This window comes from Brevibacterium sp. SIMBA_078 (assembly GCF_046534565.1).
Lineage (GTDB): Bacteria > Actinomycetota > Actinomycetes > Actinomycetales > Brevibacteriaceae > Brevibacterium.
Genome location: NZ_JAWRYQ010000003.1, coordinates 573,336 through 630,181 on the forward strand (window position 1 = coordinate 573,336; position 56,846 = coordinate 630,181).

53 protein-coding genes and 3 tRNA genes (2 of these 56 cut by a window edge) are annotated in these 56,846 nt (G+C 66.2%); 27 read left to right on the plus strand and 29 right to left on the minus strand.

What is annotated here, in order from left to right; translation table 11 throughout:
- A protein-coding gene (locus SB749_RS14475; protein ID WP_410710911.1) for an IMPACT family protein crosses the window boundary here: on the plus strand, positions 1-516 show its 3' portion. The gene continues 96 nt to the left of window position 1, outside the view; the window shows 516 of its 612 coding nt (coding positions 97-612); its start codon lies off the left edge, out of view; the stop codon is at positions 514-516.
- Between the two features lie 35 nt (positions 517-551).
- Here SB749_RS14475 and ybaK read toward each other — a convergent pair whose 3' ends face one another.
- Both ybaK and SB749_RS14485 read right to left on the minus strand, forming a co-directional pair.
- Positions 552-1,052 (minus strand): Cys-tRNA(Pro) deacylase, encoded by a 501-nt coding sequence (gene ybaK, locus SB749_RS14480; protein WP_410710912.1) that lies wholly within the window; start codon positions 1,050-1,052, stop codon positions 552-554.
- Between the two features lie 207 nt (positions 1,053-1,259).
- Complete coding sequence (locus tag SB749_RS14485; protein ID WP_167194072.1) at positions 1,260-1,607, minus strand: metallopeptidase family protein; 348 nt, start codon at positions 1,605-1,607, stop codon at positions 1,260-1,262.
- Between the two features lie 168 nt (positions 1,608-1,775).
- Between SB749_RS14485 and SB749_RS14490 the strand changes: the two genes are divergently transcribed.
- The 9 genes from SB749_RS14490 (at position 1,776) to SB749_RS14530 (ending at position 8,763) form a co-directional block, all read left to right on the plus strand.
- Positions 1,776-1,848: transfer RNA gene (locus SB749_RS14490), tRNA-Glu, on the plus strand.
- A gap of 37 nt (positions 1,849-1,885) precedes the next feature.
- Positions 1,886-1,959: transfer RNA gene (locus SB749_RS14495), tRNA-Asp, on the plus strand.
- 71 nt (positions 1,960-2,030) lie between these two features.
- Positions 2,031-2,106: transfer RNA gene (locus SB749_RS14500), tRNA-Phe, on the plus strand.
- Positions 2,107-2,257: 151 nt separating this feature from the next.
- Positions 2,258-4,207 (plus strand): acetate--CoA ligase, encoded by a 1,950-nt coding sequence (acs, locus tag SB749_RS14505; protein ID WP_410710913.1) that lies wholly within the window; start codon positions 2,258-2,260, stop codon positions 4,205-4,207.
- Between the two features lie 148 nt (positions 4,208-4,355).
- Complete coding sequence (locus tag SB749_RS14510; RefSeq protein ID WP_062245263.1) at positions 4,356-5,222, plus strand: SDR family oxidoreductase; 867 nt, start codon at positions 4,356-4,358, stop codon at positions 5,220-5,222.
- Positions 5,223-5,298: 76 nt separating this feature from the next.
- A complete protein-coding gene (locus tag SB749_RS14515) occupies positions 5,299-6,282 on the plus strand; it encodes a patatin-like phospholipase family protein (protein WP_410710914.1) in 984 nt (327 codons plus the stop codon).
- 77 nt (positions 6,283-6,359) lie between these two features.
- Positions 6,360-6,869 carry a hypothetical protein gene (locus SB749_RS14520; RefSeq protein ID WP_410710915.1) on the plus strand — a complete coding sequence of 170 codons (510 nt, stop codon included), beginning with the start codon at positions 6,360-6,362 and terminating at the stop codon, positions 6,867-6,869.
- 64 nt (positions 6,870-6,933) lie between these two features.
- Positions 6,934-8,379 carry a sugar porter family MFS transporter gene (locus SB749_RS14525; protein WP_410710916.1) on the plus strand — a complete coding sequence of 482 codons (1,446 nt, stop codon included), beginning with the start codon at positions 6,934-6,936 and terminating at the stop codon, positions 8,377-8,379.
- A 9-nt stretch (positions 8,380-8,388) separates the two neighbouring features.
- Positions 8,389-8,763 carry a universal stress protein gene (locus SB749_RS14530; protein WP_410710917.1) on the plus strand — a complete coding sequence of 125 codons (375 nt, stop codon included), beginning with the start codon at positions 8,389-8,391 and terminating at the stop codon, positions 8,761-8,763.
- On the opposite strand, the gene SB749_RS14535 is transcribed toward SB749_RS14530, so the two are convergent.
- The gene (locus tag SB749_RS14535; protein ID WP_410710918.1) at positions 8,732-9,574 is read right to left on the minus strand and encodes an isocitrate lyase/phosphoenolpyruvate mutase family protein; all 843 of its coding nucleotides are present in this window, start codon (positions 9,572-9,574) and stop codon (positions 8,732-8,734) included. The two genes, SB749_RS14530 and SB749_RS14535, sit on opposite strands and share 32 nt — an antisense overlap.
- 41 nt (positions 9,575-9,615) lie before the next feature.
- Positions 9,616-10,326, minus strand: coding sequence for an ArsR/SmtB family transcription factor (locus SB749_RS14540; RefSeq protein WP_410710919.1), 711 nt, complete (start codon positions 10,324-10,326; stop codon positions 9,616-9,618).
- Positions 10,327-10,463: 137 nt separating this feature from the next.
- Between SB749_RS14540 and mgtE the strand changes: the two genes are divergently transcribed.
- Positions 10,464-11,831: a magnesium transporter gene (mgtE, locus tag SB749_RS14545; protein WP_410710920.1), complete on the plus strand. Its 1,368-nt coding sequence runs from the start codon at positions 10,464-10,466 to the stop codon at positions 11,829-11,831.
- A 22-nt stretch (positions 11,832-11,853) separates the two neighbouring features.
- Here the strand turns inward: mgtE and SB749_RS14550 are convergent, their stop codons facing one another.
- Positions 11,854-13,641: an ABC transporter ATP-binding protein gene (locus SB749_RS14550; protein ID WP_410710921.1), complete on the minus strand. Its 1,788-nt coding sequence runs from the start codon at positions 13,639-13,641 to the stop codon at positions 11,854-11,856.
- On the minus strand, positions 13,638-15,410 hold the full coding sequence (locus SB749_RS14555) for an ABC transporter transmembrane domain-containing protein (protein WP_410710922.1): 1,773 nt from the start codon (positions 15,408-15,410) through the stop codon (positions 13,638-13,640). The genes SB749_RS14550 and SB749_RS14555 overlap by 4 nt, the downstream gene beginning before the upstream one ends.
- A gap of 83 nt (positions 15,411-15,493) precedes the next feature.
- On the opposite strand from SB749_RS14555, the gene SB749_RS14560 reads away from it, so the two are divergent.
- Complete coding sequence (locus SB749_RS14560) at positions 15,494-16,378, plus strand: oxidoreductase (RefSeq protein ID WP_410710923.1); 885 nt, start codon at positions 15,494-15,496, stop codon at positions 16,376-16,378.
- A 27-nt stretch (positions 16,379-16,405) separates the two neighbouring features.
- Here SB749_RS14560 and SB749_RS14565 read toward each other — a convergent pair whose 3' ends face one another.
- Entirely contained in the window at positions 16,406-17,611 is a 1,206-nt protein-coding gene (locus tag SB749_RS14565) for an acyl-CoA dehydrogenase family protein (protein WP_410710924.1), read from the minus strand.
- A gap of 121 nt (positions 17,612-17,732) precedes the next feature.
- Here SB749_RS14565 and SB749_RS14570 point away from each other — a divergent pair, with 121 nt between their 5' ends.
- Together SB749_RS14570 and SB749_RS14575 are read left to right on the plus strand one after the other, a co-directional pair.
- The gene (locus tag SB749_RS14570) at positions 17,733-18,662 is read left to right on the plus strand and encodes a LysR family transcriptional regulator (RefSeq protein WP_410710925.1); all 930 of its coding nucleotides are present in this window, start codon (positions 17,733-17,735) and stop codon (positions 18,660-18,662) included.
- A 59-nt stretch (positions 18,663-18,721) separates the two neighbouring features.
- Positions 18,722-19,546 carry a metallophosphoesterase gene (locus SB749_RS14575; RefSeq protein WP_410710926.1) on the plus strand — a complete coding sequence of 275 codons (825 nt, stop codon included), beginning with the start codon at positions 18,722-18,724 and terminating at the stop codon, positions 19,544-19,546.
- Between the two features lie 88 nt (positions 19,547-19,634).
- Here the strand turns inward: SB749_RS14575 and SB749_RS14580 are convergent, their stop codons facing one another.
- The 4 genes from SB749_RS14580 to SB749_RS14595 form a co-directional block, all read right to left on the minus strand.
- A complete protein-coding gene (locus SB749_RS14580) occupies positions 19,635-21,038 on the minus strand; it encodes an aldehyde dehydrogenase family protein (protein ID WP_410710985.1) in 1,404 nt (467 codons plus the stop codon).
- A gap of 124 nt (positions 21,039-21,162) precedes the next feature.
- Positions 21,163-22,554, minus strand: a complete 1,392-nt coding sequence (locus tag SB749_RS14585; RefSeq protein ID WP_410710986.1) for an APC family permease — start codon at positions 22,552-22,554, stop codon at positions 21,163-21,165.
- A gap of 288 nt (positions 22,555-22,842) precedes the next feature.
- Positions 22,843-23,805 (minus strand): helix-turn-helix domain-containing protein, encoded by a 963-nt coding sequence (locus tag SB749_RS14590; RefSeq protein WP_410710927.1) that lies wholly within the window; start codon positions 23,803-23,805, stop codon positions 22,843-22,845.
- Between the two features lie 170 nt (positions 23,806-23,975).
- Entirely contained in the window at positions 23,976-24,572 is a 597-nt protein-coding gene (locus SB749_RS14595) for a TetR/AcrR family transcriptional regulator (protein ID WP_410710928.1), read from the minus strand.
- Between the two features lie 100 nt (positions 24,573-24,672).
- On the opposite strand from SB749_RS14595, the gene SB749_RS14600 reads away from it, so the two are divergent.
- The 3 genes from SB749_RS14600 (at position 24,673) to SB749_RS14610 (ending at position 29,805) form a co-directional block, all read left to right on the plus strand.
- Positions 24,673-26,610, plus strand: coding sequence for a primary-amine oxidase (locus SB749_RS14600; protein ID WP_410710929.1), 1,938 nt, complete (start codon positions 24,673-24,675; stop codon positions 26,608-26,610).
- Positions 26,611-26,804: 194 nt separating this feature from the next.
- The gene (locus tag SB749_RS14605; protein ID WP_410710930.1) at positions 26,805-28,445 is read left to right on the plus strand and encodes a GMC family oxidoreductase; all 1,641 of its coding nucleotides are present in this window, start codon (positions 26,805-26,807) and stop codon (positions 28,443-28,445) included.
- Between the two features lie 124 nt (positions 28,446-28,569).
- Complete coding sequence (locus tag SB749_RS14610) at positions 28,570-29,805, plus strand: threonine/serine exporter ThrE family protein (protein WP_410710931.1); 1,236 nt, start codon at positions 28,570-28,572, stop codon at positions 29,803-29,805.
- A gap of 85 nt (positions 29,806-29,890) precedes the next feature.
- On the opposite strand, the gene SB749_RS14615 is transcribed toward SB749_RS14610, so the two are convergent.
- A complete protein-coding gene (locus SB749_RS14615) occupies positions 29,891-30,856 on the minus strand; it encodes an aldo/keto reductase (RefSeq protein ID WP_228281653.1) in 966 nt (321 codons plus the stop codon).
- A 247-nt stretch (positions 30,857-31,103) separates the two neighbouring features.
- On the opposite strand from SB749_RS14615, the gene SB749_RS14620 reads away from it, so the two are divergent.
- A complete protein-coding gene (locus SB749_RS14620) occupies positions 31,104-31,250 on the plus strand; it encodes a hypothetical protein (protein WP_410710932.1) in 147 nt (48 codons plus the stop codon).
- A gap of 77 nt (positions 31,251-31,327) precedes the next feature.
- Here SB749_RS14620 and SB749_RS14625 read toward each other — a convergent pair whose 3' ends face one another.
- Positions 31,328-32,173, minus strand: coding sequence for a DNA-formamidopyrimidine glycosylase family protein (locus SB749_RS14625; protein ID WP_410710933.1), 846 nt, complete (start codon positions 32,171-32,173; stop codon positions 31,328-31,330).
- Between the two features lie 231 nt (positions 32,174-32,404).
- Here SB749_RS14625 and SB749_RS14630 point away from each other — a divergent pair, with 231 nt between their 5' ends.
- Positions 32,405-34,339 carry an aconitate hydratase gene (locus SB749_RS14630; protein WP_410710934.1) on the plus strand — a complete coding sequence of 645 codons (1,935 nt, stop codon included), beginning with the start codon at positions 32,405-32,407 and terminating at the stop codon, positions 34,337-34,339.
- A gap of 176 nt (positions 34,340-34,515) precedes the next feature.
- Here the strand turns inward: SB749_RS14630 and SB749_RS14635 are convergent, their stop codons facing one another.
- The 4 genes from SB749_RS14635 to SB749_RS14650 all read right to left on the minus strand — a co-directional run bounded on the left by SB749_RS14635 (position 34,516) and on the right by SB749_RS14650 (position 38,748).
- Positions 34,516-35,994 carry a catalase gene (locus tag SB749_RS14635; protein WP_410710935.1) on the minus strand — a complete coding sequence of 493 codons (1,479 nt, stop codon included), beginning with the start codon at positions 35,992-35,994 and terminating at the stop codon, positions 34,516-34,518.
- A 235-nt stretch (positions 35,995-36,229) separates the two neighbouring features.
- On the minus strand, positions 36,230-37,579 hold the full coding sequence (locus SB749_RS14640) for a hypothetical protein (RefSeq protein WP_410710936.1): 1,350 nt from the start codon (positions 37,577-37,579) through the stop codon (positions 36,230-36,232).
- Positions 37,580-37,750: 171 nt separating this feature from the next.
- Positions 37,751-38,338, minus strand: a complete 588-nt coding sequence (locus tag SB749_RS14645; protein WP_410710937.1) for a HutD family protein — start codon at positions 38,336-38,338, stop codon at positions 37,751-37,753.
- A gap of 47 nt (positions 38,339-38,385) precedes the next feature.
- Complete coding sequence (locus tag SB749_RS14650; protein ID WP_410710938.1) at positions 38,386-38,748, minus strand: VOC family protein; 363 nt, start codon at positions 38,746-38,748, stop codon at positions 38,386-38,388.
- Positions 38,749-38,869: 121 nt separating this feature from the next.
- Here SB749_RS14650 and SB749_RS14655 point away from each other — a divergent pair, with 121 nt between their 5' ends.
- From SB749_RS14655 to SB749_RS14670, 4 genes are all read left to right on the plus strand, one after another.
- The gene (locus tag SB749_RS14655; RefSeq protein ID WP_410710939.1) at positions 38,870-39,895 is read left to right on the plus strand and encodes a RimK family alpha-L-glutamate ligase; all 1,026 of its coding nucleotides are present in this window, start codon (positions 38,870-38,872) and stop codon (positions 39,893-39,895) included.
- A gap of 29 nt (positions 39,896-39,924) precedes the next feature.
- Positions 39,925-40,563 (plus strand): uridine kinase, encoded by a 639-nt coding sequence (locus SB749_RS14660; protein WP_410710940.1) that lies wholly within the window; start codon positions 39,925-39,927, stop codon positions 40,561-40,563.
- 26 nt (positions 40,564-40,589) lie between these two features.
- Positions 40,590-40,730: a hypothetical protein gene (locus tag SB749_RS14665; protein ID WP_410710941.1), complete on the plus strand. Its 141-nt coding sequence runs from the start codon at positions 40,590-40,592 to the stop codon at positions 40,728-40,730.
- 64 nt (positions 40,731-40,794) lie between these two features.
- Positions 40,795-42,276, plus strand: coding sequence for a phytoene desaturase family protein (locus SB749_RS14670; RefSeq protein WP_410710942.1), 1,482 nt, complete (start codon positions 40,795-40,797; stop codon positions 42,274-42,276).
- A 7-nt stretch (positions 42,277-42,283) separates the two neighbouring features.
- Here the strand turns inward: SB749_RS14670 and SB749_RS14675 are convergent, their stop codons facing one another.
- Together SB749_RS14675 and SB749_RS14680 are read right to left on the minus strand one after the other, a co-directional pair.
- A complete protein-coding gene (locus SB749_RS14675) occupies positions 42,284-43,489 on the minus strand; it encodes a hypothetical protein (RefSeq protein ID WP_410710943.1) in 1,206 nt (401 codons plus the stop codon).
- 24 nt (positions 43,490-43,513) lie between these two features.
- Positions 43,514-44,476, minus strand: a complete 963-nt coding sequence (locus tag SB749_RS14680; RefSeq protein WP_410710944.1) for an EamA family transporter — start codon at positions 44,474-44,476, stop codon at positions 43,514-43,516.
- Positions 44,477-44,548: 72 nt separating this feature from the next.
- On the opposite strand from SB749_RS14680, the gene SB749_RS14685 reads away from it, so the two are divergent.
- Positions 44,549-45,454, plus strand: coding sequence for a LysR family transcriptional regulator (locus SB749_RS14685; protein WP_410710945.1), 906 nt, complete (start codon positions 44,549-44,551; stop codon positions 45,452-45,454).
- Here the strand turns inward: SB749_RS14685 and SB749_RS14690 are convergent.
- The 3 genes from SB749_RS14690 to SB749_RS14700 all read right to left on the minus strand — a co-directional run bounded on the left by SB749_RS14690 (position 45,451) and on the right by SB749_RS14700 (position 47,811).
- The gene (locus tag SB749_RS14690; protein WP_410710946.1) at positions 45,451-46,335 is read right to left on the minus strand and encodes a hypothetical protein; all 885 of its coding nucleotides are present in this window, start codon (positions 46,333-46,335) and stop codon (positions 45,451-45,453) included. The genes SB749_RS14685 and SB749_RS14690 overlap by 4 nt on opposite strands.
- Complete coding sequence (locus SB749_RS14695; RefSeq protein WP_410710947.1) at positions 46,332-46,865, minus strand: hypothetical protein; 534 nt, start codon at positions 46,863-46,865, stop codon at positions 46,332-46,334. Before SB749_RS14695 ends, SB749_RS14690 begins: the two co-directional genes overlap by 4 nt.
- Positions 46,866-46,995: 130 nt before the next feature.
- Positions 46,996-47,811 carry a hypothetical protein gene (locus SB749_RS14700; protein ID WP_172175322.1) on the minus strand — a complete coding sequence of 272 codons (816 nt, stop codon included), beginning with the start codon at positions 47,809-47,811 and terminating at the stop codon, positions 46,996-46,998.
- 127 nt (positions 47,812-47,938) lie between these two features.
- Here SB749_RS14700 and SB749_RS14705 point away from each other — a divergent pair, with 127 nt between their 5' ends.
- The gene (locus tag SB749_RS14705; RefSeq protein WP_264800667.1) at positions 47,939-48,148 is read left to right on the plus strand and encodes a DUF3073 domain-containing protein; all 210 of its coding nucleotides are present in this window, start codon (positions 47,939-47,941) and stop codon (positions 48,146-48,148) included.
- Between the two features lie 290 nt (positions 48,149-48,438).
- On the opposite strand, the gene purM is transcribed toward SB749_RS14705, so the two are convergent.
- The 3 genes from purM to SB749_RS14720 are packed head-to-tail and all read right to left on the minus strand — an operon-like array spanning position 48,439 to position 51,585.
- A complete protein-coding gene (purM, locus tag SB749_RS14710; protein WP_410710948.1) occupies positions 48,439-49,536 on the minus strand; it encodes a phosphoribosylformylglycinamidine cyclo-ligase in 1,098 nt (365 codons plus the stop codon).
- A gap of 1 nt (position 49,537) precedes the next feature.
- Positions 49,538-51,019, minus strand: a complete 1,482-nt coding sequence (purF, locus tag SB749_RS14715) for an amidophosphoribosyltransferase (RefSeq protein WP_410710949.1) — start codon at positions 51,017-51,019, stop codon at positions 49,538-49,540.
- Between the two features lie 44 nt (positions 51,020-51,063).
- On the minus strand, positions 51,064-51,585 hold the full coding sequence (locus SB749_RS14720) for a hypothetical protein (protein ID WP_410710950.1): 522 nt from the start codon (positions 51,583-51,585) through the stop codon (positions 51,064-51,066).
- 188 nt (positions 51,586-51,773) lie between these two features.
- Between SB749_RS14720 and SB749_RS14725 the strand changes: the two genes are divergently transcribed.
- A complete protein-coding gene (locus SB749_RS14725; RefSeq protein ID WP_410710951.1) occupies positions 51,774-52,751 on the plus strand; it encodes a universal stress protein in 978 nt (325 codons plus the stop codon).
- 12 nt (positions 52,752-52,763) lie between these two features.
- Here the strand turns inward: SB749_RS14725 and SB749_RS14730 are convergent, their stop codons facing one another.
- The 4 genes from SB749_RS14730 to SB749_RS14745 are packed head-to-tail and all read right to left on the minus strand — an operon-like array spanning position 52,764 to position 56,644.
- Complete coding sequence (locus SB749_RS14730) at positions 52,764-53,660, minus strand: EamA family transporter (RefSeq protein WP_410710952.1); 897 nt, start codon at positions 53,658-53,660, stop codon at positions 52,764-52,766.
- A 25-nt stretch (positions 53,661-53,685) separates the two neighbouring features.
- Complete coding sequence (locus SB749_RS14735) at positions 53,686-55,128, minus strand: aldehyde dehydrogenase family protein (protein WP_410710953.1); 1,443 nt, start codon at positions 55,126-55,128, stop codon at positions 53,686-53,688.
- Between the two features lie 2 nt (positions 55,129-55,130).
- Positions 55,131-55,526 carry a sterol carrier family protein gene (locus tag SB749_RS14740; RefSeq protein ID WP_410710954.1) on the minus strand — a complete coding sequence of 132 codons (396 nt, stop codon included), beginning with the start codon at positions 55,524-55,526 and terminating at the stop codon, positions 55,131-55,133.
- Entirely contained in the window at positions 55,526-56,644 is a 1,119-nt protein-coding gene (locus SB749_RS14745; RefSeq protein WP_410710955.1) for an asparaginase, read from the minus strand. Before SB749_RS14745 ends, SB749_RS14740 begins: the two co-directional genes overlap by 1 nt.
- Positions 56,645-56,677: 33 nt before the next feature.
- On the opposite strand from SB749_RS14745, the gene purD reads away from it, so the two are divergent.
- On the plus strand, positions 56,678-56,846 hold the start of the coding sequence (gene purD, locus SB749_RS14750) for a phosphoribosylamine--glycine ligase (protein ID WP_410710956.1). The gene runs 2,072 nt beyond the window's last position; 169 of the gene's 2,241 nt are visible here — the first part of the coding sequence; it begins with the start codon at positions 56,678-56,680; its stop codon lies off the right edge, out of view.

Below are 56,846 nucleotides of genomic sequence, written 5' to 3' on the forward strand. Positions count from 1 at the left end.
GAGGCCAGGTCCGTCATCGCCGAGACGCGCGCCGAGCATCCGAAGGCCCGCCACCATTGTTCGGCGTTCGTTCTCGACACCGATTCGCGCACTCAGCGCTTCAGCGATGACGGCGAACCGGCCGGCACCGCGGGCGCTCCGATCCTCGATGTCGTCACCGGTCATGATCTGACCTTCGTCGTCGCCGTCGTCACCCGGTATTTCGGCGGCACCTTACTGGGTGCGGGCGGGCTCGTGCGCGCTTACGGTCAGGCCACCTCGGCGGCAGTGGATGAGGCGCGGATCGTCACCCGTCATGAGCGCGTCCCGGTGTCAGCAGCCGTCGACTATGCCCAGGCCAATGCGCTGGAGCGGGCGGCCGGGAACCGGGGGTGGGCGACGCGGGCCGACTACGGCGGTGAGGTCGGACTCGACGTCCTGGTTCCCCTCGCCGAGGTGGCTGATGCCGTGGCGATGTACGCCGACCTCACCGCCGGTCGGGCAGAGCCCGAGGTCGGTGAGGTCGAATGGGTGTGAGGCCGGGGATCGGCGCTCGGATCAGCGAGAGCTGATCAGTCGAGCGCGGCGATCTTCGCGACCTGGGCGTTCGTGAGCATGACGAGATCCTCGGGGCGGATCTCGATCTCGAGACCGCGACGGCCGGCCGAGACGAACACTGTCGAATGGTCGAGCGCGGTGCGGTCGACGACGACCGGCACGGCATGGCGCTGTCCGAACGGGGAGACTCCTCCGACGGGGTAGCCGGTGCGACGTTCGGTCTCGGCAACGCCGGACAGCTGGGCCTTCTTCGCTCCGCGCGCGGAGGCCAGGGCCTTGAGGTCGAGCTGACCGGAGACGGGGACGAGCGCGGTCACGGGCTGCCCGTCGACCTGGATCATCAGGGTCTTGAACACCTGGTCGGAGCTGACGCCGAGTTTGTCGGCGGCCTCCGATCCGTAACGGCGGGTGGCGGGGTCGTGGTCGAAGCTGCGCAGGCTGTAGTCGATGCCTGCCAGGTTGAGCACTCGCACGGCCGGGGTTGCCGCGCTGGTCGTTTTGGATGCAACTGTCATAAGGGGGTAGTGCCTCCTGCCCGCAGGTCAGCGGGGCCCGGAGGCGCAGCTTTCACGACTCCATGTCCCCGCATCGATACGGACGGAATGTTGTATCGGTGCTGATAGGTACCCGCCCACAATAGGCGAAGTAGGCCCACGGACGCCAATTCCCGTGACGTCAAGTGACCCGCCGGTAATCCCATTGACCCCTTCGGTCGGGGGTGCTCAGCCCCACCCGAGTTCGTGGAGTCGGTCATCATCGAGCCCATAGAAATGGGCGATCTCGTGGACGATGGTGATGACGATCTCTTCCCGCAGGTGGTCCCGATCCTCGGCGAAGTCGATGAGGTTGTCACGATAGATGAAGATATTGTCGGGCATCTCGAACCCGGCGATCCCCCGCTCCCCGATCGGCGTGCCGTCATAGAGGCCGAGCAGGTGTCGATCACCGTTCTCCGGCCGGTCCTCGACGAACAGTGCGACATTGTCCAGCTGTTCGGTCACCCCGGCAGGCAGCAGATCCAGGGCTTCGCCGAGGATCGCGTCGAACTCCTCATCACTCAGGGCCTCCATGCCTCCCACTCTAGCGACTTCGATCCCCTCGCCGAGGCGGCCCCGCGGAACGTCGAAAAGCACCGTTCTCGCCATGTGACCGAGGACACTCCTTTTCGTTTTGCATTCCGCGAATCGGGTGGGATAAGCTTAACGTCGTTGCCCACGGGGAATCCGAGGACAACCTGGGCCCCCATCGTCTAGAGGCCTAGGACACCGCCCTTTCACGGCGGCGACACGGGTTCGAATCCCGTTGGGGGTACGGTGTAAGATCGTAAGGTCTTCCATCGCAACAGCAAGGCCCTGTGGCGCAGTTGGTTAGCGCGCCGCCCTGTCACGGCGGAGGTCGCGGGTTCGAGTCCCGTCAGGGTCGCGGAGCATAAGGCTCTTCTTCGGAAGAGCCTTTGTTTCTCTCGGCATACTTGATGAGTATGCCGGCGGCTCGGCTCTGTAGCTCAGTTGGTAGAGCGTTCGACTGAAAATCGAAAGGTCACCGGATCGACGCCGGTCGGAGCCACCACACGGAAGCCCCGCTTCCCAGTCCTGGACTGGGAAGCGGGGCTTCTTCGCGTCTGCCCGCACCTCTTGAAATCCAAATCAACTGGAGTAGGTTGAAGATGAGTTCGATGACCCGCCCACGTCGTGGTGGTGCAGGGTGAAAGGAGAGCACGATGACGAACAATCCGACGATTCAGGAACTCAGCCACGAGGACAGGGCTTTCCCACCCCCAGCGGACTTCGCCGAGAATGCGAATGCGAAAGCCGACGAGTACGACAAGGCCGCAGCCGACCGCATCGGCTATTGGGAGGAGCAGGCACAGCGCATCAGCTGGGAGACGCCCTTCGACACGGTCCTCGACTGGTCGGAGAAGCCCTTCGCGAAGTGGTTCACCGGCGGCAGGCTCAACGCCTCCTACAACTGCGTCGACCGCCATGTCGAGAACGGCCTCGGTGATCGCGTGGCCTACTACTTCGAAGGCGAATCGGGCGACACCCGCACCATCACGTACTCCGATCTTCTGCGCGAGGTCTCGAAGACCGCGAACGCCCTCACCGAACTCGGGGTCAAGACCGGCGACCGCGTCGCCATCTACATGCCGATGATCCCCGAGACGGTGTTTGCCATGCTCGCCTGCGCCCGCCTCGGCGCCCCGCACACGGTCATCTTCGGCGGCTTCTCCGCTTCGGCGATCGCCGACCGCGTCAAGGACTGCGGAGTCGAGTTCGTCATCACTGCCGACGGCGGCTATCGCAAGGGCAGGCCCTCGGGTCTCAAATCCGTCGTCGATGAGGCGATGGAGGACTGCCCCGAGGTGCGCAATGTCCTCGTCGTCCGTCGCACCGGCCAGGACGTGGAGTGGAATGACGACCGTGATCTGTGGTGGCACGAGGTCGTCGATCGGCAGCCGGAGACACACACTCCGGAAGCCTTCGATTCCGAGCATCCGCTCTACATCATGTACTCCTCGGGAACGACCGGAAAGCCCAAGGGCATCATGCACACCACGGGCGGCTACCTCGTCGGGACCTCGTTCACCCATTGGGCGGTATTCGACATCAAACCGGAGACGGACGTCTATTGGACGGCCGCGGACATCGGCTGGGTGACCGGCCATTCGTACATCGTCTACGGTCCGCTGGCCAATGGCGCCACCTCGGTGCTCTATGAGGGAACACCGGACACCCCGCACCGGGGACGGTGGTGGGAGATCGTGCAGAAGTACAAGGTCTCCATCCTCTACTGCGCGCCCACCGCCATCCGGTCGTTCATGAAATGGGGCCGCGACATCCCCGCCCAGTACGACCTGTCCAGCCTGCGCCTGCTCGGCAGCGTCGGCGAACCGATCAACCCCGAAGCATGGATGTGGTATCGCGAGCACATCGGCGGGAACCGCTGTCCCGTCGTCGACACCTGGTGGCAGACAGAGAACGGCAGCATCCTCATCAGTCCCCTGCCGGGTGTGACCGCGACGAAGCCGGGATCGGCGATGCGTCCGCTGCCCGGCATCGTCGCCGACGTCTACGACGACGAGGGCAATTCGGTCGAACCCGGAAACGGCGGCTACCTCGTCATCAAGGAACCGTGGCCGTCGATGCTGCGCACCCTGTGGGGCGACGAGGAACGGTTCAAGAAGACCTACTGGTCGCAGTATCCGGACGTGTACTTCGCCGGGGACGGGGCGAAGATCGACCGCGACAGTGATTTCTGGGTCCTCGGCCGCGTCGACGACGTGCTCAACGTCTCCGGACACCGGATGTCGACCGCGGAGATCGAGTCCGCTCTCGTCGCCCATCCGAAGGTCGCCGAGGCGGCCGTGGTCGGGGCTGCTGATGAGATGACAGGGCAGGCGATCGAGGCCTTCGTCATCCTCCGGGAGAGCGCTAACGACGGCGGGGACGATGTCGTAGGTGAGCTGCGCAGTCATGTGCGGTCCTCGATCGGACCGATCGCGACTCCGCGCTCGATCATGATCGTGCCCGATCTGCCGAAGACCCGGTCGGGCAAGATCATGCGTCGGCTGCTCAAGGACGTCGCCGAGAATCGCGAGGTCGGCGATGTCACGACTCTCGCGGACTCCTCGGTGATGGCCCTCATCCAGAAGGGCATGAAGGAGAGCTGATCCCCCGGCCGACGGGCGATTTCCGAACCCGCTCTTGCGTGACCCACGGCACACTGATGTACTGTCAGGTAACATCTCGTGGGGCCCGCTCGGGCGGGTTCTGTACGAGACGGACCGCACTGAAGCCTAACTGCAAGGACGCATAGACATGACGCGTGGAACGAAGATCGCCGGAAGCCGCATCCTCATCACGGGAGCCGGCAGCGGAATCGGACGGCTCATGGCCCTCGAAGCCGCTGACCGCGGAGCCGCCGAAGTCATCATCTGGGACCTCTCGGCCGAGACCGGCGAGGCTGTCCGTCAGGAGATCGAAGCCAAGGGAGTTCGCGCCCGCACCTTCTCCGTCAATGTCGGAGATTCCGCCCAGGTCGCCTCCACCGCGCAGGACGTCGGCGACATCGACATCCTCGTCAACTGCGCCGGCGTCGTCACCGGAAAAAAGCTCCTCGACGCCGACGAGGCCGCGATCCGACGCACCTTCGACGTCAACACCATGGCCCTGTACTGGACGACGAAGGCGTTCCTGCCCGGCATCCGGGAACGCAACCACGGTTCGATCGTCAATATCGCCAGCGCAGCGGGTCTGACCGGTGTGGCCAAGCAGACCGACTACTCGGCGAGCAAGTGGGCCGCCGTCGGCTTCACCGAATCGCTACGCGGAGAGCTGCGCGCAGAAGGCAGCCGGGTCAACACCCTCGTTGTCTGCCCGTTCTACATCAACACGGGGATGTTCGCCGGCGTCCAGACGAAGTTCCCCCGCCTGCTGCCGATCCTCGAAGAGAACAACGTGTCCACTCAGGTCATCGACTCGATCGAATCCGGTCGTGAGCAGCTGGTCATGCCCTCACTCGTGCGCCTGGTTCCGGGTGTCCGCCTCCTGCCGACCCGCGCGTTCGACGCAGTGATGGACTTCCTCGGCGTCAACCAGACCATGGACCACTTCACCGGCCGAACCGGCGGCGACAGCCCCCGCAGCCGTCGTGCGGCACGCAGGCGCCAGCCGGCAGGAGTCTGACTCAGGCTCTGGTGTCCCTGCCTCTCCCGCGTTCCGGGTCCACAATGGAATCAGGGAACCACGGGAAGGAGTTGGCATGGCGATGACCGATCTCGTCCTCGAAGGCGGAGGGGCGAAGCTGCCGGGCCTGGTCGGCGCGGTCGAGTCCCTCGCCGACGCAGGCTACGACTTCCACCGGATCGCCGGCACCTCGGCCGGAGCCATCGTCGGTGCGCTGACCGCGGCGGGGATCGCCCCGCAGACGCTTGAGCAGAAGGTCCTCGAACAGGATTTCACTGAGTTCGAGGACCTTCCTCCTGTCTTCCACCTCGTCCCCTGGCTGGGTCGAGTACAGGGACTGCTGCTGCACAAGGGAATGTATGTGGGAGAGGCGCTCCATGACTTCCTCGCCTCGGCATTGGCCGATCAGGGGGTGCGCACGTGGGGTCACCTCAAACTCGACGATCCGGGCAGCGCGATCCCACCTGAGCGGTCATATCGGCTCGTCGTCATCGTCTCCGATGTCTCCCGCGGCCGCATGCTCCGCCTGCCCTGGGACTACGAAGAGGCCCTCGGTGTCGATGCGGACAGCCAGTCCGTCGCCGAGGCGGTATGCGCCTCAGCGGCCAGTCCGTTCTTCTTCCGTCCGCGAGCCCTGCCTGCCCGGCCGGACATTGCCGGTGGAAACTCCGTGCTCGGCGCCGACGGCGGACTGCTCTCGAACTTCCCCGTCGACGTCTTCGACCGCAAAGACGCAAAGCCTGCGCGGTGGCCGACCTTCGGTGTCATGCTCTCCGCCCGGCAGACAGCGGCCGCCGAATGGCGGCCCAACGCGACAACCTTCCAGTACGCGAAGTCCCTGGTGTCGACGATGCTCAATGCGCACGACCGGCGACACATCGATGACCCCTCGGTAACCGAGCGGACGGTGTTCGTCGACACGACCGGCCATAGCAGCACGGACTTCGCTCTCACTGACGATGACAAACTCGACCTCATCTCGTCGGGCCGAATGGCCGGAGAGAAGTTTCTGGCCCAGTGGCACTGGCAGGAGTGGAAGGACCGTTTTGACCGGAAATGATCCTGACCCCCATGGCCTGCGACCGAACGACGTGTCAGAATGAGGGCCCGACCCTGATTGCGAGTGAAGGAGAGATCATGAGCGAGTTCGACGCGGATGCAGCAGACCGGCTGGAAGACGACCCCATCCTCGATGATCCCGAGCTCGACGAACCTACGGCCGATGAGTTGGATGATCCCGAACTCAGCGCCGCCGAGGCCGAGGCCGACCAGGTCGACGCCGACTCCGACATCGATTCAGACATCGATGACGAACCCGGCGAAGCCCCCGTCGAACCCGGTGCGGAGGGGCCCGAAGGGACCGGCATCGAAGGCGCCGACGATGTGCTCGTCGACGACACCGGCTGGGAAGACGAGAACGAGGCCCCCGACCTCTCGGACGAGTTCAACACCGATCAGTCGCCCGCAGCGGAACAGGGAAACCGCGTCGGCGACGAGATGGTCTCCGACGGCGATGACGACTTCGAGGTCGCCGAGCTCGATGGCGACGACCTCAATGTCGATGCCCTGGCCGATGACGGGACCGAGCAGGTCTCGGTCATCGACGGCATGCCCGAAGTCATCGATGACTCATATCAGGAGGACTGAGCTCCACCCCCTCCGTCCGCGGCAGGCTCACATGTGTGAGGACTGAAGGGGAAAGGAGTCGCCCATGCCACCCGGATCCCCGCGTCGCCGATCGACGTCCACTGCGAGCACGAACTTCGAACTCCCCCACGTCGGCACAGGACGCCCCGTCCACCGCCTCGGCATCATCGCCACGGTCGCCACCTTCGGCGGTCTGCTCTTCGGCTATGACACCGGTGTCGTCAACGGAGCTCTCGAACCTCTGAGCGAGGACTTCGGCCTGACCGCCCTGAGCGAAGGCCTCGTCGTCGCTTCCCTCATGGTCGGTGCCGCATTCGGTGCGGTCTTCGGCGGTCGAGTCGCCGATGCCTGGGGCCGGCGCAAGACGATCCTGCTCCTGGCCGGAGTCTTCATCATCGGCACCCTCGGCTGCGTGCTCGCGCCCGGGGCGGAGTTCCTCATCGGCGCCCGCTTCGTCCTCGGACTCGCAGTCGGCGGCGCCTCGGCGACTGTGCCCGTCTATCTCGGTGAGATCGCTCCGTCGGAGAAGCGCGGCAGCTATGTCACCCGCAATGAGCTCATGATCGTCGGCGGTCAGCTTGCGGCGTTCGTCATCAACGCCATGATCTTCAACTTCTTCGGGCATGTCGACTCGATCTGGCGGTGGATGCTGCTTGTTGCCCTCGTGCCGGCGATCGCCCTCCTCGTGGGCATGATCTTCCAGCCCGAGAGCCCGCGCTGGCTGATCTCGCAGGGGCGCACCGAGGAAGCTCTGGCCGTGCTTAAGCAGGTCCGCTCCCCCGAACGTGCCGAAGCCGAGATCGACGAGGTCACCCACCTCGCCGCCGAGGTTGCGAAGGAAGCCACAGGCGGACTCTCCGACCTCGGCACCCGCTGGGTGCTGCGTCTGGTCATCATCGGTGCCGGACTCGGCTTCTTCCAGCAGCTCACCGGGATCAACTCGGTCATGTACTACGGAACTCAGCTGCTCACGAGCGCGGGCCTGGATTCCGGTGTCGCCATCATCGGCAATATCGCCAACGGCGTGTTCTCCCTGGCCGGCATCTCCTTGGGCATGTACCTGCTCAACAAGCTGCCGCGCCGGGTCATGTTCCTCACCGGCTACGCCCTTATCGCGGTCTTCCATACGCTCATCGCCCTGACTGCGGTCATCGTGCCGCCCGGACCGGCACAGGCGTGGACGGTGCTCGCCTTCCTCGTCCTCTTCGTCTTCTCCATGCAGGGAACGGTCGGCCCGCTGACCTGGCTGATGCTCTCGGAGATCTTCCCGATGAAGATCCGCAGCTTCGCCATGGGCATCTGCGTGTTCGTGCTGTGGATCATGAACGCCATCGTCGCGCAGTTCTTCCCGCCGCTCATCGAGGCCCTGGGCATGACGGCGACTTTCGGCATGTTCGCCGGCCTCGCCGTGATCGCCTTCGTCTTCCTGGCGCTGATGCTGCCGGAGACGAAGGACAAGGACCTCGCGGAGTTCGAACGCGAATTCAAAGCCGAGTACGGACGCAGATAAGGAGCCTCCATGTCAGTCGCCGTCGCCGTCGCCGTCACCGACAGTCCCGAGGGCCGGTTCGCCCTCGAAGCGGCCGTCGCCGAGGCGCAGAACCTCGGCACCGGGCTGCTGCTCATCAACCTCACCCTCCATGACTTCACCGAGGATGAGATCCCCTCCGGACTCGAGGTCACCGTCATCAATCGGTCCGGCCGCGGTGATCGCGACCCGGTCACCGCCGTCATCGACGAACTGGGCGATCACTCGGAGGTCGATCGTCTCGTCCTCGGTGTCCGCGCCCGCTCGCGCGTGGGCAAGATGATCCTCGGGTCGGTCGCGCAGCGGCTCATCCTGCGCTCCCCCGTTCCTGTGCTCACCGTCCGCCGGGACGCGACCGGACGCTGACTCGGTCCAGTTCGGTGAAGGCCCGGTACGGCAGCACGTTCTCCGCCTGTGAGGGGCGGTCGTCGGCGAGCACCTGCAGAGTACTCAGCGCCCCCGACATCGCCGCGCGATAGAGCAGCGATCCGGTGCTGATCCTGGCCACCCCCGCCTCGGCGAGGTCCGACTTCGAATACCGCGGGCTGGCCAGGACATTGACGGGAACCCGCCGACGGCTGGTGATCGTCTCGATCGTCGCAAGATCGAGGTCGCCGGGGACGAAGATCCCATCGGCTCCGGCATCGACGTAGGCATCGATGCGGGCCAGAACCTCGCCGAGGTTGTCCTGGCCGATCCAGAACGTGTCGATTCGGGCGTTGACGAACAGGGCGGGGAACGCCTCCTTGATCGCCGTCACTTTCGCAGACAGGACTCCGGGTTCGCTCATCCGACCCTGTCGCGAGTCCTGGATGTTGATGCCGTCGACGAGGAGGCCGCCCGTGCCGTCGGCGATTGCGAAGTTCTCGCGCACGATCTCGACGACGAACTCGGGGCCGTCTCCGTAGCCGTCTTCGAAGTCGCAGGTCAGAGGGTGGTTCGGAAGGGCGGTACGGAGGGCGGCGGCGAGGTTCACGGACCCGGCCAAAGTCGCCCGGTCTTCATCGGCGGCGCCGATGCCGGCGGCGACACCGAGACTCGTGGTGCCCACGGCACGGTGCCCCGCCTCGGCGAACAATCGAGCGCCGGCCACGTCCCACGCACACGGCAGGATGAACGGGTCGCCGGGGACGTGCAGGCTGCGGAAGGTCGTTGCGGTGTCGGTGGGCTCGGTCATCGTCGGTCTCCGTTGGTCGATGGCGGATTGTTCGCTGGCGGTCAGAGATGATCTCGCTGTGCGCTGAGCACCCAGTCGAGGCGGTCGCGTCCGTCCGCGGTGATCGTCAGGGCTCGCGAGTGCGGGCGTCGCAGAATCCACCCGCGGTCGAAGAAGGTGCGGCAGATGTCATCGCCGAGGCGACCGCCGAGGTGGGAGCGGCGCTCTGTCCAGTCGAGGCACCGGCGCACAAGGGGCCGCGACGAGGTCGTCGGTCGGCCGACATCGAGTCCGAATGCCTCGGCGAGCCCGGCCCTCCCGGATTCGGTGATGGTGAGTGACGGATCGATCCATTCTCGCTGCACCAGTGCGGAGAAGAGCTGAGTTCCGAACCGGCCCGCGATGTGTCGGTAGCAGGTGCGGGCTTCGATGAGCTGACGGTCACGGGTCTTCGCGGCCAGCGACGGTGCTGCGGTCATCGATCCGCCGGCCAGAGCTCCGGTGTGCTCCAACCAGTCGGCTGCGTCGGTCGAGGCGATCTGCACATAGCGGTGTCGCCCCTCCCGTCGCTCGGCGAGAATATCGTGGTCGATGAGGACGTTGACGTGTTCGGACAGAGACGACATCGGAATCGACAGGGCACGGGAGAGCTCGGTGAGCGTCCAGGCACGACCGTCGAGGAGGCTGGCACAGATCATCACGCGCCTCGGGTCGGCGATGGCCGACGCTAGAGCGGCGATGTTCGGTGCGGACTCCGGGAATCTCCTCGTCATGCCACCATCGTAGGGCTGTGTCGTTTCGGTGCTGCCCGAAATGTCGCGGCTGCGCGCTGTCGAGGCGAGCCCGGCACCGCGGTGCTCATGGCCTAGGCTTGAGGGCGGGAGTTTTCGTCCGAGGTGAAGGGGCATGCGTGGCCGATACGACAGAGGGCACCGAGGCGGCCGACCGCCTCGAATCCGCGCTCACCGGCAGAATCGATCCCGACACTCTCGATGAGATCGCCGGTCTGGCCAGGCTGGTCCCGCGCGCAGAGATCGCCCGCCTCGTCCACACCTCGACCCCGCTGCAGTCGGCGATGCTCTTCCGCGTGCTGACGAAGGAGGAAGCCCTCGACGTCTTCGAGGACCTGCCTCCGGCGTACCAAGCCGAACTCATCGGCAATCTCCGCGAGCCCGAGGTCGCCGATATCGTCGAGGGCCTCGACCCCGATGATCGTGCCGAACTCTTCGGCGAGCTGCCTGCGAGCGTGGCCAGTCGCCTGATGAAGGGACTGGCCCCGGACGAGCGGTCGATGACGTCCGCGGTGCTCGGCTACCCGAAGTCCGCGATCGGTCGGTACATGTCTCCGGAGGTCCTCGGCATCCACGAGGAGTGGACGGCCGCCCAGGCCATGGAGGTCGTGCGCGCCCGCATCGACGGCCCCGAGACCGTCTACCTGCTGCCCGTCGTCGGTCCCGGCCGGGTGCTGCGCGGAGTGGTGTCGCTGCGCAATCTGCTGGCCGCCGACGAGGACACGATCATCGAGGACATGGTTCGTGATTCGCTGAGCACTCATGCGCTGACGGATCGCGAGGAAGCCTCGCGTGAATTCCTCTCCCACCGGCTCATCGCGATGCCGGTGACCGATCAGGAGGAGCGGCTCGTCGGCATCCTCACCATGGACGACGTCCTCGACATCGTCGACGAGGAGGACGCGGAGGACCTCGCCCGCGGGTCCGGTACGGAACCGCTGGATCGCTCCTACCTGTCCTCGACGATCATGCGTCTGGTCAGGAGCCGCATCGTGTGGCTGCTCGTCCTCGCCGTATCAGCGATCCTCACCGTCCAGGTCCTCGAAGTCTATGAGGACCGACTCGATCAGGTCGTCGTCCTCGCGCTTTTCATTCCGCTGCTCACCGGCACGGGCGGCAACACCGGCAACCAAGCGGCCACCACCGTCACCCGCGCCCTGGCCGTCGGTGAGGTGCGCGTCCGCGATCTCGGACGAGTGATCTGGAGGGAGCTGCGCGTGGGCGCGGTACTCGGCTCCGTGCTCGGCACTTTGGGCTTCGTCGTCGCCGCACTCGTCTACGGGTGGGCGATCGGACTGGTCATCGGACTGACGCTGCTGTCGGTGTGCATCATGGCCGCGACGGTGGGCGGTCTGATGCCGATCATCGCGAAGAAGGTCGGGGCGGATCCGGCAGTGTTCTCCAACCCGTTCATCTCCACGTTCTGCGACGCCACGGGCCTCATCCTCTACTTCACGATCGCCACGACGGTGCTCGGCCTGAGCTGATGACCCCTGTTGGGCAGCGGCCTCAGCCCGACCATGCCTCCCACAGCTCGGCGTAGCGGCCGCCCGCACCGACGAGTTCGGCATGGGTGCCTTCCTCGACGACCTTTCCATGTTCCATGACGAGGATCCGGTCGGCCTTCTCCGCTTGGCTGAGCCGGTGGGCGACGATGAGCGCGCCACGGCCGGCAAGGGCCGCCTCGGCGGAGGATTCGAGGACATGGGCTCCGGCCGAATCCGCCTCGGCGGTGGCTTCGTCGAGGATCGCGAAGTCCGGGTCGGCGAGCACCAGGCGGGCGAGCGCGATCGTCTGCTCCTGGACCGCGGACAGGCGGACCCCGCCCTCCCCGATCTGCGTGTCGAGGCCGTTCGGCAGAGATGTCACCCACCCGGCGCCGACCTCGTCCAAAGCCTGCCGCACATCGTCGTCGCTCGCGTCCGGACGCGGCAGGGTGATGTTGTCGCGCAGGCTGCCGGAGAAGGTGTGCACCTCCTGCGCGACCATGGCGATATGCCGGCGCAGCGCGGATTCGTCCATCGATCCCACGTCCACCCCGTTCGCCGAGGCGGCCCCGCCATCCGTGAGACGTGCCCGTCCGTGACCGGGGGCTGACAGTCCCGCGGCGATCTTCGCCAGCGTCGTCTTCCCGGCGCCGGTGGTGCCGACGACGGCGATGTGCTCGCCCGGCGCGATGCTCAGGTTCACCCCGCGCAGCACGTGATTGTCCGTCTCCGGGTCCGTGTCGTAGGAGAACCACAGGTCCTCGAGCACGAGCCGCGGGGCGGCGGGTGCGTCTTGGGTCGAGCGCTTCGGCGCGGTTCGAGCTTCGTCGATGACTCCGACCATGCGGGTCAGGGAGGCGCCGGCCGATTGGACCTGGTCGAAGAGTCCGACGAGGGCGCCGATGGGGTTGAAGAGGCGGTGGAAGACCAGGGCGGCCGTGGTCACGGCTCCGGCGGTGGACTCCCCGAACCAGACGAGGACGAAGCCGGCGGCCAGCAGCAGGGAGAGGACGACCGCCTCGGCACGGTTGTTGCGGCCGAAGGCCCGAGTGACGAACCGGAAGACGTCGATCGACAGGTCGCGGGCGTGCGCGGAGGCGGAGTCGATGCGACGCATCTCCCCGGCCTCGGCACGATAGGCGCGCAGGGTCGCACTACCGGTGAGTCCGCCGAGCAGGCGCCCGGCACGCCTGCCGAAAGCCGCGCGTTCTTCCTTGTAGATGGGTTCTGATCGGGGCAGATACCAGCGCAGGGTGAGCCAGTACATCGGCACGGCGACGAGCCCGGTGAGACCGAGACGCCAGTCGATGGCGGCCAGGCCGAATGCGGAGACCACGACGACGAGAAGTGATTCGACGACGAGCGGCAGCACTTGGCCGGCGGCCTCGCCGATCTTTCGCGAGTCGTCAGCGACGCGGGAGACGAGGTCGCCGGTGCCGGTGCGTTCGATCCGCTGGGACTCGAGAGTCAGGGCTGAGTCGACGACCTCGGTGCGCAGTTCGGCGACGACGGGCATCGCGATGCGCGCGAGTGCCCAGGCGCCGATCCATGTGCCGGCGGCCATGACGATTCCGGCGATCGCGACGGCGATGGCGCAGACCCACACGAGTTCGGCGCCGGCGCCGGAGGGGAGTTCGTCGACGAGACGGCCGATCGCCCACGGCGCGACGAGGCCGGCACCGGCATTGGCCAGTCCTGCGACGACGAGGAGGACGATCCAGCCGGCTCGGCGGCGCAGCAGCGGGGCCAGGTGGGCGAAGGAGCGACGCCGCGAGGCGATCGTCAGGGTGGTGTTCATCGGTGCCGTCATCGGGTCACCGCATCTCGGTAGGCTTCCGCGCTGTCGGTGTCTGTCTCGAGGAGGTCGGCATGACGGCCCACGAGCAGGCAGCCGGACGTCGGGCGATAGACGACGGTATCGGCGGCGGCGAGGAAGGCTGGCGAGGAGGTGAGGATGATCGTGGCCTGTTCTCGCGTCCGGCGGCGCAGTCGGCAGAGTCCCTGGGCGATCCTCGCTTCGGTGACGGCGTCGACGGCGGTGGTGGGTTCGACGAGGACGAGGATCTCGGGATCGGCGTGGAGCGCACGAGCCAATGCGACGCGCTGCCGCTGACCGCCGGAGAGGTTCCCGCCGAGTTCCTGGATCCGGTAGTCGAGCCCTCCGTCGACGAGGTCGAGCAGCTCGTCGACTCCCGAGGCGGTGAGCGCCTCGGTCGAGATCGGCGGGTGGTCGTCTGCGTCCGTGCGGTCGTCGGTGTCTGAACTGTCGTCGGTGTCTGTACGGTCGTCGGCGACGACCATCGTGATGTTCGATCCGATGGTGCCTTCGAACAGGTCGACATCGTGGGGCGCGACGAGCATCCGGGCGGGGCCGAGGTTCCGGGCGTGGGAGGTCAGCTCGGCCAGCAGCATGGCTGCGTCCTCCGCGTCGTCGGAGACGATGCAGGTCAGCGCTCCCCCGGCGGTGGTGAGTTCCCGGGACTCGGCGGTCGTCGGCCATCCGGTGATGGTGATTCCGGATTCGGTGGTTGTGACGCTCGGGCGAGGGTCGGCGGAATCACGGGTGGTGGGGGCCGCCTCGGCGATGGTGTCCGTCGTATCACCGGCGCCTGCTTCAGCATCGATGCTGGTCAGCAGGCGGGCGATCCGTTCGGCGGCGCCGTGGGATTGGGCGAAGAGGCCGACGATGTCGGCGAGTGCGCGCATGGGCTCGGTGAGGAAGGCGGTCATGCCGAGGATGCCGATGAGGGCGCCGACGCTCATCTGTCCGTCGATGAGGCGCAGGCCCGCGACGATGAGGACGACCGCCAGCACCACGGACATGACGAGCGCACCGAGACCGGCCAGGCGTCCGGTCCTCTCACCTGTGGCGACGCCGGCTTCGGCGGCCGCATCGGAGGTCGTGCGGTAACGCCGCACCGCCCACGGCTCCCCGCCCATTGCCTTGATCACGCGCAGTCCGTGCATGAGGTCGGAGGCCGAGCGTCCCGCCGAGGCGACGGCGTCGAGCTGCGCGGCTGCCCGCGCCGAGACGGACCGGCCGGGCAGGGCGACGATGATCAGGCCGATGGGCACGGCGACGAGGACGACGAGTCCCGTCACGGGATCGGCGATGAGGAGGAAGACCGCGGCGGTGATCATGCCCAGCACCGAGGCGATCCCGCGGCCGGCCTGTTGGAAGGCGGTGGCCGCGGTGTCGGCATCGGCGGACGCAATGGACAGGACCTCGCCCGAGGTGCGGTCGGCCGGAAGGCTTGGGGCGGTCAGTGCCGCGTGTGTGATCTCGACGCGCAGGGCGTGGGCTTCGTGCTCGCGGGCGGTGTTGCACAGTCGTGCGCCGAATCGGTAGCCGAGGCTGAGCACGGTGAAGAGGAGTCCGAGGCCGATGATCGAGATGATGAGAGCCGGGATCGACAACGGGATGATCGCCCGGTCGACGATGATGCCGATCGCCACCGGCACGAGCGCTTCGCAGACCTGCCAGATCGACAGTGCCCCGGCTCCACCGAGCAGGGGACGGATGCGCCGACGAGCGGCTCGGCGCAGCATCTGCGCACCGGTTTCAGGGGTCTTCGGCACGAAGGCTACCCTAACAAATTCGGTGATGCGGTGGCGGCTCGGCTGGACAGCTGATTGCCAGGGCGGAATTCTAGGATGGCCTCATGACTTCTCCGATCGATTTCGGCATTCCCGATCTCACAGGGCGCACGGTCCTCATCACCGGCGCGAACAGCGGACTCGGCCGGGTGACTGCCCGGGTTCTCGCGGGTAGAGGTGCCCATGTCGTCCTGGCCGTGCGCAACCGTGCGAAGGGTGAGGCCGCCGCAGCGACGATGCCGGGCAGCACCGAGGTGCGCGACCTCGACCTCGCCGACCTGTCATCGGTGCGCGACTTCGCTGCGGACTTCACAGATCCGGTCGATCTGCTCATCAACAATGCGGGGATCATGATCCCGCCCCTGTACCGGACCGTCGACGGATTCGAATCGCAGTTCGGAACGAACCACCTCGGGCATTTCGCCCTGACGAATCTGCTGCTTCCGCAGGTGCGTGAGCGCATCGTCGCCGTCTCCTCCATCGCCCACCGGTTCGGCACGATCGATTTCGACGACCTTCAGTGGAAGAGGCGACCGTATCGGCCGATGGCCGCCTATGGTCAGTCGAAGCTGGCGAACCTGCTCTTCACCGACGAACTCCAGCGTCGGCTGTCCGAGCGCTCATCCTCGGTGATCGCGACGGCCGCCCATCCGGGTTTGGCGGCGACGAACCTCTTCAACTCCAGCGACGACAACTCTTTGGACGCTCGAGTCAGCCGTGCGTTCACCCGGGTGGTCGCTCAGAGCGAGCAGGGCGGGGCACGGCCGATCCTCTGTGCCGCTGTCGCCGAGCTGCCCGGTGGCAGCTACATCGGCCCGACCGGTCCGTTCGAGATCCGCGGGAAGCCGGGGTTCGCTTCCCGTTCGTCGAAGTCCACCGACACCGAGGTGGCCCGCCGACTATGGGCGGTGTCCGAAGAGCTGACCGGGGTCGCTTTCCCGGAACTGTGAGGGGCGCCGTCGGGTGATGGCGACGGATCAGCGGAAGGCCTGCTGGCCGGTGATGTGGCGGCCGAGGATGAGGGTGTGGACCTCGTCGGTGCCTTCGTAGGTGCGCACGGATTCGAGGTTGTTCGCGTGCCGCAGCGGTGAGTATTCGAGCGTGATGCCGTTGCCGCCGAGCATGGTCCTGGCTTCCCGGCAGATGGCGATGGCTTCGCGGCAGTTGTTCAGCTTGCCGACGGAGATCTGCACGGGATCGAGGGTCCCGGCGTCCTTGAGTCGCCCGGTCTGGATGGCCAGGAGGGTGCCCTTCTGGATCTCGAGTGCCATGTTCACCAGCTTCTCCTGAGTGATCTGGTAGGCGGTGAGCGGCTTGTCGAACTGGAGACGGTTCTGTGCGTAGTCGAGGGCGACTTCGAAGGAGTCGCGTGCGGCCCCCATGGCGCCCCACATGATTCCGTACCGGGCCTCATTGAGGCAGGAGAACGGCCCCTTCAGTCCCGTGACCTCGGGCAGGACCGCCTCGGCGGGCAATTTCACGTCCTCAAGGTCGATATCGCACTGGATGGAGGCCCGCATCGACAGCTTCTGCGTGATCGGGGTGGCGGTGAATCCGGGGGTGTCGGTGGGCACGAGGAAGCCGCGGATGCCGTCGTCGGTGGCCGCCCAGATGACGGCGATATCGGCGATCGAGGCCAGACCGATCCAGCGTTTGGCGCCGTTGAGCGTCCAGGAGCCGTCAGCGCCCTGGGTGGCAGCTGTGGCCATCGAGGCGGGGTCGGATCCGGCGGTGGGTTCGGTCAGTCCGAAGCAGCCGATGATCTCTCCGGCGGCCATTCCGGGCAGGTAGCGGTTCTTCTGCTCCTCGGAGCCGAATTTGTGGATGGCCGACATCGCCAGCGATCCCTGCACGGAGACGAAGGTGCGCAGTCCCGAATCGCCGGCTTCGAGTTCGAGAGCGGCGAGACCGTATTCGACGGCTGAACGTCCCAGGCAGCCATAGCCCTGCAGGTGCATGCCGAGGAGGCCGAGCTCGCCCATCTCGGCCACGATCTCGGTCGGGAAGATCGCGCCTTCGTACCAGTCGGCGATGTTCGGCCGGATCCGCTCGTCGACGAAGGTCCGGACCTTCGCGCGCAGGGTCAGCTCTTCGTCGGTGAGGAGCCCGGCGAGGTCGAGCAGGTCGGAAGGGTCGGTGTTGGCGGCGGTGGTGGCTGGGGTGTCTGAGGTGACGGCAGTCATGGGGTCTCCTTGGGCATCGAGTTCGTCTTCAACAGTGCCATCGGAATTACTCAGAGTCCAAGAGGTAATATTAAGGTGATTAAGCGTATATTCTTATCAATCTGGGCAGTGGGGATACGACATGGAGTTCAGGCAGGTCACAGCGTTTCTCGCCGTCGCCGAGGAGCTGCATTTCGGGCGGGCTGCGGAGCGTCTGCACATCGCGCAGCCCGCGCTCAGCCAGATGATCCGCGCGCTCGAGCGAGACCTCGACGTCGATCTGTTCGAGCGGACGACCCGGCGGGTCCGGCTGACGCCGGCAGGCGAGGCGATGCTCGAACCCGCTGTGGCGATCGGGACCCAGGTGGACGGCGCTCGGCGCATCGCCCGAGCCGCGCAGCAGGGTCTGGCGGGCCGGGTGCGCATCGGGTTCGGCGGCACGAGCGGCTACTCCATCCTCTCCAGGCTGGCCCGCGAGGCCGGTGAGCGGCACCCGGGCATCAGCCTCGACCTGCAGCCGCAGATGTACTGCGGGGAGGCCGCGATCGCCCTGCGCGACGGGGAGACTGATCTCGCGATCATCAGCCCGCCGGTGCCGGCCGGAGTCGAGGTCCACGTCATCCGGCAGGAGAGCGTCATGATCGCCATGCCCTCGGGGCATGAGCTGGCCGAGCGTGAGTCGGTGAGCATGGGCGAACTCGCCGGTCAGCCGTTCATCTCCTATGCCCCGTCGCACGGATCTCAGGTCAGAGAGGTGATGATGCGGCTGGCCGATGACGCCGGTTTCCTGCCGCAGGTCGTTCAGGAGGCACCGGATCCCTACAGTCTTCTGGCGCTCGTCGGCGCGCAGGTCGGCATGGCCGTCGTCGTCGAGTCCTCGGATCACATCCGCATCGACGGAGTGCGCTATGTCCGCCTCGCCGAGGGCGGGGATTCGTTCACTCTCGCCCTCGGCTGGCGCCGGAACAACCCGTCCGAAGCACTGGCCCGGGTACTCGACATCGTCCGAACCATCTTCCCCTCCCCAATTGCTACCCGACGGGGGCCCAGCAACCTGGCGCGAGGTTGCTGAGCCGCCGTCAGGTGCCTGGGAGCGCGCAGTCGCGGCGGAATCGGTGAGAGACTGGGGATATGGCTGACCCAACCCGTATCGCTGTGATCGGAGACGTCGGTGGTCATTTCGAACCGCTCGTCCATCTCCTGGGAGAGCTCGGCGTGCGGTTCGGAGCCGAGATCGATTGGCCGGACGACCTCCATGTCATCCAAGTCGGCGACCTGGTCCACCGAGGCCCGGCCTCCGCTGAAGTCGTCGGCCTCGTCGCCGGTCTTCTGGAACGGGGTGTGTGGACTCAGATCGTGGGCAATCATGAACAGCTCTACGTCGACCGCCCGGTTTTCGGATGGAACGAAGTCATCGAGGAGACCGCCCAGGAGCAGCTACGGGGCTGGTGGGCAGATGGTCGCCTCCAAGCGGCAGCAGCTGTCACCGACGGCTCAGGCGAGGAGTGGCTGATCACTCATGCCGGCCTGACGGCTGGATTCTGGCGACAGGGGCTCGGAGCCCCCGACAGTGCCGAGGCGACGTTGGCGGCGCTGAAGGAGGCAGCCGCCGATAGCGCGCTCTGGCATCCCGGGACGATGCTGCTCGGCGTCGATGACGATAATGCCGGCCCAGTGTGGGCGGCCGCGAGGACAGAGGTCTACCCATCCTGGCCGCGGCTCGAGGCCGAGCTGCCGTTCAATCAGATTCACGGCCATTCGAGTGCCTTCGATTGGAACCGCAGCCAGTGGTCGGCCGAGTCCTGGATCCAACCGCAGATCAGACTCGACCTCAATCACCGCCACGCAACTTTCGAACACACTGGCCGGCGAATCGTCGGAATCGACCCCTGCCATCTCGCCGAGGCGGCCCCGGTCTTCGCACCGTTCGTCCTCCACGGAGCAACGATCAGCTGAGAACCCGGCACTGGAGAATACCCTCCGTGCTACCTGACGGTGGCCCAGCAACCTGGCGCCAGGTTGCTGGGCCCCCGTCAGGTAGCAATTACCAGGAGATGACTTGGGGGACGCTGACGTGCTTGAGGCCCTCGAGACCGAATTCGAGACCGAAGCCGGACTTCTTCACCCCACCGAAGGGCACTCGGGGGTCGACGGCGCCGTGTTTGTTGATCCACGTGGTCCCCGCCTCGAGACGGGCCGCAACCTGTCGGCAGGCGTCGAGGTCGGTTCCCCACACCGAGGATCCGAGGCCGACTTCGAGCTCATTTGCCCACTCGATGGCCTGGTCGAGGTCGGTGTACTTGATGATCGGCAGCACCGGCCCGAACTGCTCCTCGGCCACCAGCGGGTTGTCGTTGTCGATGTCGGCGACAAGGGTCGTCGGGTAGAAGTAGCCGGGCTGTTCAGCGACGGGATCGCCGCCCATGAGCACGCGCGCTCCCCCGTCCTTGGCCGCGTCGACGAGACGAGCGACGATGTCGTATTGCTGCTTGTTCTGCAACGGTCCCAGCACGTTCTCCTCTTCCAACCCCACGCCCATCGGGGACTGTCCGGCCACCTCGACGAGAGCCTGGCACACCTGGTCGTAGAGGGATTCGGGAACATAGAGACGCTTCATCGCAGCACAGGTCTGCCCGGTATTGATGAACGCGCCCCAGAAGAGGTCGCCGGCGATCTGGGCCGGATCGGCGTCCTCGAGGACGATGCCGGCGTCATTGCCGCCGAGCTCGAGGGTGATGCGGGCGAGGTTGTCCGCGGCGGTGCGCATTATCGCCTGTCCAGTCTTCGTCGATCCGGTGAACATGATCTTGTCGACGTCTGCATGGCTGGTCAGTGCCGCGCCCACAGAACCATCACCGGGGACGACGGAGAGCACATCGGCCGGCAGCACCTGGTTGACCACTGCCACGAGCGCCTGCACCGATAGCGGTGTGTACTCCGAGGGTTTGAGGACGACCGTGTTCCCCATCTTCAGCGACGGGGCGAACTGCCAGACGGAGATCATCATCGGCCAGTTCCAGGGACCGACCGCGCCGACGACACCGACGGGCTTGTAATGGAGTTCAGCATGGGTTTCGCCGTCGTCGACGAGAACCTCTGGTTCGAGTTCGAAGGACACGTTCGCACGCAGCCAGGCCGCGCAGGCACCGACTTCGAAGCGGGCGTTGGGCCCGTTGAGGGGTTTGCCCTGTTCGCGCGAGAGCAGCTCGGCCAGCGCCTCGGCGGAGGCTTCGATGGCGTCGGCGGCTTTGCCCAGCAGCTCGCTGCGCTCCTGAGAGCTGTGCGCTGCCCATGCAGGCTGCACCCGGCGCGCGGCTGTCACCGCAGCGTCGATCTCTGCAGGCGTACCTTCGTGAGTGCGGCCGACGACCTCACCGGTGGCGGGGTCGTGGATCTCGCGTCCGGCGGGGTCGACGATGGCGGCGAGAATTCCAGCGGTAGTGGTCATTTCGGTGGCGGTTGCCTCGGCGGTCATGGTGCTCCTCTGATCGGCGACCGGATGGTCGGCGGTGGTTGGTGTGGTCATTTTCCGGCGGTGTGTACGGATATGTCAGGCGGTCGGAACGCCTCCGTCATCCAAGGCTTCCATCGGAACCGATTCCTGCATAGAGGTTCGGCGAGGACGAGCGGAGGACGATGGCCCAGATCGTGCCGACGAACCCGGGGATGAGAACGATGGCTGGCAGCATCCACGACAGGACCGTGGTGCCCTCTGCACCGATGAGAACGTTGAAGTTGATGACGATGGCGACGAAGAGGACGAAGAGTCCGATGGCTGACAAGCCCGGGGCGATCGCGCGGGTCCACAGCGAATACTCCCCCGCCTTAGTGCGCAGGAATCCGACGACGGCGAGCGCGGTCAGCGCCATGAGCAGGACGAGTCCGAAGGCACCCATGTTCGTCAGCCAGGTGAAGAGCGTGACGACAGGGAACAGCGGGTCATCGCTGCCGGAGCCGACCACGGCGAAGACGAGGATGATGACGAGTGCCAGTCCTGACTGGGTGAGGGAGCCTGCCACGGGCGCGCCGGTGCGTCGTGAGGTCCTGGCCAGCGACTGCGGAAGGACCCGGTCCCGGCCGAGGGCGAAAACGTAGCGGGCAACGATGTTGTGGAAGGCCACGAGCGCGGCCAGCAGCGAGGTGAGGAACAGCAGGTTGCCGAGGTCGACGAACCACACCGGGGCGTGTTCGCCGAGGAAGACGAACATGAGGTCGGGTCCGAATTCCTGGGAGCGGCCGATGACCTGCGAGGCTCCTTCGCCGACGACCATCGCCCAGGCGGAGAACGCATAGAACACCGCGATGATGCTCACGGCGATGACGGTGGCCCGACCGGCCGTGCGACGAGGGTCTTTGACCTCCTCGTTGTAGATGGCCCCGGATTCGAAGCCCATGAAAGCCGCGATCGAGAATGCCAGGGCCGCACCGACACCGGGAGCGAAGAGCTGGTCGAGGCCGAGCCCGTCGCCGGTGACACCTTCGGGGCTGTGGGCGAGTCCGATGACGTCGAAGACGATGACGACGAGGAACTCCGCGCCGACGATGATGCCGAGCACCTTCGCCGAGAAGTCGACCCGGAGGACTCCCATGATGCCGACGATGACCCAGGCGATGAGGGCGCAGACCCACCAGGACCACGAGATGCCGAAGAGAGTGTCGAGGAAGGAGGAGAAGACGAAGCCGAACATTCCGGCGATGCCGATCTGCATGGCGTTGTACGCGACGAGCGCGGTCATCGCCGCTCCCATTCCGGCAGGCTTGCCCAGACCTTTCGAGATGTAGGCGAAGAAGGCCCCCGCGTTGTGGACGTGGCGGCTCATCGCCGCATAGCCGATGGCGAAGAGGATGAGGATGATCCCGAGGACGACGAATGACAGCGGAATCCCCACCAGGCCGGTGACGGCGAAATTGCTGGGGACTCCGCCCGCGACAACGGTCAACGGCGCCGAGGCGGCGATGATCATGAAGACGAGCGCGGGGATTCCGATGCGGCGGGCATCGAGTGAGGCCGTGGCCGCAGGTGCGTGCCCGACGTCCGTGGAGGCCCGATCGGCGGCATTGCCGATCGGGGAACCCAGGCCGCCTTTGGCCGGGTCCGAGCTGAGAGTGCTCATGTGATCCACCTAACAGTCAGAGTGATTACTGCCAGTGTGGGTGCCGCTGCAATACCGCGTCTTGGCTTTGCAGGCAGAGTTCTTGACGATTCGCGCATCCGCGTCGGGCGCTCGGACTCAATCGGCGAGAGTGCCGGCTCAGTCGGCGTAGGCGCTGCGGCGATATCCGGCGGGCGGTTGGCCGACCGCGCTGCGGAACAGCCGGGAGAAGTGTGCGGGATCGCTCAGTCCCCAGCGGGCGCCGATGGCGGCCACCGGGGTCTGACGCTGACCGGGGTCGGCGAGGTCGAGTCGGCATTTCTCGATGCGGCGTCGTCGGATCTCTCCGGCGACGGTCTCCCCGGTGCCTTCGAAGATCTGGTGCAGGGTGCGCACCGAGATGAAGTGGGCGGCGGCGATGGTCGATGGGGTGAGCTGCGGGTCGGAGAGGTGGACATCGATGTAGTCGGTGATTTCGGCCCACAGTCGCTGCCGCTCGTCGATCTCGCCGCCGGCGGCAGAGAGCTCGTCGGCCATCACAGTGGTGAGCAGGTCGACGACGTTGCCGGCCAGCCGCACACCGGTTGCCCGGTTGAGGGTCGGCAGCATGGCCCCGGCTTGGGAGATGACCTGGGCGACGACCGCGCCGAGCTGGTGGTCGGCTCCGATCGGGGTGGCGGTGAGTTGGCCGACGGTTCCGGCGGGCAGGTTGACCCGTGACTGCGGGAACATCATGACGTAGGACGAGAAGTCCGAATCGAAGCTGAGCGTATACGGTCGGGACGTGTCGTAGATGGCCAGCGATCCGGGCTCCAGCGCCATCTCTCGTCCGTCCTGGATGAGCAGTCCGTGCCCATCGAGTTGCAGCGAGACCTTGAAGTAGTTCGCTCCGGCAGCGCAGCCGTGCTTCTCCGATCGGGCTCGGGAGATCAGCTCGGGGGTGCGCAGGACGGCATGGGGATTGGCGTTGATCTGCGACATCACCACGGAGTCGTAGTCGCGCGCGCTGATGCGATCTTGGAATCCGCCTCGGCGCTGGGGTTCCGTATCGAGCGGGACGAACGAATCCGAGACCAGGCCCTGCCAGCCGTCGAAGTCGTTCGCGGTGTCTTCAAGCAACATCGTCGTCCTCAGTTCACTCGGCCCCGACCGCTTCGCCGAAGGCCCGTTGTCCGGTCACTCTATCCCCAACCGTCGCGCCAGTCACCACCCCGAAGCCGATTACCGACCATTTGGTCACCCAGCTCCGACAAGGCCACCTCCACCCAACGTTCAACCCGACACCTGCCGGATCAGTTCGGCCGGTCGAGTCGGGCGATGACGTAGTCGAGCTGGGCCCGAAAGCCGGCGAAGTCGAATCCGCGCCCGCCGATGATCGCACTGGTCTGCGCCCCGAGCAGATACGTCAGGAGCACTTCGGTCTCGGATTCGACGTCGACCTCGGCGCGCAGATGACCGTCGGCGTCGGCCTCGCCGAGCCAGGAGACGATCCACGCCCTCCACAGCTCCATGGTCTCCGCGGTCGCGCGGGCGTGTTCGGGGTTCTGGGCCACCTCGGCGAGGTAGGACAGGACGACGCGGGCTTCGTCGTGCAGCGCGGGGGTCACCGGGAGCACCTCGTGTGCGAAGGCACGCAGAGCGTCGAGCCCGCGCAGGCCCGTCGTCGAGGTCGCGACCCTGGCGTTCGTGGCCTCAAAGACGTACAGGTAGGTGGCCGCCAGCAGGTCCGCTTTCGAACCGAAGTACGTTTTGACGACGCCATTGGCGAACCCGGCCTCGGTCGCGATATCGCGCATCGTCGCCCCGTTGAGTCCTTGGCGGACGATCAGGCGCAGCGTCGCCTGCACGAGGTCCAGTCGTCGCTGGTCATGGTCGACGATCTTGGGCATGGCTCCTCCACAGCGGTGCAGATCGGGTCTTGACTTTATTTCCTACGAGTGTAGATTTTAGCGTGACTCAGCCCACAGGCCCAGATTGCAAAGGTGCACAATGTCCTGCCATTCCTCCGCCCCCGTCGCCGAGGCGACCACCGCCACCCCCTTCACCCTGCCGACCGAGGCCGAGATCTCGACCGTCACCGCGGTGCTCCGCGCGGCCGGGCATTTCCCCGGCTCCGCACGCATGGCCTACGTCGGCCTGCTCGATCCCGTGCGCGGCACGGATCGGACCGCCGCCGAGGTGGATCGCCGTTACCGTGCCTTCATCCTCGACAAATCCGCCGGCACTGCCCGCGATATCATCGTCTCGGCCACCCGTGAGACGGTCGAATCCGTCGCCGAGGTGGACTCCACCGAAGAGGGCGAGTTCCCCGTCATGGAAGAGGAGTTCGAGGTCGTCGAAGAGGTCCTCGCCGCCGATCCGACGTGGCTGGCGAGCCTCGAGAAGCGCGGGCTGCCCGTTGCAGAGGTGCGAGTGGCGCCGTTGTCGGCCGGGGTCTTCGAATATCCGAAGGAGAAGGGACGGAGGATCCTGCGCGGGCTGGCATTCCATCAGCAGCATGAGTCGGACTCGGCGTGGGCGCATCCCATCGACGGACTCGTCGCCTATGTCGACGTCACCAACAGAACCGTCGACCAGGTCCTCGACCTCGAGAACGTTCCGGTGCCGTCCGAGCACGGGAACTACACCGACCCGGAGCTCACCGGACCTGTGCGGACCACGCAGAAGCCGATCTCGATCACGCAGCCGGAAGGGCCGAGCTTCACGGTCACCGAAGGCAACCACATCGAGTGGGAGAAGTGGTCGTTCGATGTCGGCTTCGACATGCGTGAGGGCCTCGTCCTGCACAACATCGCCTTCGATGACGGCGAGCGCCGTCGCACGATCCTCGATCGGGCGGCGATCGCCGAGATGGTCGTTCCCTATGGTGACCCCTCACCGGTGCGGTCGTGGCAGAACTATTTCGACACCGGCGAATACCTGGTCGGGCAATGGGCGAACTCGCTCGAGCTCGGGTGTGACTGCCTCGGCGATATCACCTATCTGTCGCCATGGGTGGCGAACAACCTTGGCGAACCTCGGCAGATCAAGAACGGCATCTGCATGCACGAGGAGGATGCGTCGATTCTGGCGAAGCATTCGGACCTGTGGTCAGGTGTGGCCTATACCCGGCGCAATCGGCGTCTCGTCGTCTCGTTCTTCACCACGGTCGGCAACTACGACTACGGATTCTATTGGTACCTCTACCTCGACGGCACGATCGAATTCGAGGCCAAGGCCACCGGTGTCGTCTTCACCTCTGCACTGCCGAACGGGTCGACGGATTTCGCCTCGGAGATCGCGCCCGGACTCGGTGCCCCGTTCCACCAGCATCTCTTCGGGGCTCGACTCGACTTCGCCCTCGACGGCGGCAAATGCCGAGTCGAGGAGGAGGACGTGGTGCGCCTGCCGGTCTCGCAGGACAATCCGCGCGGCAATGCCTTCAGCCGGTCCCGAACCGTTCTGGCCACCGAACTGGCTGCGCAGCGGGATGCGGATCAGGCGAAGGCGCGGACGTGGGTGGTGACGAACCCGGAGTCGACCAACCGCCTCGGCGAACCGGTCGGCTACAAACTGCACCCGACGGGCCTGCCCACGCTGCTCGCGGCCGAGGACTCCTCGATTCACCGCCGTGCCACGTTCGCGTCGAAGTCGCTGTGGGTCTCGCAGTATCAGGAGGACGAGCGCTACCCGACCGGGGACTTCCCGAATCAGCATCCCGGTCACGCGGGGCTGCCGGCGTGGACGTCGGCCGATCGCAGCGTCGATGGGGAGGACATCGTGGTCTGGCACAGCTTCGGCCTCACCCACTTCCCGCGGGTCGAGGACTGGCCGATCATGCCCGTCGACACCGTCGGCTTCAAGCTGCGGCCCGAGGGCTTCTTCGACCGCTCCCCCGTCCTCGACGTCCCCGCCCCCGAGTCCGGCTCTCCCTGCTGCGACTCCTAACCTCCCCAATTACCACCCGACGGCGGCCCAGCAACCTGGCGCCAAGTTGCTGTGCCGCCGTCGGGTAGCACGGAGAAGTCGGGTGGGACCGGAATTGACGATGCGCGCACGACCGTCGCCGACGGCTTGCCGAATCGTGCACACCTCGACCGCAGGCGTTCCTCACCGGTGACCGACGTCACTAGCCTGAGGCCATGACAACCGAGAATGAATCAGGCACCGTGGCCTCGAACACCTCAGACCACCCGGACACGTTCCCCACTGAGATCCCGGACGAGCGATTCGACTACATCGTCGTCGGCGCGGGATCGGCCGGGTGCGTGCTGACCCGTCGACTGCTCGATGCCGGAAAGAAGGTCTGCCTCGTCGAAGCCGGCGGAGACGAGACCAATCCGAACATCGACCATCTCAACAACCTCGGACTGATCTGGCATTCGCAACAGGACTGGGACTATTACACTCCCCCGCAGCCGGCCGCGATGGACCGGCGCATCCACCTCCCACGCGGCAAGGTCCTCGGCGGGTCGAATGCCCTCAACGCTGTCATCTGGGTCCGCGGCGATGCCTGGGACTACGGACAGTGGGTCGAATCCGGGTGTCCGGGATGGTCCTGGGACGAGGTCTGGCCGGTCTTCGCCGCAATCGAGAACTTCGACGGCGATGTCACCGAGAACCGAGGCACCGACGGCCCGATGGATGTGCGCGTCGACTATGCGCGCAATCCGTTGCAGGAGGACATGTTCACGGCCGCCACACAGACCGGCGTGCCCGTCAATGACGACTACAACTCCGGCTCCGTCGAAGGCATCGGAAAGATCCAGCTCAACGTCCGCGACGGCAAACGGCTCAACACGTGGCGCGCCTACCTCAAGCCCCGCCTCGGCGATGAGAATCTGACGATCCTCACCTCCGCTCACGCCCGTCGGCTTCTCCTCGACGGGACCGCGGTCACCGGTCTCGAGATTGATTTCCGCGGCCGCGTCGGCACCGTGTCCGCCGACGAGGTCGTCCTCTCCGCCGGTGCCCTGGCCTCTCCCGAGCTGCTTCTGCGATCGGGCATCGGACCCGCCGAGGAGCTTGCCGAGGTCGGCATCGACTCCGTAGTCGATCTGCCGGGAGTCGGCAAGAATCTCCAGGATCATTGGCTCTCGCCGGTCGTCTTCTCCACCGGAGATCGGGAGGCCCCGATGGGAGAGGTGGCGCCCGCCGAGGTTCACTTCTTCGCGAAGTCCCGACCGGATCTGCCGGTCCCGGACACCCAGCCGTTGTTCTTCTCCGTGCCGATGTATGCCCAGGATGCGGCGCCCGCCGCGCAGACCGGACCAGGACCCGGCGGAGCCTTCACTCTGCAGGGCGGCCTGGTTCGCCCCGAGAGCCGCGGTGAGGTGCGGCTCAGCGGCCCGAATCCGCAGGATTCCCTTGTCGTCGATCCGCAGGTGCTCTCGGAACAGGCCGATGTCGACGCCCTCGTGGCCTCGGTGAGGCAATGCCGTGAGATCGGGCGAGCCGAGGCCCTGTCGTCGTGGCAGCCCACCGAGATCCACCCCGGCCCCGAGGTGGCCGATGACGATCTCGAGGACTACGTCCGCGGGTCGGTGGTGACCTATCACCACCAGGCCGGGACCTGCCGGATGGGGACCGACGCCGAGGCGGTCGTCGACCCGGCCACGTTCGAGGTCCGGGGCGTGAGCCGGCTGCGGCTGGCCGATGCGTCGATCATGCCGCTCGTGCCGACCGGAAACACGAACGCTCCGACGATCATGATCGCCGAACGCGCCGCGGCCGCTCTCGTCGGCTCTCCCGCCGAAGGAATCACCGCACCGGCCTCCCACTGATCCCCTTTATTGCTACCCGACGGGGGCTCAGCAACCTGGCGCCAGGTTGCTGAGCCCCCGTCGGGTAGCAAGAGGCTGGTATCTTCTACTTCGTCGGCCGATCTGCAGACGAGAGGGATTGGGAGTGTACGAGGCAAGCGAAAAGACCGTCCCCGCACAGGAGCTGCTGGTGACGATCGGGACGGGCCTGCTCGCCGGCGGGATCTCCTCGGTCGATGTCGAAGACGCACTGACCGGACTGGCACCTGCCGTCGGCCTGAAGTCGATCAACGTGGCAGCTCTTCCCAAGGGCCTGTTCCTCACCGTCGGCCCCGGCAGTCCCACCCGGTTCGAACGCATCGGTCCTGACCTGCGGTTCGACCAGACGGCGAAGCTGCTCGACATCGTCGACGCCGTGCGGTCGCGTCGGCTCGGCATCGACGCCGCTCGCCGCATGATCGAGGCCGAGGTCTACGGCACTCCCCCGCGCTGGCCCGGATGGGTGACCTGCCTCGGCGCGGTGCCCGTCGGCGTCGGGCTGTGCCTGCTGCTCGAACCGGGACTGGTCAACCTCGCCTTCGCCGCTCTCGGTTCGCTCATCGTCGCAGGTGTGCTCGGCGTCAACACCCGCCACCCCAGCCTCGGACCGCTGCTGCCGGTCGCATCGGCGTTCATCGTCGCGGTGCTCATCCTCATCGGTTACCGTCTCGACTGGCTGGACAGTCCCCTGCGCACGATCGTCGCCACCCTGGCGCTGCTGCTGCCCGGCAGCGCCGTGGTCACCGGTCTGACCGAGATCTCCGCGGGCGCCCTCTCGGCAGGCAGTTCCCGGCTCGTCTCGGCCACCGTCCAGTTGGCGATGTTCATCGCCGGAGTCGCCGGAGCCGCCGTCGTCACTGGCACCGGCGCCGAGGCGCTTGCGAACTCCCAGCTCACCGCCTCGACATGGTGGCTGTCCGCCCTCGGCGTCGCCGCCGCGACACTGGGCCTCATCATCTATCTGCACACCCCGCTCGAGCACACCGTGCCGATCGTCCTCACGATCGCTGCGGCCGCGCTGGCGCAGCTGGGCATCGGTGCCGAATTCGGTGCGGCCATCGGCGGTCTGGCCGGCGCGCTGACCGCATCGGTGGTGGCCGTCGTGCTCTCACGCCTGCCGAAGGGCCCGATCTGGCGGATCAGCTTCGTGCCCGCGTTCCTCGTCGTCGCGCCCGGGTCGTTCGGGCTCCTCAATGCTTCGCAGATCGAGTTCGGTGACGGCGCTGGGGTTGCCGGCAGCATGCTGGCGGCTGCGACCACGTTCTTCACGATCGCCATCGGCACGGTCATCGGCGCCGCCATCGCCCACGCTGTCGAGCCCAAGGACGAAATCGTCGCCTGAGACACCCCTAGAACTACCTAACGGCGGCCCAGCAACCTCGCGCGAGGTTGCTGGGCCGCCGTCAGGTAGTAATTGGGAGGGAAGGTCAGGACGGGTCCTCCTGCGCGAACGGCGCGGAGGCCCGGTCGAGACGGTCGACCTCGTCGGCGCTGAGCTCGAGTCCCGGTGCGGCCATGACCGCCTCGAGCTGCTCAGGTGTGCGGGCCGAGGCGATCGGCGCCGTCACGCCCTTCGCCAGCAGCCAGGACAGCGCCACCGTCGTCGGAGCGACATTGTGCGAATCAGCGATCGCGACGAGATCGTCGACGACCTTGAGCCCCGCGGCATTGAAATATCCCTGCACCATTCCACCCCGATCGGCGCCTTCGAGGTCGGCTTCGGTGCGGTATTTGCCGGTGAGGAAGCCGGCGGCAAGGCTGAAGTACGAGAACACCGCGAGATCGCGCCGCTCGGCGACCGGGCGCAGATCGGTCTCGAACTCCCGCCGATAGACGAGGCTGTACTGCGGCTGGATCGCGACCGGCTTGACCAGTCCTTCGTCCTCGGCCGCTGCGAACCACCCGGCCAGACGCGCCGGCGAATAGTTCGACACCGCGATGTGCTTGGCCTTACCGGAACGGACGATCTCATCGAAGACGCGGGCCACCTCGGCGATGGGGGTCACCTCATCGTCACGGTGGGCGTAGTAGAGGTCGACGTGATCGGTCTGCAGACGCTCCAGTGAGGCGTCGATGGCAGTGCGGATGTATTCGGGATCCTGCGTCTTGTGCTCGGGATGGTCGCCGACCTTCGTGGCGATGACGACGTCATCGCGGTTGTCCCGCGAGGCCAGCCAGGTGCCGATGATGGTCTCGGATTCGCGGCCGGTGTTGCCGGGCACCCACGCAGGGTAGGACTCGGCGGTGTCGAGGAAATTGCCGCCGCCGGCGACGAAGGCGTCGAGGACAGCATGGGACTGCGCCTCATCGGCGGTCCACCCGAAGGTGTTCGTGCCGAGATTGATCGGGAAGATGGACAGGTCGGTGCCGGGAATCTGCTTCCGCGTGGTCAAGCTTTCCTCCATTCGTCGAATGATCGGCCGCGAACGGGCCGCACTTCCGCACAACGGATAGATCTGGAGGACTATTCCGCCGAGGCAGCCTGCCCCCGACCGCGCCCCGCGCGGGAGGTCGTGAACGCCGCGTCCTCGTAGCCGGCGCGAGCATCGGCCCGCACCGGTACCGGGCCCCGCAACCAAGACGGTGTCGACGCCTACGGGTATGACGGCGCTGAAGTGAACCTCGGTACCGCGCAATTCAGTGTGCACGACGTCGAAGTGGCCGAGCACTCCGTACTTGGTCGCCGCGTACGTCGCCTCGCCCGGGGTGGGATGGACCGATGCCGCCGAGGTGGCCCTGCGTGCCCATAGCATCGCCGACCGCCACTTCCGCCTCCGCCCAGCGTGAGGGTACGGCGAGCGCGGTACAGATCCTGTCGATGGTGCCGTCCATGCCGGCGGTCAGCCGTCACTTGAGCCGGCGCCTCACTTGAGGAGGCGGTCCATGCGACGGTCGGAGAGCTTTCTTCCGCCGGTCTGACAGCCGGGGCAGTACTGGAAGGACTTGTCGGCAAAGGACACCTCGGCGATGGTCTCCCCGCAGACATGACAGGTCTCACCTGTGCGGCCGTGAACGGAGAATCCGCGCTTCTTCGCGGTTTTGATCCTGCCCGGCGGCAGGCCGATGAGGGCGGTGCGGGCGGTCTCGAGCACCTCGGCGATGGCGTTGTGCAGCGCTTGCGGGTCGGCGGTCTTCGCGGTCGCGAACGGGGAGAGCCGGGCGGCGTGGAGGATCTCATCGGTATAGGCGTTGCCGAGGCCCGAGATGATTCTCTGATCCTCGAGGACCGTTTTGATTCGGGAGGTCGACTCCGACAGTGCCGCGGCGAGGCCGTCGACGGTGAGGCTCAGGGCGTCGGGGCCCAGCGATGCAAGGGCGGGCACCTCGGAGGGGTCGCGGACGAGCGACACGGCGGCGTTCTTCTTCGACCCGGGTTCGATGAGGTCGAAGGCGGCTCCCGAGGCCAGTCTCACGCGCATTCCCAGCGGCCCTTTGCCCATCCGGATCGGACCACTCGGTGCGGTGTCGTGCCAGTTCAGCCAGCCCATTCGGGCGAAACGGCAGACCAGGTTGAGTCCGTCGAACCCGAAGACGAGGGCTCGCCCACGGCGAGCCACCTCGGTGATGGCAAGTCCGGCGAGCGCATCGATGCTCGGGTCGACGGTCTTGAGCAGGCTGAGTTCGGCGATGTCCGCACGGGTGACGAAGTCCCCGACCAGCCGCGGACGCAGGAAGTCGACCAGCGCGTCGACCTCGGGCAGCTCCGGCATAATCCCAGTATCCTCCACACCCCACAATCTCAACACCCCCAATTGCTACCTGACGGCGGCGCAGCAACCTCGCGCGAGGTTGCTGCGCCGCCGTCAGGTAGTTCTGAGACCCTCATTGCCGGTCGGCCGATGCGACGGACCTTGAGAACCCGTCGGTCGAGGACTAGCGTGGATTGACCACCGGAAGCCGTGTGGTTTCGGTGGATCCCTGACTGCCGAAGGAGGCGGACAATGGCTGAGAACGTTGCTCAGAAGCTCATCCGATCGCATCTGGAGTCCGGGGAGCTCACCCCCGGAAGCGAACTCGGGATCCGGATCGACCAGACGCTCACCCAAGATGCGACGGGCACCCTGGTCATGCTCGAACTCGAGGCGCTCGGCCTCGACCGGATCCGCACGGACCTGTCCGTGCAGTACGTCGATCACAACCTGCTGCAGACCGATGAGAAGAACCCTGAGGACCACGAGTTCCTCCGGTCGGCGGCGGCACGCTTCGGACTGTGGTTCTCCCCTGCCGGCAACGGCGTCTCCCATCCCGTCCACCAGTCCCGGTTCGGAAAGCCCGGGACGACTCTCATCGGCTCGGACTCCCACACCTGCGCCGCCGGCGCTTTGGGAATGCTCGCCATCGGCGTCGGCGGACTTGAAATCGCCATGGCCATGGCTGGTGAGCCGCTCTTCATCAGCGCCCCGCAGATCATGGGCGTCGAACTCACAGGCACCTTGCCCGACTGGGTCTCAGCCAAGGACGTCATCCTCGAGATGCTGCGTCGCCATGGCGTCAAGGGCGGAGTCGGAAAGATCATCGAATACCACGGGGACGGGCTGCGGAATCTCACGGCCATGGATCGTCACGTGATTGCGAATATGGGTGCCGAGCTCGGCGCCACCGCCACGGTCTTTCCGGCTGACGATGCTGTCCGCGATTACCTCGAGGCCGTCGACCGCGGCGAGGACTTCACCCGCCTCGAAGCCGATGAAGGCGCGGAATACGATCTCACCGACACAATCGACCTCTCGCAGCTCGAACCGCTCATCGCCGCGCCGTCGTCTCCGGGCAACGTCACTCCGGTGCGCGAGGTCGCCGGTGAGGACGTCTTCCAGGTCGTCGTCGGCTCTTCGGCGAACCCAGGGCTGCGGGACTTCGCCGTCGTCGCCGAAACACTTGCCGACCGCCAGATTCATCAGCAGATCTCGCTCGACATCAACCCCACCTCACGAGAGGTCCTTGCCGACCTCATCGCCGGCAGATGGCTGACCTCACTGGTGGGATCCGGGGCCAGGATTCACCAATCCGGCTGCATGGGCTGCATCGGCATGGGCCAGGCGCCGGCGGTCGGGCGCAACAGTCTGCGCACCATGCCGCGCAACTTCCCCGGCCGGTCCGGCACCGACGAGGACGCCGTGTGGCTGTGCTCGCCGGAGACCGCAGCCGCTGCCGCGCTGACCGGGAAGATCACCGATCCTCGCGATCTCGACATGGACTATCCCGAGGTGCGGCTACCCGAGAAGTACTCCGCGAACCGCAAGATGCTCGTCCCACCGCTGGGACCGGAGGAAGCCCGGTCGGTCGAGCTCGTGAAGGGAACGAACATCTCGACCCTGCCGGACTTCGAACCGCTGCCCGATGACATCGATCTGGAGATCCTGCTCAAGGTCGGCGACAACGTCTCCACCGATGAGATCATGCCCGCCGGATCCCGCGTTCTGCCGTATCGGTCGAACATCCCGAAGATCTCCGAGTTCGTCTATATCCAGGTCGATGACACCTATGCCACCCGTGCCGCCGACCACGTCGGAGGGCACGCGATCGTCGGTGGGGACAACTACGGTCAGGGGTCCTCTCGCGAGCATGCGGTCATCGCTCCGCGCTATCTCGGACTGCGGGTCGTGGTGGCGAAGTCGTTGGCGCGGATCCATTGGCAGAACCTCGCGAACTTCGGCGTCCTCGCCCTCGAATTCACCAACGACGCCGACTACGAATCCCTGTCTCAGGGTGATGTGCTTGAGTTCCGTGGTCTGCGCGATGAGCTCGGCGAAGGGACGACGATCACCGCCGAGGCGGCCGGCCGAAAGTTCGAGTTCCGCCATGGCCTGTCGCCGCGTCAGGTCGAGATGGTCCTCGCCGGCGGTCGCATCGCCCAACGCGCCGCCCACCTCAGTTGAACTCCACGAACTACCTGATGGCGGCCCAGCAACCTCGCGCGAGGTTGCTGGGCCGCCCTCAGGTAGCAATTGGGAAAGACACAGCGGCCCGGACACTTCCCTCCGAAGAGAATAGTGTCCGGGCCGCCGTCTCGTGCCGAACTCCGAGCGGTCAGGCGCTCAAGATCTCAGGCTGTTCAGCCCTTGACCTTGGCCTCGATGGCTGCGCCGACTTCGGCATCGATGTTCTTCCAGTACTGGATGGCGTTCGACAGCACCGGTTCCTCGACTCCGTCGGAGAGTGCGCCGGCGACGGTCTCGATGAGACCCTGGCGCTCCTCCTCGGTGTAAACCTCACGGACCAGGGTGTGTGCCTGGCCGAAGTCGTCGTCCTCGGCGTGCAGGCTGTAGGCGCTGCGCACCAGCTCGCCGTCGGCTTCCCAGCCGTTGTCGACCGGGCCCTGCTCGTCCTGGTAGGAGCGTCCGTACGAGTTCGGGGCGTAGACCGGTGCATTACCCGAGTGGTGGTACTGCATCTGGCCTTCCTTGTCGTACGAGTTCGTCTTCGTGACAGGAGCGTTGACCGGCAGCTGGTTGAAGTTCGTGCCGATGCGGTTGCGCTGTGCATCCGGGTAGGAGAACACGCGGCCCAGCAGCATCTTGTCCGGCGAGAGACCGGTTCCCGGCACGGTGTTCGAGGGGCTGAATGCAGCCTGCTCGATCTGTGCGAAGTGGTTCGAGGGGTTCTCATTGAGGGTGAACTTGCCGACCTTGATGAGCGGGTAGTCCTTCTTCGACCAGGTCTTGGTCAGGTCGAAGGGGTTGAAGCGGTAGTCCTTGGCCTCTTCGTACGGCATGATCTGCACGCTGAAGGTCCAGGACGGGTAGTCCCCGCGCTCGATGGCATCGAACAGGTCGCGGCGGTGCATGTCCGCGTCCTCGCCGGCCATCCGACCGGCTTCCTCGTTGCTCATGTTCTCCACGCCCTGGTCGGTGTGGAAGTGGTACTGGACCCAGAACTTCTCGCCCTCGGCGTTGACCCACATGTAGGTGTGCGAGGAGTAGCCGTTCATGTGGCGCCAGCTCTTGGGCAGGCCGCGGGGTCCCATGAGGTAGGAGACCTGGTGAGCCGACTCGGGCGAGAGCGACCAGAAGTCCCACTGCATGTTGTTGCTGCGCAGACCCGAATCGGGGGTGCGCTTCTGCGAGTGGATGAAGTCGGGGAACTTCATGGGATCGCGGACGAAGAACACGGGGGTGTTGTTGCCCACCATGTCGAAGTTGCCCTCTTCGGTGTAGAACTTCAGCGCGAATCCGCGCACGTCACGCCAGGAGTCGGGCGAGCCGAGTTCACCGGCGACGGTGGAGAAGCGGGCGAGCATCGGGGTCTTCTTGCCCGGCTGCAGGAAATCAGCCTTCGTGTACTTGGAGACGTCTTCGGTGACTTCGAGCTCACCGAAAGCGCCGGATCCCTTGGCGTGGGGGCTGCGCTCGGGCACACGCTCACGGTCGAAGCGAGCAAGCTTCTCGACCAGCGCAACGTCGTGGAGCAGCAGCGGTCCGTTCGCGCCGACGCTCAGCGAGTGAGCGTCCGATTCCCTCGGCGCACCGGATTCGGTCGTCGAGGCCTTCCTATTGTCGTGTCCGGCGTATTCATGATCTGTATGTTGCGTCATCACATCTCCTTCAACCGTCTGATTTCAGGCGTCGACATTCAGTCAACGATCACTGCCACCGGTGAGAAGTGCTTCCCGCCGGTGCAGCTGATCGACCGGCTGAGCGCCGTTCGCCTGATCTCGATTTCCCGACTTCGGCGGAACCTCGTCGGAGTCACTTTCAACTTAACGATGTTCTCTGCCATGTACAACCCAGGGTCGGCTGTCTAAATTCCCGCTCCCGGTGTTGGTCGGCTCACCCCTCCGCCGAGGCGGCCGATCCGCCGCCAGAACCGCCCGTCGATCCACCGGTTCCGGAATCGCCGGAGCCTGCCGCACCACCGCCCGAACCGCTGCCCGAGCCGTCCGATCCCGACCCCGAGCCTGCACTGCCGCTGGTGTTCCCGGTGCTGCCGGTGCCGTCGGTCGAGGTGGAACCGCTGCTCGCATCGGTCCCGTCCGTGGTCGTCGAGTCGCCGGTGGAGTCACTCGTGCCCGTCGTTGTCTCCGAGCCCTGTGAGCTCTGGCCCTCTGTCGCACCTTCGGTGCCGGTCTCCCCCGCCGAGGTGGACTGACCGTTCTGCGTGGTCGATCCGCTGCTCGACGAGCCCTGGCTGGCGTCGGCGTTCGAACCGGATCCGCTCGACGATTCGTCCCCTCCCGTTCCGGAATCCGAGGTCCCGTCGTCGGTGACGGATTCGTCGTTCGTCGACTGCCCGGTCACCGATCGTGAGATCTGCGAGGTGCCCGGTGAGATATCGGCTTCGGTGAAGTTCTCGGCCACGACGACCGCGCCGAGTCCGATCCCGAAGGCGGCAACGCCGATCGTCAGCGGATAGAGGACCCGCTTGCGGCGCAGCTTCTGCCACCAGGTGCGGGCTCGGCTCTCGGTTTCGCTGCCATCACCGTCCCCGGCCTCGGACTTCCCTTCATCCGGCGCCGAGGCGGCCGTCGCGTTCGCATTGCCCGCTGTCGGTTCCGGCGGGGCGAAGGCGGAATCCTCGGCGAGCGAGGGATCGACGGCAGTGTTCTTTCCGGAGGGGTGCTTCGCGATCTTCGCTTTGACTGCCGGAGCGAGTTTGGACCCGACTTCTTGGATCTTCTCTTTGCCCTTGTCGAGGCTGCGGCCATAGAGGGTGACCGCCAGGGCAGTGACGATGCTCGCGACTCCGGCGCCGACGACCGTGCCGGCGACACCGAGCTGACCGCCGATGACCGACGAGGTCGCCGCGGCGCCGGCACCTGCCAGCAGCTGAGTGGCCGAGATCCGGCCCTCTGAGGATTTCTCCTCTTTCTCGTCCTCGACCGTCTCTGCCGCTTCGGCGACGGCGGTCGGGGAGGCAGAAGTGACCGAAGCAGGCGTCTGTGAACCAGCGCCTGTGTCCGGCAACGTCTTCGTCTGCTGTTGGGCGGCCTGGCCATCGTGGCGGATCGGGTTGGGCGGCATCACCTTGGTGACGACGTGTTCGGTGGGCTCGGCCGCGGGGGCCGGGTGGGAACTGACGATCTCTTCGGTGATCAGCGGCAGCGTCTGGGAATGCTCCGGCAGACGAGTTTCGTTGTTGTGCTCGTGCTGTCTGTCCTTGCTGCTGTCGCCGACCGTCAAAGTTCCTCCAAAATCCGGTGGAGAACCATTCTCGAACGTGCACGTTCGGGCATCCTGACACTTCCCGTCCGAAACTGAGAAAGGCCTGATGGAAATGCTCGGAAACGACACTATCACCTGGGACGATACGCAGGAATGTGTCGCCCACTACAGTAGGTTCTCACCGATTTCTCAGATGTGCGCGTCGCCACTTTCGGAGTGGAGGACGGCCACCGAGACCTCCTCTGGCGCATCCTCGTCCGGCTCGAGTTCGAGCAGCTGAAAATGCGGGAGATCCAACCCCGCTTCGAGAGCGAGCACAAACCGGAATCTGCTGGCCGGGAACTGCTCACCTATGCTCATCTGCAGCTCGCCGCAGGCGCATTCGGTTTCGCTGCCCGCGCCCGTGCCGGTGTCGTGAGCGGAGTCGTCCATACCGTCGTCGGCGACCATGAGGTTGACGGCGAAACAGGGCGCTGCCAGTTCGACGAGGCTCACGTCCTGACTTCCGTGGAAGTGTTCCGGGCGCAACGCCGGCACCGGGTGCACGATTCCGTCGATCTCCAGGACCACCTCGGCGGTGGGGAGGAAGGTGCGCGCCATTCCGGGCAGCGCTGAGAACGGGCCCACATGTTCGAGTCGAGCGATGCTCAACCGCCAAGGACGCAGCCCCGGAGTCAGCTGCGCGGAGTCAGGCAGGGAGACGAGCTCAGTGGTCTGACCGGCACCATTGGCCCACGGGACAGGATCACGGTCATCGAAGGAGGCGAGCGCCCGCATGACTCAGCGCGCCACGGGCGGGTGGGGCCGCCTCGGTGATGGTGTGGTCATCCTTTGCACAGGCAGAACGGGTGACCGGCCGGGTCGAGGAACACGCGAAACGTCTCTCCCGGCTGTTCGGGAGCTTTGCCCGCACCGATCTCGAGCACGGACTCCTCAGCAACATCGAGGTCGTCGACGATGACGTCGAGGTGCATCTGCTGCGGGTGAGCCTGACCAGGCCAGCTGGGCGCGTGATAGTCCTCGACCTGCTGAATACACAGCGGGGGCCAGGAATCGGAGGTGACTTCCGCCCAGGTGCCGTCCTCCTCGACCGCGACCTTCCAATCGAGGAGCTGCCCGTAGAACTCCGCGAGTTCACGGGCGTCAGGGGCATCGATTACGACAACGGGCTGCTTTGCGATAGCCATGTCCCGAGTCTACGCCGCCGCACTGACACGGCGAAGGGCTGGACGCCGGGGAGTAGGATTGTTGAGCAGATCCGCCGATGCGTCCGCAGTCCGCATCGGCTCCCCATAGTGAAGGTTCGCGATGAGTTCTCATGCCCTGCCCGTCACCGGTGATCCGGCGGTCTACATCATCCACGACAATCCGGAATGGATCGCCCCGTTCACCGAGGCGCTCGACCGCCTCGGTGTCGCACATGTCGAATGGCTTCTGCCCGAGACCACGATCGACCTCGCAGCCGAACCACCAGAAGGTCTGTTCTGGTCACGACTGTCGGCGTCGGCGCACACCCGCACCGATCCGCATGTGAAAGAGTACGGGCGTGCCGTCCTCGACTGGCTCGCCGCCGCCGGCCGCCGGCTCATCAACGGACGAGACGTCTACGAGCTCGAGGTGAGCAAGGTCCGTCAGCATCGCGAGCTGGCCGGCCGGGACTTCGACGTTCCGCGCACCGCGGCCGCGTTCGGACCGCGAGCGCTCGTCGAGGCCGCGGCCGGCTTCACTCCCCCATTCATCACGAAGCACAATCAGGGCGGTAAGGGCCTCGGTGTACGTCGTTTCGACTCCCATGCCGAGCTCGAGGCGGCCGCCGATGAGTTCGCACCCGGTGGCGCGAACGCGCCGATCGACGGCATCACCCTCATCCAAGAGTATGTGCAGCCTGCCCAGCCGTTCATCACCCGTGCCGAGTTCATCGGCGGACGTTTCCACTATGCGGTGCGCGTCGACGTCTCAGGTGGATCGTTCGAACTGTGCCCGGCCGATGCCTGCGCGATCCCGGGTGCCGGGGCCGATCCCGACGTCGAGGCGGTCCCCCAGTTCGCCCGCCGTGAGGACATCACGGCCGGAACACCGCTCATCGCCCGGCTCGAGACGCTGTTGGCCGACCTCGGCATCGAGATCGCCGGCATCGAGTTCATCGAGACCGCCGACGGCCGTCAGGTCGTCTACGACATCAACACGAACACGAACTACAACCCGTCCGTCGAGTCCGCCGAAAAGTCGGCAAGTCGTCAGCCTGCCGCGGACCGTATCGCCGATTTCATCGCCGACACCCTCGCCGAGGCGGCCCCACAGTCGGTCTCCCCCGCCGGGTCCACAGCCCGGTGAGGTCCCGGGACACGGTCCTACTACACCTGTTGGCTGAGCTCCGCGCAGTCCGGCAGGGGCAACGTGCGCTCATTGCCCTCGATGGGGTCGATGGGGCCGGGAAGACAATGCTCGCTCACGAGCTCGTGAATTTGGCCAAGACCGTTGCGAACGTTCCTGGACATATTTCCGACCGCCGGGTCACCGCCATCAGCATCGATGGCTTCCACCACGCTCGGGCGATCCGCTACGCCCGAGGCAAGGGGCCCGACACCTTCTATCGCCGTTCCTATGACTACGGAGCATTCGTCGATTCCGTCGTCGAACCATTTCGACGAGGCGGCTCGATCGTTCCAGCTGTGTGGGACGTCGAGGCGGATCGGCCGATTGCTCCGGAGCCTCTGAGTCTGCCGAACGACTGTGTCCTCCTCATCGAGGGAATCTTCCTCCACCGGCCCGAGCTCGTGGATCTCTGGGATGCGAGTGTGTGGGTCGATGTTCCGTTCGAAGTCTCGGTCCCACGAGGAAACGACCGGTTTGCCGGAGCCTTCGACGCCGATCCCGAGGCCACATCGAATCATCGCTATGTCGGCGGTCAACGACTGTACTTCTCCGAGGCAGATCCGTGGGAGAAGGCAACATGGGTGCTCGACAATCGCGATCTGGATCGGCCGCACCTGAACAGGTGAGCACCGGCGGAGGGAGCGGAATCGCAATGACCACCACAGACTTGGACACGTCGATCACCGTGGCCGCTGACGGAGTGGTATCGGCACTGCTGCGATCAACCAGCCGGCAATGGGCGGAGGCCGTCGATCTCGAACGCGCCTTCTTCGACACCGCGTACGGCAGCTGAGCCGCACTCAGCCTCCCGAGACTGCACACCGCGACCGCCCACCCCACTCCCCTAGACTGGCCTCATGAGCACTGGTGTTGATGCAGTCGTCGTCGGAAGTGGTCCCAACGGCATGGCCGCCGCCGTCACCCTGGCCCGCGCCGGGCTGAGCGTCGAAGTGTTCGAAGCTCAGCCGACGATCGGCGGCGGTGCCCGCACCCTCGACCTCGGACTGGCCCCAGGCATCACTCACGACATCTGCTCGGCCGTCCACCCGCTGGCCATCGCCAGTCCCTTCTTCGTCGACTTCGACCTGCGCGCTCGCGGCATAGAGCTGACGACTCCCGATATCTCCTACGCCCAACCGCTGGATAACAAACCCGCCGCGCTGGCATTCCACGATCTCGACGAAACGGCCGACCGCCTCGGCGAGGCAGGCCCGGAATGGCGGCGATTCTTCGCCCCGCTCCTCGAACGTGTCGATGACGCGATCTGGCTCTCCCTCGGTGACAAACGCTCGGTGCCCGAGACCCTGCGCGACGTTCCAGGCGTCGCGAACATCGTGAAGTTCGGTCTTCGGCTGCTTAGCCAGGCGAGCCCCGCTTGGAACATTCCGCTGTCCCATGAGTCGACGCAGTCCCTGTTCACCGGGGTCGCCGCACATGCCATCGGCGGGCTGCCGGCGATGGGCACGGCTGCCACCGCCACGATGCTCTCCACGGTCGCCCACGCCGGCGGCTGGCCGGGTCCCGTCGGCGGATCCCAGGCGATCATCGACCACCTCGTCGCCGATCTCGAAGCCCATGGCGGCACCGTGCACGCAGACTCCCCGGTCGCCCACGTCACCGACCTGCCCAAGGCCCGCGCCTATCTGCTCGACACCTCGGCGTTGGGTGCGGCGCAGATCTTCTCCGGCCTGCTGCCGGCCCAGGTCGACAAGAGCCTGCGGGGATTCAAACAGGGCAATGCCGCGGCCAAGGTCGACTTCGTCCTCAACGGACCGGTCCCCTGGTCCGACCCCGAGGTGGGCCGCGCCGGGACCATCCATGTGGGCGGTTCACGAGCGCAGATGGCCGCCGCCGAGGCACAGGTGACGAACGGACGCATGCCGGCCGATCCCGTGTGCCTCGTCTCCGACCCGACCGTGTTCGACCCATCACGCGAGGTGAATGGCCTGCGCCCACTGTGGACGTACGCGCACGTGCCCTTCGACTGCCCGCTCGACCCGACGGAATACGTCACGAGGCAGATCGAACGCTTCGCCCCGGGCTTCCGCGACCGCATCGTCGCCCACAACGCGATCCCCGCATCGGAGATGGCCGGACACAATCAGAACTACATCGGCGGGGACATCGCGACCGGCGTCGTGTCCTTCTACCGAATGATGGCCCGCCCCCGCCTGACCTGGGACTCTTACAGCCTCGGCGTGCCCGGCGCGTTCCTGTGCTCGGCGGCGACTCCGCCGGCCCCGGGCGTGCACGGAATGAACGGCTGGTTCGCCGCCCGTCGGGCTCTCAAGACCCGCTTCGGCATCGACGAGGCGCCCAGCCTGTCGCCGGGCGACTGACTTTCATTCAGCTGACTCTGCCCCGCACCCACCGATCAGCGTCGCCGTCATAGCGCCATTCGGCCACCTCGGTGACGGCTTCGATGACGTTGTTCAGCCAGAACGTCGTATCCGGGTGCCAGCCCGCCAGGACACTCGCTGTCCGATCGTCCGTGTTACCTGCCGTGGGGACGGTCTCCGGTTCCTCGCCGAGGCGGCCCTCCGCCACATCGATGACCGCACCGGCCGCGCGCAGATAGCCGGCCAGACCCACGTGTACACCGTCGAATTCCTCGGCCGCCCGTGACCAATCGGGAATGACCCAACGACCCTTGCGCCCTGTGGTCTCGAACCACACGTGGCGGCGCTGCGCGGTGACGTCGAGCGGATAGCGCCGGCACAGATCCGCCCAATCCTCAGGTCCGCGAATCTCGGCGATGCGGGCATCCGGGCGCAGTTTCAGACGGCAGGCTCGGGCACGTTCGAGACCGAAATCGTCCTCGACGAGTTCGACGCCGATCAGAGTCCCATCCGGCCACGTTCCCGTCGACCCCCAGAGACCGTGGGGTGGGGTCGACCACCATTCGCCGGAGAGCTCCATATACGGGTTCTTGGCGAAATCGTGACGGTACTCAGTTTCAGTAGTGAGGACATCTGCGAGCCACTCGCTCAAACCCCAGGCAAGCCTCGTTCCGAGCCCGTCGAGAGGAGGATAGAGATCGGTCAGCGTGATTTCTATGCTCGCATCCGTCGGGCCCGTCTCGAGGTCGAAGACCGCGGGCAGTTCTGTGTGGCGTCCATTGACTTCGTTGAGATCTTTGTCGTCCCAGGCCAGCGCCCATTGATCATCGGGATCGAGTGGCTTCGACCAGGCATCTAGCAAGCCCGTGGAAACGAGCGTCTCGGCGAAGGGACGCAGAATCTCACGAACCTCGCCGATTTCCGCGGTCCCCCAATCGTCATCATCAGGAGGCTGCCAATACACTGCAGCGTCGACTACGTCAGATATGGCTTCCTTAACAACACTCCAAGTCGGCGCAACCGGGCACAGGCACCTCAGATTGCGCACCACCGCCTCCACACCTGGGGCTTCTTCATCGCGAGTCCACGGAAGACTCTCGACCTGCTCGAGAGCCAGCCCGAACACGAGCGAGCGTCCCCGCGGGGACGCGAGCAGATCCTCGACGGACAGGCGGTCGTCATGAAGAGTCGGAGGCGCATCATCGGCGGTCATGACCTCAGGCTACGCGAATGCCCGTCAACTGGTCCTGATGGAATCGCTGGCGTCGGAATCCTCCGCTCGCGCACTCACCGGCACGGCAACCTCGGCGGCGGCGAGAATTCGGGCCCCCTTCGCAGCCTTGAGGCCCGCTCCGAGGACCCCGATGATGACGAGGACGGCTCCGCACAGCTCCCCGAGGCTGACTCGCTCGCCGAGGAAGACGAACGCCGCGCTCATCCCGACCACAGGAACGAGCATCGAGAACGGTGCGACGACGCCGGCCGGGTTGCGCGACATCAGCCACGACCACAGCCCCGACCCGATGATCGTCGCGACGACCGTGGTGTAGATCAGGCCAGCGATGGCAAGAAGTCCGGTCGGGGTAGTCAGCCCCGCGAACGACGCCCCGACCCTCCCAGGTCCTTCCACTGCGAGGGAGAGCGCCAGCATCGGCAGGGGTGGGACGACGGACATCCACATCGTCAGCTTGATCGGCTCGGTGGTGTGAGCCTGCCGGTTGCAGATGTTGCCGATCGCCCAGCCGAAAGCCCCGGCGAGGGTGAGGAGGAAGGGCAGGAGACTCGCATTCGAGTCGAAGCGCTGCCAGCCTACGACGGCGAGCCCTGCCATCGCGACGAGCAGAAAGGCCATCTGCGAACCGCGGACCCTCTCGCGCAGAAACGTCATGCCCAGCAGCACCGTGAAGGGGCCCGAAGCTTGGAGGACGAGGGAGGCGAGGCCTGCGGGCATGCCGGCGGCCATCGCCCAGTAGAGGAAGAGGAACTGCAGCAGTCCGAAGCCGAGTCCGTAGCCGATGATCCACCGCGCTTTGACGTCGGGCTTCGGTACGAAGAGCAGCGCGGGGACCGCGAGCAGGGCGAAGCGCAGAGCGACGAGGAAGAAGGGCGGGAACTGGGCCAGGGAGAGATCGATGGCGAGGAAATTCAGTCCCCATATCACCGCTACCGAGGCGGCGAGCAGACAGTGCTTGAACGACATGGCCCCATTCTCAACCGCAACAACTATGAAGCACAATCGCAGAGTGCTTCATCGACTCTGTAGCATGACTTCATGGTCATTGATCCGAAACATCTCGAGCTGCTGCGCCTGTTCGACGAATACGGCAGCGTCACCGCCGTCGCCGATGTCACCCATCGCTCCCCGTCGGCCGTCTCTCAGCAGCTGAGGCAGGCCGGGAGCGAGATCGGCCACGCTCTCGTCGAGCCCGCCGGTCGCGGACTCACGCTCACAGCCGCGGGACGGCTGCTCGCCCACGGTGGTCGGGACGTGGCCCGCACGCTCGCCCGGGTGCAGGCCCAATGGGAGGGCCACCTCGGCGAAGCTGTCGGAGAGATCACCCTGGCCGGGCTGCCGAGCGCCCTCACCCACCTCCTCCCCGATGCACTGCGCAGGCTGCGGGGAGACCACCCGCACATCGATCTGCGCATGGACGATGTCGACCTCGCCGAGCACGAATTCGCGGGACTGACCCGAGATGTCGATATCGTCGTCGCACACAGCCTCGTCGCCGAACGACCCCTGGGCACCGACGGGCTCACCGTCGTCCCGCTCGCCCGCGAACCCATCGACGTGGCCCTCGCCATCGACCATCGGCTCGCCGATCGCGCCGAGCTGACCCCGGACGATGTCGTCGATTGTCGCTGGGTGGGAGTGCCCCGCGGATACCCCTTCGACACGATCCTCACCTCGATCGAGCATCTCACCGGTCGCGACCTCGACGTCGTCCAACGCATCCGGGACAACCGGCTCATCGAAGCGATCGTCGCCTCCTCGGACCAGGTCGCGCTCCTCCCCCGGTTCACGACGCCGCGCGATGCGGGACTGTCGCTGGTGCCGCTGACGGGGGTGACGACGACACGCTGGATCGTAGCCGTGCTGCGTCCGGACACGGCCGAACGTGTCGCAGTACGTGCTGTGATCAGCGCGCTCAGCCGGGTCGACGACGCCGCGGTTTAGGCGGTGCCTATGCTGGTGAAGCGCTTCGGCACGAGCTTCTCCAGGGGCAGGAACGCCGCCCAGCAGATGACGGTCGGCAGGAAGTGGATGCCCAGCGCCAGGTAGGTCATGAGGTGGAAGAGGAAGAAGAACGCCACGGCCCCGTACAGCCACTTGCGCTTGAGGAACAGCACAACGGGCGAAAGGAACTCGAAGACGAGTGTCGCCCATTGCGCGGCGATGAGGAGGCCGGGCAATTCGAGGAACGGCTTCGACCATTCGGCGCCCCGGCGCATGAGGGCCCAGATGATGACCGCGCCGTTGGCCCAGTGGGTGATGTTGCCCGAGGCGATCCACTTCATCACCACCGAGTAGAAGTAGGTGAGGACGACGGCGATCTGCACCATCCGCAGCGCCCAGCCGGCCCGCGCCGAGGCGGTGCCGACGTCCCGGAAGCGCGCAGTTCCGATCGTCGGCAGGACGAAGGCGGCGATGACGAGTGCCATATGATCGTGGGCGACGTAGCCGTAGCCCTGCGTGTAGAACATCCATGCGCCGAAGCTGAGCGCGACGGCCCAGCCGCTGAGGCGCTGGAGGATTCCGGCGGCGGCAAGCAGGGAGAAGACGATGATGAGGGTGAGCAGGATCTGTGCGCCGAGCACGCTGACGGCGGGGATGTGGAGGAACCTCGCCAGCCACAGCGGCTGGTAGAACTCGGGCGTCCAGCCGTGGGCGATGACGTCACCGGAGATCGTGAGCACATCGATGATGATGAAGAGGTAGATGAAGACGCGGAACACGGCCACCCGGGCTAAGGGGACCTCGGGCATGAACCAGCGGAGAAACGGATTCGTGGGGGCCGCCTCGGTGGGGGTGGACCTCAAAGTCGGGTTGCCGCTCATCGGACCTCCCATGTCGCCAGCGTCGTCTGTTCGGGTTCGCCGACGGCCAGGCCGTTCTGCAGCTGTGTGGTGGTGCGGCAGAGGATCATCGTCTCGGGTTTCGGTTCATCCGGGTGCAGCCGGATGTACGAGTCGGCCATCGAGTGCAGGAGTTCGGGGTGGGCGATGACCCGGTCGAGCTGGGATTCGACGTCACCGCGTTCGATGCCGACGGTCGCGGCGTTGAACCCGAGGCGGCGCGGTTCGTCCTCGCCGGGGAACTGGGCTTCGATGCACGTGGAGTTGACGGTCCCGTTGAGGTCTTTGGCGGTGGCGTACTGGGTGAGCGATCCGAGCGGGAAGAAGTCGTTCGTGTTGAGGAACTGTCCGCAGGTGAGGATGACGAAGGCGATGGCGGGAACGACGATGCGCCAGCCGATGGAGACCTTCGACAGCGGTTTCACCGGGGTCGAGAGTTTCGACCGGGCGGGATCAGGCCCCTGAGCGGCGGGATCCTGGCTCGTCAGGAGACGGCGCTTCTTCTCTTCCATACGCTTGCGGGACTCGTCCTCTCGGGTGCGGCTCGTTCGCAGACAATCCTATCCGCCCTTAATTACTACCTGACGGGGGCTGAGCAACCTGGCGCCAGGTTGCTCAGCCCCCGTCAGGTAGTAATTGGGGTCAGGAGCTGCGGGCGTAGAGGTTGAGCTGCTCCCAGCCGGCCGCATACTTCTGGAAGGCGGCGACCGCGGACTCGGAATCGTTGTTGCTCAGTGCCGTGACCCACGAGTCGACGAGTTCCGCAGCTTCGCTCGGCCACAGCACATCGGACATCCCGCCGAGGTCGAGTTCGAGGACCGAGTTCATGTCGAAGGTGTCGATCCACTCGGCCAGAACCGAGGTCTGTTCGACCATATCGACGACCTTCGAGGTGTCCGCGATCGTCTCCGAGGCCCATTCCATGCGCGCCGAGGCGGCCAGGATGTCCGTGCGGATGAGCACCCGGAGCCCCTCGTCGGTCTCCTCGGTGATGATCTGATCCTCGGTCAGGGAGAAGAACAGCCACCACGACGGCGGCACGTCCCATGCCGAGACACGGGTGAAGATCCGCGTGTCCTTGGCATCCTGCAGCCACTCCGCACGACGGCTGGCGGCACGTCGCCGAGCGGACTTCGGAGCGACGATGTCCAAGGTCGCCTTCGAGGTGTGCTCGGCCAGCGAATCGAGCGCCTCCCACCCGCGGATGTCCTCCTGAGCAGGGCAGAAACGGTCCACCCCGTCCGCGGTCTGAGACGCCGGAAGGTAGATCGGAGTGCGCCGAAAGGAATCAGCCACGGGCGAAGGCGGCAGGGAGATCAAGCGCTTGTCAGCGTCGTGGGAAATCTGCTCCTCGATGCGTGACCGGTTGTCCTCCACCTGCCTGTCTTGCAATTCGGAATGCACCACAAGTGGTTCGAAGATCCGAAGGGTGACGACATAATCGCGACGGTAGGCCATGGGTTCAGCCTATCCAAGGTCCACTCACAAAATGGAACTTCCCAGTATGAACAGGTAGGATTTAAGCGCATAGCAGAGATCTAGTCCGGGGCAATCGGCCCCATTGACGACGGAGGGGGTCACGCCAGTGGGTCGCGGCCGCGCAAAGGCAAAACAGATCAAGGTAGCTCGGAAGCTGAAGTATTACAGCCCGGATACCGACCTTAATAGACTCCAGCAGGAGCTGGGCGCCGACGCGAGCAAGTCCGGTCCGTCCGATCCGTACGACGATGAACCCGACTACTCGGATTACGCCGACAAGTACAACGTCGACGATGACGACGAGTACGAGCGCTGAACTGGGATGAGTCCAGCCACACACGGCTGATCTGACACGCACAGAGGGCGGGGACTTCGGTCCCCGCCCTCTGTCGTGCGCGCTGACGGTCGCGTGCCCGCCGAGGCGGCTGTGACCGAGGAGCATCACGCACCGTTGAGTGTAATTCCTCCACTCCCGCGTCCATCACACACCGCAAGCAGCACACCCCCGTGCAGGAACACGAGGGTGTGAGAGTACGGGTGAGGGATGCCCCGCGACCAGGCCAGCCGCTTGAGAGCTGCTGAGCCGCCGCGCGAGCCGCACGAGCCTTACTGCAGGATCGCGGCGCCCCCGTCGACGCCCTTGGCGCCCTGCACATAGTAGGGATCGGTCGCCAGAGAACCGTCATCGGCAGCGACTTCGCCGAGCACCCAGGCTCCGGGGCTCGCCTTGAGCACACCGTCGACCGATTCCGCGTCGACGACGAGGACCATGCCGACGCCGAGGTTCCAGGTGCGTTCGCGGTCGTCCTGCGGCACTCCGCCGAGGTCGCCGAGCACGGAGAACACCGCCGGGGCCTCCCACGAGGCACGCGACATCTTCGCGACCAGACCCTGCGGAAGAACCCTGGCCACATTGGCCGAGAGTCCTCCGCCGGTGACGTGCGAGACCGAGTGCACCGCATCGGGCAGTGCGTCGAAGAGAGCGGCGAGCTCTCCGGTGTAGACATGAGTGGGAACGAGCAGCTCCTCACCGAGGGAGCGCCCGAATTCCGAGACATGCTTGTCCAGGCCCCATCCCGCCTCGGCGATGATGTGGCGGACCAAGGAATATCCGTTGGAGTGGATGCCCGAGGACGGCAGACCGATGAGCACATCCCCGGCGCGGACCTTCTCCGGACCGAGCAGTTTCGAAGCCTCGACGACACCGGTGGCGGCACCGGCGACATCGTACTCATCGGCCCCGAGCAGTCCCGGATGTTCGGCGGTCTCGCCGCCTACCAGTGCGACACCGGCCGAGGCGCAGGCGTCGGCGATTCCGCGCACGATATCGGCGATGCGCTCGGCCACGACCTTGCCGCAGGCGATGTAATCGGTCATGAACAGGGGCCGGGCACCGCAGACGATGATGTCGTCGACGACCATGCCGACGAGGTCGTAGCCGATGGTGTCGTGCTTATCCATGGCTTGAGCGATGGCGACCTTCGTGCCCACTCCGTCGGTCGACGAGGCAAGCAGCGGACGTTCGAAGTCCTTGAGCACGGAGACGTCGAAGAGTCCGGCGAATCCGCCCATCCCACCGACGACCGAGGAGTTGTGAGTGGCCGAGACCGCGGCCTTCATCAGTTCGACGGCGCGGTCTCCGGCCTCGACGTCGACGCCTGCGGCGGCATAGGTGGTGGACTTCGGGTTCGCGTCGGAACTCAACTCAGCATCCTTTGTCGGCGGGGGTGTTGTTGACGGGAATCGGGTATTCGCCCGAGAAGCAGGCGGTGCACAGCTGGCTGCGCTCCTGCTCGGTGGCGGCGATCATGCCGTCCAGAGAGATATAGCCCAGAGAGTCAGCGCCGAGGTTCTCGCAGATCTCGTTCGTCGTCAGCCCGTTGGCGATGAGCTCGGCCCGGGTCGCGAAGTCGATGCCGTAGAAGCACGGCCACTTCACCGGCGGGGAGGAGATGCGCACATGGACCTCTGCCGCTCCGGCCTCCCGCAGCATGCGCACCAGCGCCCGCTGGGTGTTTCCGCGCACGATCGAATCATCGACGACGACGAGGCGTCGGCCTTCGATGTTCTCCCGGATCGGGTTGAGCTTGAGGCGGATGCCCAGCTGTCGCAGGGTCTGCGAAGGCTGGATGAAGGTGCGTCCGACATAGGCGTTCTTCATCAGCCCCTGGCCGAACGGGATTCCCGAGGCTTCGGCGTAGCCGACGGCCGCCGGGGTTCCGGATTCGGGAGTGGCGATGACGAGGTCGGCATCGACCGGGTATTCCTCGGCGAGCTGCCGGCCCATCTGGGTCCGTGCGGCGTGGACGTTCTTGCCGTTGAGCTTGCTGTCGGGACGCGCGAGGTAGACGTATTCGAAGACGCAGCGAGCTTGGCTCGGTTCGGCGAAGCGGTGCGAACGCAGACCGTCTTCGTCGATGGCGATGAGCTCACCGGGTTCGATGTCGCGGACGAACTTCGCACCGACGATGTCGAGTGCCGCGGTCTCCGAGGCGACGACCCAGCCGTTCTCCAGCCGGCCCAGCGACAGGGGCCGAACCCCGTGCCGGTCCCGGGCGGCGTAGAGGGTGTGCTCGTCCATGTAGACCAGCGAGAACGCGCCTTCGACATGCGGCAGCAGACTCAGCGCCGCCTCGGTGAGGTTCTCTCCGTCTTCGGTCGCGAAGAGCTCGGTGACCAGGGAGGTGTCATTCGAGGAATCACGGAAGGGCCGGGTGCGGGCCGACTTCTTCGTGGCCTCCTCGACGACCTTCGTCGCGTGGTCGCGGCGGGCATCGGCTATGGCTTCGAGAGCGTCGAAGTTCGTCAGATTGCCGTTGTGCGCCAGTGCCACGGTGCCGAACGGCGTCGGCCCCAGAGTGGGCTGAGCATTCTCGAACGACGGGGATCCGGTCGTCGAATACCGCGTGTGCCCGACGGCGATATGGCCCTGCAGAAGCTCGAGATCGCGCTCATGGAAGACCTGGGAAACCAGGCCCATGTCACGGTAGATGAGGATCTGCTTGCCGTTGCTGGCAGCGATTCCCGCAGATTCCTGTCCGCGGTGCTGCAGGGCATAGAGCCCGAAGTAGGTGAGTTTGGCGGTTTCCTCGCCGGGGGCCCAGACTCCGAACACACCGCATTCATCCTGCGGTCCGCGGTCCTGGGGGTCGATTTCGTGCGTCAGCTGCCCGTCTCCTCTTGCCACGAGTGAAATTGTCTCATACCCGCAACTGCGCTCTGACCCGGTGCTCAGACTGTGGAACCGGGGGCCGAATCCCGTCCGGTTTCCGCGTCGTCCTCGTCGTCGGCTGCGGGCGCAGCATCCTCTGCCGCTGGTGTGGCGTCGTCGGCAGCCGGTCCGGCATCGACGTCATCATCGACAGCGCCATCCCGGCTCGCCGAGGCGGCTCCTCCCTCGACATCGTCGGCATCCGGGTCCTCCCCGCGGGCTTCGGCGATGCGACGGCGCGCGATCTCCTTCGGGTCGTCGACCATGTCGATCTGCGCACCGACCCGGAACTCCTTCGACTTCTTCCGTCCCCTCCAGTCGAGGAGGAGCGCGACGAGTCCGCCGAGGAACAGTCCGCCGATCCCGAGGACGAGCAGCAGCAGGCCCAGTCCCTTGGCCACCGTGTAGCCCATCGGCATATCGGCCGGGTCGACGAAGACCGCGAGGATTCCCGCGGCGACGATGCCGAGCACCGCGCCGATGCCCATGAACACCGAGTACTTGGGGCTGCGACGGACGGAGACGTCGATCTGGTCCTTCATGATCTCCTTGGACACGTGGCCCTGAGGCCGATGAAACGCCGGGATCGCCCCGGAACAACAGGTCGCGAACAGTCTAGTCGAGTCAGCCTGAGGTTCCTCCCAGGCAGTCTCACGCCAGTTCCCATAAACTGGACACAACTAAGCTGGACTCAACCAGATTGACGGTCACTGAAGACAGAGGTTCCGATATGTCCCACACGATCATCGTCGGCATCGACGGTTCCGACAACGCCGAATGCGCCCTGCAGTGGGCGATCACACATGCGCAGAAGACCTCCTCCGAGATCCGCATCGTCTCCGCCTACACCGTCCCCGGCGTCAATATGAGTCAGGCCGACATCGTCTACCCCGCCGACTTCGACAGCGCCGTGAAGAAGACCGTCGAAGACATCGCCGAGGCGGCCGCCGCCACCGTCACCAAGGCCGGCGTTCCCGTGTCGACGACGATCGCGCCCGGTGACGCCTCCGGGGTCATGGTCGAGCATTCGAAGAACGCCGCCCTCGCCGTCGTCGGCGCCCGCGGTCGCGGCGGGTTCGCCGGTCGCCTCCTCGGATCCGTGGCCCTGGCGATGCCCGCGCACTCGCAGTGCCCCACCGTCGTCGTCCCGAGCACGTGGCCGACCCGGGTCATGCCGACGACTCCCCTGCCCATCGACGATCCCGTCCGCACGACGGATGACCCCACCGCCGAGGCGGACGGACGGTCGCGTCCCGACTTCTCCGGTGAGGTCGTCGCCGCCGTCGATCCCTTCGAGACCGACACCCCGGTGCTGCGTGCCGCGGCCGCTCAGGCCGCGATCTACGGTGTTCCGCTGCGCCTCGTCGGGGTCACCGCCACGCACATCCTCTCGCCCGAGTGGATGCCCAGCGAGGAGCATCTCATCCGGATGTACGACGAGGCGGCGAAGGCCTTCACCGCTGCTGCCGAGTCGCTCAAGGGAGACTTCCCCGATCTCGAGGTGCGGTTCTCGATCTTCGATGCACCTGCCACCGAGGTGCTCGTGTCGGCCACGTACACCGCCGATCTCCTGGTCATCGGCTCCCGTGGCCGCGGCGGGTTCGTCTCCACCATCCTCGGGTCGACGTCACAGGGTGTGCTCTCGCATGCCGTGTGCCCGGTGCGGGTGGTGCGGGTCAACCGCCGCCAGCCCGGCCGCCGCCGCTGAGGCGCGGCGCCCTCATCCGAGCGCGATGAGCCCGATGCCCGCGACCACGACCAGGGCACCGGCGAGTTTGAGCAGCACGTTCCTCTCCCCGAAGAACCACCACGCCAGCAGAGTGCCGACGATGATCGAGGTCTCCCGCACGGGGGCCACGAGCGCCACTGGTGCCTGCTGCATCGCGTAGAGGACGAGCACGTACGCGAGCGGTGAGAGGATCGCCACGGTCACGAGCGCGCGCTTGTGGCTCAAAAGGATCTCGCGGAAGTCCGCGCGCTTCTCCCGGCCGCCGGGAAGCGCGACCATTCCGACGGTCATGATGAGCCCGACGCAGGCTTCGGAGACGGCGAAGTAGAGCAGCGGGGAATCGCTGACATGGTTCACGGCGAAGTCGTCCCAGAGTGTGTACGAGGCGATGAACGCCCCGATCAGCCCGCCCCAGGCGAGCCCCCGTCGCAGACCGTCGCTGCTCGTGGGGCCGTCCCCGCCGCCGCGGGGACGGATCGTGACGACGGCGATGCCGGCGATGACGGTGAAGGCTCCGACCGCCTCGGCGAGGGTGGGACGCTCACCGAGGAAGGCCACGGCGATGATGATCGTCACGACCGGCCCGATGCCGCGCGCCGTCGGGTAGACGACGCCCAGCGGGGCGTGGTCGTAACCGGACTGCAGGGCCACGGAATAGGCGATGTGGAAGACCGCGCTCAGTGCCGCCGCGCCGACCAGTCCCCAGTTCAGCGGCTGCGCGCCGGTGGCGATGATGACGGCCGCGACCGGGGCGAGCAGGAGCGCCGAGAGCCCGTGGTAGGCGAGCACGAAGGCATAGCCTCTGCCGGTGACGGACTTCGCGGCGAGGTTCCAGACGGCGTGGGCGACGGCGGCGATGAGGACGAGCCCGAGCACCGGGAAGGTCATCGGCGCACCGGCCCCTTCCTCACCGTCACAGCTTGATGGCGACGGTCTTCGTCTGCGTGTATTCGTCGAGGGCTTCGATAGACTTCTCGCGACCGTAGCCGGACTTCTTGAACCCGCCGAAGGGCAGTTCGACTCCCCCGCCGGCACCATAGGTGTTGACGAAGATCTGGCCGGCATCGACCTCGGCGGCCAGGCGGTGGGCGCGGGAGATGTTCTGCGTCCACAGTGCGCTGACGAGGCCGTAGTCGGTGCCGTTGGCCAGCGCCACGGCTTCGTCGTCGTCGGCGAACGGCAGGGTCGCGACGACGGGGCCGAAGACCTCTTCCTGGGCGATCCGGGACTTAGGGTCGACGGAGTCGACGATGGTGGGGGTGATGAACGCCCCAGCGGCGAGGTCGTCGGCCAGACCGTCGGGTCGGGTGCCGCCCGTGATGATCTGTCCGGAGTCGACTGTGGCGAGGAACCCGCCGACCCGTTCATGCTGTTTGGTCGAGATCAGGGGCCCGAGCATCGGGTCGTCGAGGCCGTAGCCGATGGTCACCTTCGCCATGGCCGCGGCCATCTTGTCGACGACCTCGGCGTGGATGTCGCGGTGGACGATGAGCCGGGACCCGGCCGAGCAGGTCTGCCCGGCGTTCTGGATGATCGAGCGCACGAGCGATGGGATCGCCGCTTCGATATCGGCATCGGGCAAGACGATGTTCGCGGACTTCCCACCGAGTTCGAGGACCGTGGGCACGACCCGATCGGCGGCGGCGTGGGCGATGGCCGAACCGGTCTGCGTCGATCCGACGAAGCCCAGATGTGCGATACCGGGGTGGGCGCTCAGCGCCGCTCCCGCCTCGGCGCCGAGTCCGGTGACGACGTTGAAGGCTCCGGCCGGGAAGCCGACTGAGTGGATGAGTTCGGCCAGACGCACGGTCGACCGCGGGGTCTCGTCCGCGGGTTTGGCGACGGCGCAGTTGCCGGTGGCCAGCGAGGTGGCGGCGGCACGGCCGATGAGCTGGAGCGGATAGTTCCAGGCCACGATGTGCCCGGTGACGCCGAAGGGCTCTCGGCGCGTGTAGACGTGCATGTCCTCGGCCAGCGGGATCGCGTGACCGTAGTAGGACTCGATGGTGTGCCCGTAGAACTCGAAGTAGCGGGCGCACACGTCGACGTCGGCATAGGCCTGGGTGAGCGGCTTGCCCGTGTCCTCGGATTCGATGCGGGCCAGATCGTCGCGGTTGGCGGTGATGACGGCCGCGGTGGCGATGAGCAGGCGGGAGCGCTGTTCCGGGCTCGAGCGCTTCCATTCCTGCTGTGCCTTCGCCGCAGCCTGCACCGCCCGATCGACTTCATCGGCCCCGGCGCGGGCGATATCGCCGAGCTGACCGCCGGTGGCCGGGTCGATATTGGCGTAGGTGAGCAGGGACGGCACATGCCGCCCGCCGATGAACGACGTCGTCTGCGTGATCTGTGCGCTCATGCTCAGGCCTCGAGTTCTGCAGGAGTGAAGAGGGGCAGGAAATCGCCGAGGTCGGCTCGAGTTCCCGAGGCATCGATGTCCCCGGCGGCGAGCGCGGTCGCGAAGACGGTGCGTCCGGTGACCAGGCCCAGCCACACCTCGGCGGAGGTCTCGACGACGTTCGGCGGGGTGCCGCGGGTGTGCCGGGGACCGGCGATGCACTGGGTGACGCCGAACGGCGGGACCCGGACTTCGACGCTGTTGCCTTCGGCGCGGGAGGCGAGCTCTTCGAGGGTGAAGCGCACGGCGGTGGCGGTGGTCGATCGGTCGGCCGTGGCCGCGTCGAGCCTCGCCTGCGTCAGCCACATCTCGAGTGCGCTGCGTCCCTGAACGGGGTCGATCCTTCTGCGAATCGCCATCAGTCCCTCTTCCTCTCACCGATTGTGGCAATATCTTCCCCGAGCTCCAGGCGTCCGACAACGTTCGTCCGCCCCTCGGAATCCGTGCCCCCGGTGACCCGGTCCGTGATCGCTGCGATCACGGCGTCCACAGTGTCGCCCTCCGGCGCCGAGGCGGCTCCCGGTTCGGCGTCGAACGCTCCCGCCCGCTGGAGCAGGGTCAGGGCGACAAGTCCCGTGGCCCGGGAACTTCCGTCGAGGCATTTCACGGCGACGGCGTACCCGGTCCGGGTGGCCATGACGATGACGCCCTCGGCCCCGCCCTTGGCGAAGACGCCGAGTCGGTCGATGACGGTCGAATTCGGTCGGCCGTGGCCTTCGATCGTCCATGGGTCGGCGAAGACCGCCTCGGTGAGGGTGCGAGCCTCGCTCTCGTAGGCAGCCCACGCTCCCTCCTTCTCTGTGTCATCGCTGCTGCCCATCCGGACAACCCGGCCGATGGCTCGCGCCAGACCGGTGAGGCTGAGCGCGAACACGGGGGCTCCGCAGCCGTCGATGCCGACCGCGGACGGCTCTTCGGACGCAAAGGCGGCGACCACCTCGGCGACCTTCTGCTGCACGGGATGATCCGGGGACAGGTAGGTCGAGGTGTCGGCGCCGATGGCGCGAGCGGCGGCGAGGAACGCAGCGTGCTTGCCGGAGCAGTTGAAGTACAGGGGCGAGCGCGGGTCGGTGCTAACCTCCCTAGCGGCCCGGGCCTCCTCCTGCAACTGACGACGGAAGGCGCCGTCGGCGGGATGGGCGGACGGGCACTGCAGGTCGGATACGCTCAGCCCTGCTGTCTCCAGCATCGTTTCGACGACCTCGACGTGCCCGGCTTCGGACTTGTGCGAGGCGGCGGCCAAGGCCGCGGCGGGACCGGTCAGCTGTGCTCCGAGGCTCATCGCGGCGATCGCCTGCAGCGGTTTGAGACTCGAGCGTGTGAACACTGCAGCCTCGGGGGAACCCAGGCTGATCAGCGGAGATCCCTCCGGGTGGAGGACGACCGCGGACCCGATGTGCCGGGATTCGATGAAGCCGGAGCGCTCGACGACGGCGAGCTCGGCGGCCTGTGCGGGGGTGAATGTCGAGAAGGTCACGCACTCAAGCCTACGACCCTTTAGGCTGGTGGCGTGAAGGTTCTTGTCATCGGTTCGGGCGCCCGCGAACACGCCCTCGTCCTCGCTCTCTCGCGCGACCCGCAGGTCGACGCCGTCATCGCCGCTCCCGGCAATCCCGGTATCGCGCAGATCGCCCACACCGAGGCGGTCGATGCCTCGGATGCCGCCGCCGTGACCGCGC

Bases quoted from the DNA above. Each gene is read 5' to 3' on its own strand.
- ybaK (WP_410710912.1), bottom strand. From the start codon at position 1,052: ATGACAGTTGCATCCAAAACGACCAGCGCGGCAACCCCGGCCGTGCGA.
- SB749_RS14485 (WP_167194072.1), bottom strand. From the start codon at position 1,607: ATGGAGGCCCTGAGTGATGAGGAGTTCGACGCGATCCTCGGCGAAGCC.
- acs (WP_410710913.1), top strand. From the start codon at position 2,258: ATGACGAACAATCCGACGATTCAGGAACTCAGCCACGAGGACAGGGCT.
- SB749_RS14510 (WP_062245263.1), top strand. From the start codon at position 4,356: ATGACGCGTGGAACGAAGATCGCCGGAAGCCGCATCCTCATCACGGGA.
- SB749_RS14515 (WP_410710914.1), top strand. From the start codon at position 5,299: ATGGCGATGACCGATCTCGTCCTCGAAGGCGGAGGGGCGAAGCTGCCG.
- SB749_RS14520 (WP_410710915.1), top strand. From the start codon at position 6,360: ATGAGCGAGTTCGACGCGGATGCAGCAGACCGGCTGGAAGACGACCCC.
- SB749_RS14525 (WP_410710916.1), top strand. From the start codon at position 6,934: ATGCCACCCGGATCCCCGCGTCGCCGATCGACGTCCACTGCGAGCACG.
- SB749_RS14530 (WP_410710917.1), top strand. From the start codon at position 8,389: ATGTCAGTCGCCGTCGCCGTCGCCGTCACCGACAGTCCCGAGGGCCGG.
- SB749_RS14535 (WP_410710918.1), bottom strand. From the start codon at position 9,574: ATGACCGAGCCCACCGACACCGCAACGACCTTCCGCAGCCTGCACGTC.
- SB749_RS14540 (WP_410710919.1), bottom strand. From the start codon at position 10,326: ATGACGAGGAGATTCCCGGAGTCCGCACCGAACATCGCCGCTCTAGCG.
- SB749_RS14550 (WP_410710921.1), bottom strand. From the start codon at position 13,641: ATGACGGCACCGATGAACACCACCCTGACGATCGCCTCGCGGCGTCGC.
- SB749_RS14560 (WP_410710923.1), top strand. From the start codon at position 15,494: ATGACTTCTCCGATCGATTTCGGCATTCCCGATCTCACAGGGCGCACG.
- SB749_RS14565 (WP_410710924.1), bottom strand. From the start codon at position 17,611: ATGACTGCCGTCACCTCAGACACCCCAGCCACCACCGCCGCCAACACC.
- SB749_RS14570 (WP_410710925.1), top strand. From the start codon at position 17,733: ATGGAGTTCAGGCAGGTCACAGCGTTTCTCGCCGTCGCCGAGGAGCTG.
- SB749_RS14575 (WP_410710926.1), top strand. From the start codon at position 18,722: ATGGCTGACCCAACCCGTATCGCTGTGATCGGAGACGTCGGTGGTCAT.
- SB749_RS14580 (WP_410710985.1), bottom strand. From the start codon at position 21,038: ATGACCACTACCGCTGGAATTCTCGCCGCCATCGTCGACCCCGCCGGA.
- SB749_RS14585 (WP_410710986.1), bottom strand. From the start codon at position 22,554: ATGATCATCGCCGCCTCGGCGCCGTTGACCGTTGTCGCGGGCGGAGTC.
- SB749_RS14590 (WP_410710927.1), bottom strand. From the start codon at position 23,805: ATGTTGCTTGAAGACACCGCGAACGACTTCGACGGCTGGCAGGGCCTG.
- SB749_RS14595 (WP_410710928.1), bottom strand. From the start codon at position 24,572: ATGCCCAAGATCGTCGACCATGACCAGCGACGACTGGACCTCGTGCAG.
- SB749_RS14600 (WP_410710929.1), top strand. From the start codon at position 24,673: ATGTCCTGCCATTCCTCCGCCCCCGTCGCCGAGGCGACCACCGCCACC.
- SB749_RS14605 (WP_410710930.1), top strand. From the start codon at position 26,805: ATGACAACCGAGAATGAATCAGGCACCGTGGCCTCGAACACCTCAGAC.
- SB749_RS14625 (WP_410710933.1), bottom strand. From the start codon at position 32,173: ATGCCGGAGCTGCCCGAGGTCGACGCGCTGGTCGACTTCCTGCGTCCG.
- SB749_RS14630 (WP_410710934.1), top strand. From the start codon at position 32,405: ATGGCTGAGAACGTTGCTCAGAAGCTCATCCGATCGCATCTGGAGTCC.
- SB749_RS14635 (WP_410710935.1), bottom strand. From the start codon at position 35,994: ATGACGCAACATACAGATCATGAATACGCCGGACACGACAATAGGAAG.
- SB749_RS14645 (WP_410710937.1), bottom strand. From the start codon at position 38,338: ATGCGGGCGCTCGCCTCCTTCGATGACCGTGATCCTGTCCCGTGGGCC.
- SB749_RS14650 (WP_410710938.1), bottom strand. From the start codon at position 38,748: ATGGCTATCGCAAAGCAGCCCGTTGTCGTAATCGATGCCCCTGACGCC.
- SB749_RS14655 (WP_410710939.1), top strand. From the start codon at position 38,870: ATGAGTTCTCATGCCCTGCCCGTCACCGGTGATCCGGCGGTCTACATC.
- SB749_RS14665 (WP_410710941.1), top strand. From the start codon at position 40,590: ATGACCACCACAGACTTGGACACGTCGATCACCGTGGCCGCTGACGGA.
- SB749_RS14670 (WP_410710942.1), top strand. From the start codon at position 40,795: ATGAGCACTGGTGTTGATGCAGTCGTCGTCGGAAGTGGTCCCAACGGC.
- SB749_RS14675 (WP_410710943.1), bottom strand. From the start codon at position 43,489: ATGACCGCCGATGATGCGCCTCCGACTCTTCATGACGACCGCCTGTCC.
- SB749_RS14680 (WP_410710944.1), bottom strand. From the start codon at position 44,476: ATGTCGTTCAAGCACTGTCTGCTCGCCGCCTCGGTAGCGGTGATATGG.
- SB749_RS14685 (WP_410710945.1), top strand. From the start codon at position 44,549: ATGGTCATTGATCCGAAACATCTCGAGCTGCTGCGCCTGTTCGACGAA.
- SB749_RS14690 (WP_410710946.1), bottom strand. From the start codon at position 46,335: ATGAGCGGCAACCCGACTTTGAGGTCCACCCCCACCGAGGCGGCCCCC.
- SB749_RS14695 (WP_410710947.1), bottom strand. From the start codon at position 46,865: ATGGAAGAGAAGAAGCGCCGTCTCCTGACGAGCCAGGATCCCGCCGCT.
- SB749_RS14700 (WP_172175322.1), bottom strand. From the start codon at position 47,811: ATGGCCTACCGTCGCGATTATGTCGTCACCCTTCGGATCTTCGAACCA.
- SB749_RS14720 (WP_410710950.1), bottom strand. From the start codon at position 51,585: ATGAAGGACCAGATCGACGTCTCCGTCCGTCGCAGCCCCAAGTACTCG.
- SB749_RS14725 (WP_410710951.1), top strand. From the start codon at position 51,774: ATGTCCCACACGATCATCGTCGGCATCGACGGTTCCGACAACGCCGAA.
- SB749_RS14730 (WP_410710952.1), bottom strand. From the start codon at position 53,660: ATGACCTTCCCGGTGCTCGGGCTCGTCCTCATCGCCGCCGTCGCCCAC.
- SB749_RS14735 (WP_410710953.1), bottom strand. From the start codon at position 55,128: ATGAGCGCACAGATCACGCAGACGACGTCGTTCATCGGCGGGCGGCAT.
- SB749_RS14740 (WP_410710954.1), bottom strand. From the start codon at position 55,526: ATGGCGATTCGCAGAAGGATCGACCCCGTTCAGGGACGCAGCGCACTC.